The following is a 48,831-nucleotide window of genomic DNA, read 5'->3' as shown; positions in this document are numbered from 1 at the left end:
CGATGTGGTAGCGGACGTAGCGGCCGTGCTTGCGATAGGCTGGCCCTCGGCCGTGCACGCGCATTTTTTCAAGCGTATTCTTGGTCAGCCTCAGCCAGGCGGCCGCTTCCACGGTATTAAGGAAGGGCTTGTCCGGCTGCTTGTCTTCCATTTTTGTCATGTCCGAATGATCTCCATGTGCGCAACGGCCAATCAGCGAAGCGCAAGAGGAAGCGTCGTCAGATCGCGCGCGGAAATCGAAGTGGCGAAGACAAGCGAGACTGTTTTGCCATCCCCGGACGGCAAGGCTCATCAAGCAGGCGCAAGCTGGTGAGAATCTCAGCCGAGAAAATCGCGATACCCGCCATCCATCAGCTCTTTGCCCTTGGCAACGAGCCGTCTGGTGCGGTCCTTCAGGAACTGGCTCGCTCCGAGCCATTCCTCGGCGACCATCTTCGCTCCAAAGATTGTGATCGCGACCTGCCGGTAGGTCTTGCCATCGAGGCTTTCGTCGAGCGCAATCAGTGCGTGGCGCAGCCGCTCGTCGCTCGCGAACGGCGACCGGTGCGAGCCTGTGGCCTCGTGCTCCCTGAAGCGCTGCAGCTGCCTGAGGAGATCGCTTTGGCCGGCAAGGTCGTCCAGGCCTTCGAGCTCGAATACGGGTGCAAACGGCCTGCTCAAGACCGACAAGCCGTCGATCTTGAGGGCGACGTGGCCACCCCTTCCCTTCATGAGCACAAAGGGCGCCCGCCCAGCATCGATGATCGCCCGGCGCTCGGCGTCGAAGTCGGAGAGTCGGTACGGCGGCGCGGCGCCTTCAACAGGCAGGCGCGCGCGCAGCCGGACCAGGCGCTTGAATGCGCCCGCATGCCAGAACACCGGCGCCCGCCGCGCACAGAGCGCGGGATCGGCGAAGGCGGCGAGGCCCCACTTCTCGGCGCGCGGAAAGCGCCGCGGCAGCCGCAACAACCGCGTGCCGTCATTCAAGATAATGCAAGGCAGCCGCCGTGGAACGGATCGGCGCCAGTCGGCGACATAGTCCGCGTTCCGCCGCAAGAACTCCCACGCCCAGTCGGAGGCATCGTAGCCTGAGAGATCGCACGATGCGGCCCCGTAGCGGACTTGCCGGTTCGGCTGGCGGTCTGGTGAACTCTTCAAAGGCGGCCCCATTACTTTCGCCTCGAGCGAGATCGTTTCGGCCAATTGGGGCAAGAGAACGGCCCCCGCCGCCGGGACAACAAGGCTGTATCCAGCCTGATCGGACACCACGTGTAACCAATGCCAGTCTGGGCGGCGCGTGCTGCAACGGCCTTCACGTCCCAGAAGAGGGGCACGTGGCCAAGAAGGTCTCTGCAAGGACGACTCGCAATCGGGCAATGCTGCAGCACCTCGCTTTGCGGTCGGCTCTTCACGAATTACGACATTGACATGAGACGATCGACGAGGGCCGGATCGCGCGGGCAGGATCATGCGTGCGTGGTCCGGCCTTTTAGTTGAAACGACAATACGCCCAGCGCCGCTGCACCACGAGTCAGCTCATTCCCTTCAGCACCAAAAGCGCCCGCGACAACAGCACGGCGGTCGACATCAGGGCCGCGAGACAGACAAGACCGTGGGCAAGGCAGGCTTCCTTCAGCTTTGCCGCGAACGGATCGACAGCGGTTCTGAACTGGCCTTCCATCGCTGGCTCCATGATGCCGTGCATGTTCATGGCTTCGAGCTATAGGGTGAGTCGCGCCGATCCCGATCGATCAAATCTTGCCTGCAGCGATTGACTCCGGCGCGACTCGGGCACGGGCGCGAGAGTTGCCTGCGCGCCCGAATCGCTTTCGCCAAGCTCAAGTAAACAAGGCGTTAATTTCCGCTGACGATGCTGCGATCGACAGGTCCTGCTGGCGTCATACCGACTGATCGGGAAGCTCATGTAGAGCGGGACGCGCCCGTCTACCGGCTCCCTGCCCGCGCCGGTCAGGCTTCGGCGGCGCCGGCGTCCGAGCCGTCCTCGATGGCGCAGGCAACAGCACCTCTTCGGGTGGCATCCCCGCTCCTCGGCGAGCATGCTCACGGCAAAGTAACGCCGCCGTCAGGCGACAATCTCGAAAGCTGAGCCAAGCGGCGGTACGAGCAGAGGCTGCGGCATGCCGCGCGAACGGATCGCCGGCAGAACATCCGATACATCGGGCGCCTTCTTGCTGTGAACATCGGCCTTGGTGGTGGAAGGATCGCTGAGCGCGATGTGACGACGTTCCATGGGTGTCGTCTCTTCAGGAAGCGGGCCCCAAGAAGCTTAAACGCCGCATCGCCGAGCCCGGTTGCGAGAGGCTTCTGGTGAAGCGATGGACTGGCCAGTGACGATGCAAGGATTTGCCAAATGTGCTCGACACAGACGACGGCGCGCGCGGGCTGTCGCCAAAGCTGCGTCACTGCGTGTTTGCCGTGTCCGCTTGCGCGTCTTCTGCCGTGGCGCCGAATGCGAGCAGGAAGTCGGCGGCCCTGGAGGCCTTGCTTGCGGCGCGGAAGATGGCGCGGCTGTCCTCACGCAACACGGCGAGCCATGAGCCGAGATAGTCGGCATGGCGAACCGTCGGCTTGATTGCGAGCGAGGCGCAGACAAACGCCGCCGTCAGTTCGGCGACGAGTTCTTCGTTGGCGTAGGCCTTGGAACGAAACGCCCCTGACTGGTCACGATTCAGCCGGCTTGCATGCCCGGTCCAGTGGCCGAGCTCATGAAACAGGGTCCGGTAGTAGTTGATCTGCTCGAAGAACGCCGGTTGCGGGGGAATATGAACACTGTCGGCAGTCTGGTCATAGAACGCGTGCGCGCCGCCGATGTGGATGGCGGCTCCTGTCTCATTCGCGAGACGCTCGGCCTGCGGCACGATCTGCCGTTCCGGCAAGGTCGGCGCTGTCGCAATCAGATGTTCCGGCAGGCCGTCGCACTGATCGACATTGAACACGACGTAACGGCGCAGAAACGGGATGGACGCCTCATCCCGGTCGTGCTCTCCTGCAGGAGCTGCGGCGTTTTCTGCGTCATCCGGCTTGCGCCTCGGAATGAAGCGGTCGGCATAGCAGACGGTGACCCCGTGCTCGCCTTTGCGTATGTTGGCGCCAAGGGATTGCGCCTGCCGGTAGGTCAACCAGCCCTGTGTGCTGTAACCGCATTCGCAGAGGCGTCCCCAAAGGATCAGGATATTGATCCCTGAATAGCTCTTGCAGGTTGCGGCATTCCTCGGCAGTGCAAAGGCGCCCTTAGCGGGGCTTGCATCCCAAGGCCGGGCCCAGGGAAAGATGCCTGCCTCAAGCTCCGCGATGACCTTTGAAGTGATTTCCTCATAGATGCTCTGATGCGTTCTGGCGGCCTGACCCTTGTAGAACTTTTTCGACATGACGATCTCCGTCCGCTCTTCCTTCACCCCGCCCCCGGAAGGCGGGGTGGGCGGCGAAGAGCGACCGGACAGCCCCGAACGAACAGGCGGACCGCACCGGAACGGCCGTAGCAGCAGCGGAGGACCGCGCGGCGAGGTGCATCTTGATCATCTGCGAGAGTTGCCGTCCGCGCGGTTGCGGTTCGCCGGTTCGGGGCTATACGGGAGCGCCGTCCACCCCGCCGTCCGCGGGCACACAAAGCGCCGGCCGCAAGCGGCCGGCTCAACAAGACTTCGCCTGCCAGGACGGCGGGCCCTTGGTCGCAACGCTGACCTCAAGCATAGGACCGTCGGGCAGCCTCGGGTCGGCTGAGGCTCATGCGCGCATCGGACCTTGTCGAAACAAAACGCGGATCCGGTGGCTCAACCTTCCACAAGGCCTCCCCAACGCGGTCGCCATGTCCGAGGATCTCTCATGACAGCAACTCGCGCGCCTTGTGGATCGCCGCGGCATCACCCAGCGACACCGCCCATTCCAGTATGGCTTGCCGCATTGTGGTCGCGACAACACCGTGCTGCAGCAGCCGATCGAGCACCAGCGCGCGGTCAAGTTCAATGCGCGCGATCGAGAGGTCCGCGAGGATGCGAACGTCGTAGCCGAGTCCCACTCCTTGCAGCGCCGCGATCAAAACATCCTCCTCGAGATAGGAACCGCCGAGGAACACCGTGGCGATGTTGCATCTTGAAAGGTAATCTACCAGGCGCGGATCCGCCCAGACCGAAAATGTCTCTGCGTCGAGGAGCTCGATCGACGCTGTGATCTGATCCGGCAGCAAAGCAGCCTCGAACTCGCCAATAGCCATCTGGCGTACATCGAAGAGCTGCCGGCAGCCAACAAGCAGAGACATGCTTCTGCCGCGACCGGTGACGAGAACCTTGGGGACGTCTGCGTCACTTCCGCGTGTCAGATTGAGCAGCAGGATGCAGCTGCGACGAGGGTCCGCCAGCATGGAATTATCCCGGTCGTCAACACGCCAATGTGCTCAGGCAGCATGCCGCGCGGCATTTGGGGCGATGAGGACGGGTCCTTCGCAATTTGCGTGGCGGTGCATAGCTTCAAGCACAGAATCCGAGCTGTGAAGAAATCCTGCAACCGCGCTTGTCCGCCCAATCTGTAGCGGCGGAGCCAATCGTTCCAGCGGCCAGCCGGCTCTCCGCAAGATGCGCTCCATGACAGTATCGGTCACTGTGACGATCGATCTTGCACGCCGTGCGTGCATGGCTTCGAGCATCGCAGCAAACAGCACCAGCGTTGCCTGGTTGAGGCCATTCTGACCAAGTTCGGTTGCCCGCTTGGTGTCGACGCAGAACCGCGAACTCTCAAGGATGGTCTCATCTCTCGGGATGTCGCGGCCTCCCAGCAGCGAAGGAAACGTGTCCGCCAGCATGTTGGGACCGGTCGTTGGCAAGAGCCTGACGCAACCCAGCACCGCATCCTGCTGCGAACAAACGATCAGGTAGGTTGGAGCGATGGCGTCATAAATGTCGACCTCCAGGTCTCCACAGGCAGAGACGTTCCACTCGAGCCGGTCCTTGAAGACACGTCGCCGCAGCCGAAACATCTCGGTCAAGAGGTTAAGATGCTGTCCAACCTGGCAACGATCGATGGCGACGGCGTACATGATGAGCTCCTCTTGAAGGGAGGCTCACGACACCAAGATTCAGAACGAACGGCACCTGTGGTTTCACACAGGGTGCATGGAAATAAGAAGAAGGTTGCTCCATCTTTATCAAACAGATGCGTCATACGGTACGCGCGCGATCGTCTCCGCTGAATACGCGAGGGATCGAAGCCGGCAGGCCGTGACGCGAAGCGGCGCGGTTCACGAGGGCCCGTCCCGCGCCTGCGGACGCCCCATCAGATCAGGATGATGTTCGAGAGCAATAGCTCAGCACCCAACGAGGCCGCCTCCTCCGGGATTATTCAGGGCTGCGGCTTGCACTTGCAAATTGATCCGGAAGGCAACCGACGCCGTGTCTGGATCCTCCGGCGTCAGGCTGGCGTCTCCCAAAAATCGGCTTGTCAGGCTAATTCCTCAGCTTGTTTCGCCTCGGCGTCATACAACCGGATCTGCAATATCGGAAACCGTCGTTTCAGGTCCCGGGCGCCGGCTTCGGCGCCTTCCCTCGTCGTGAACTCCGTCTTCACCTGGCCATCGACAATCAATGCGTAGCCATTGTCTGGCAGCCCGTTCGACCGATTCATCGGAAAGTCCCCAGTCAAGATGCAGTCGGTCTCAGTTACGGTGAGTCTCCACGCCGGGGCAAGCACCGTGTCCGGCGCCAGGACCTGCCCCTAATGCTGCGGCAGCTTCGCGCGCCGGCGCTCGCCTCAACCGGGACCCCGACGGCTCCGCGCTGCAATCGCGTTTGCGCGCTCGAGCAAGGCTTCGGCCCGCTGAACGATCGGGATATCGATCATCTTGCCGTCAATGGCGAACGAGCCACGCCCTTCGGCTGCCGCCTGCCGATCGAGCGCCACGATACGCTCGGCATCAGCGACGTCCTTGGCCGAAGGACTGAAGCCGGCATTGAGGATGGGCACCAGCGATGGATGAATGCAAGCCGAGCCGACAAAGCCAAAATCCGCCGAGCGCCGCACGATGCGGGTATATCCTTCGAGGTCGGCGAAATCCGCGACCGAGCCGATGGTACCAAGCGGCATGATGCCTGCGGCGCGGGCTGCCTGCACGACCTGCTGCTTTGGCATCAAGAGCGTCTCTTCGGTCGGCCTGGCGCCGATTGCGGTCGCATAGTCTTCGGCGCCAAGCGATATGCCGGCCAGGCGCGGCGTCGATCGGGCGATGTCATGGGCCTTGGCAAGCGGGCCCGGCGCTTCGATCAGTCCGACGAACCAGATCTTGCCCACGGACAGGCCGCGGCTTTGCTCAAGTCTCGTGACCATCTCGTCGAGCAGGCGAAGATGCTCGGGACCTTCCACCTTGGTGACCTTGATGGCATCCACGCCCGGGATGACGGCGGCCTCAATGTCCGGGATCGCAAGTTCAAGCGGCTGATTGATCCGCACCATCACGTCGGCGCGACCGGTGTCACAAAAGCGCTTGACGATTCCCGGAACGAGCGCCCGAGCGGCGGCTTTCTGGGCGAGCGGTATGCTATCCTCAAGATCGATGATCAGGGCATCGGCACCTCGATCGACGGCTTTGACGACGAAGCGCTCGACATTCGCAGGCACGAACAGCGCGGACCGCCAAACCGGACATTTTCGCATCATCGTCATCTCGTGGTCTCCTTCGCAAGGCCTGACCCCAGGGTTTCGTCGATCTCTTCTTCAGAGAGCCCCGCTTCAGCCAGCACGGCGCGGGTATGCTCCCCCAGGCGAGGCGCGGGCGTGCGAATACTGCCGGGAGTCCCGGAGAGCCGTACCGGCACCGCGTGCATGGGAAACGACCCCATGTCCTCGTCGGGATAATCGGCGAGCAGTCGGCGCGCCTGCACGTGACGATCATTCATCAGCCGCACGGTGTCGTTGACGGGACCGATGGTCACCTCGGCCGCTTCGAAGAACGCCACGTTATCCTCGACCGTCCGCGTGGCAATGAAATCGCCGATGATCTTGTCGAGCTCGACGACGTGGATCAGGCGCTGTTCGTTGGTCTTGAAGCGCGGATCATCGCAAAGCTCGGGCCGCCCGATCGAGCGCAACACCCGCATCGCCATGCCCTGGGTCGAGGCGGAAAGACACACCCAGCCATCGTCAAGGGTCCGGTAGACGTTGCGCGGGACCGAGCCGCTCGAGCGGCTGCCGCTGCGCGGCTTGACCTTGCCGTTGAGACGATAATTCGCCGCCTGTGGCCCCAGCGAATTGACGATGGGATCGAGCAGCGGCAGGTCCAGCACCTGGCCCTGCCCGCCATTGACCTCGACCTCGCGCAGCGCGGCCATTGCGGCAAACGCGCCGGTAAGGCCGGACAAGGAATCCGCCAGATACATCGGCGGCAGCACCGGCTCGCGGTCGGGAAAACCGTTCATCTCGGCAAAGCCTGAAAAGCCTTCGACCAGCGTTCCGAAGCCGGGACGCCGGTGATAAGGGCCGGTCTGTCCCCACCCCGAGATGCGGACGATGACAAGCCTGGGTTCGAGCTGCAGCAACTCCTCCGGAGGCAGTCCCATCTGCTCGAGCGTCCCGGGCCGGAAGCTTTCGATCAGCATCGCGGCGCCTGGAACCAACTTGCGGATCAGAGCCACCGCCTTGTCGTGCCGGAATTCGATGCAAAGGCTGCGTTTGTTGCGCGAGTGCGCTTTCCAGTTTGTCTCGACGTTCTTGGTGCGCCAGCCACGCAACGTGTCGCCTTCGCGCGGCTCGACTTTGATGACGTCGGCACCGAAGTCTGCGAGGTGCTGCGTCAACAGATTTCCGGCGACCAATCGGGAGAGATCGATCACGCGAAGGCCGGTCAGCGGCCCCCGGGCTCCGGGCGTGTAGTCGGCGCGCGGGAGCTCGGCGATGGATTGAGCGGCATCAGTGGGATTGGGCATGGGTCCGATCTGTGAAAAGAATGCCGCCGGTCAGGGGAAGCCACAGGCGCAACCGGCGGTCGGTGGCCGCATCCTGGGTTTCGATGCGGATCTGGTTGCCGCCGACATCGAGTCCGATTTGCCAGCGGCCGCCAACATAGGAATGGCTGACCACTGCGGCCTCGACGATCGAACCATTGATGTCGCTGTCCTGATCGGTGGCGAGCCGCATCTGCTCGGGCCGATATGCAAATGTGACCTTATCCCCGAGAGCCGGGCGGCGCTCGGACTGGAGGGTGACGCGCTGACCGTCGGCGAGCGTGACCTGCGTCTGTCCATTTGCGCGCGGCGCTTCGGCTACGTTACCGCTCAGGAAATTCGTCGTACCGATAAAGTCGGCGACGAAACTATCGGCGGGTCTCGCATAGATGTCCTGCGGCGTGCCAATCTGACTGATCCGGCCTCCGTTCATGACCACGATCCGATCGGACAGCGCAAGCGCTTCGACCTGATCATGCGTGACATAGATGGTGGTAAGGCCGAGGCGCGTACGCAGCTCGGCGAGCCAGCTACGGGCCCGATCCCGCAGCTTGGCGTCAAGATTGGACAGAGGCTCATCCAGCAGCAGGATCTCCGGCTGGTAGACCAGTGTCCGCGCCAGCGCGACGCGTTGCTGCTGTCCGCCCGAGAGCTGATGTGGATAGCGGTCCTGGAAGCGCTCCATCTCGACCAGGGCGAGCGCTTCTTCCACGCGCCGCTTGCAGTCGGCTGCCCGGACCTTTCGCAAGGTCAGCGGAAAGACGACGTTGTTGTAGACACTCATATGCGGCCACAGCGCGTAGCTCTGGAACACCAATCCGCAATTGCGCGCCTCCGGCGGCAGGAAAATCCCCTTGGCACCATCGAAATAGGTCGTGTTGCCGACGCGGATGCGCCCGCTGGTCGGCTGATCCAGTCCGGCGATGGCCCCGAGCGTCGTCGATTTCCCGCAGCCGGACGGTCCAAGCAGCGTGACAAACTCGCCGTCGGCCACGTGGATGTTGACGTCGTCGATCGCGCGAACCGGACCGAACCGCTTGTGCAGGTTCTCGATCACCAACTCAGCCATGGAGCCTCACTCCGAACATTGCCCGCGCGACCGTCACGCAAACTCCGATCACCAGAACCTGAATTGTCGCCAGTGCGGAGACGAGACCCACTTCTCCCTGCGTCCAGGCCTGCAGAAGCGTCGTTCCGATCACTTCGCTGCCGGGCGCAAACAGGAAAATTGCGGTCGTGTACTCCTTGAAGAACGTGATGAAGAGAATGATAAAGCACGCGACCAGCGCCGGCCGCATCAGAGGAAGCACAATGCGTCGGCTGGCGGTCCACCAGTCGGCTCCCTGAACGCGCGCCGCGCGATCGAAGTCCGGGCTCATCTGCAGCAGCATCGGCGCCACCGCGCCGAGGCCGACGGGGATGTAGTGCATGGTGAACGCGACGATCAGGATCCAGATCGTGTTGCGCAGCCCCCCAAGGCCGGGCAGCAGTGCGAATGCGTAGAAAAACCCTATGCCGGCTACGACGCCGGGAACGGCGCGAGGAAACAATGCGACATAGTGCAAAGGCGTGCGCCAGCGAAAATCGGAGCGCAGCACGATGATCGCGATCAGGCCGATCAGGGCGGTTGCCAGAGCGCCGCCGAGGGCGCTGACGACGAAGGAATTCCAGATCGAGCGAAGATAAACCGGGTATTCGAGCATGCTGGCGAAATTGCCGAGGGTCAGCACGTCGGCCAGAGGCACCATCGGCGACAGCAGACTTGTGAAGGAGCGAACAACCAGCGCGCCGATCGGCGCAACCACCGTACCGAGGAGATAGACGATCGAGGCAAAGCACAGCGGCCAGCGCAGCCGGTTGAGACGAAACGGTCGCGGCCGGGTCGCCTTGCCGCCAAGGGTCACAAAGCGTCTGGTATTGCCCAGCAATCGCCCCTGCAGCCAGACAAGAACGCAAACGGCAGCAAGCATCAGAACGGCAGCGGTCGCCACCAGTCCGTGGTCAGGCCGGGCTGACGCCACGCCGTTGTTGTAGAGGAAGGTGGTCAACACGGTAATACCGGCCGGATCGCCGAACACCAATGGAATAGCCAGCAGCTCGAGCCCCACCGTGAAGTTCAGCACCGCGCTGTAGGCAATCGCCGGCAGCAGCAGCGGCAGCGTGATCTTCCACAGTGTCCGCAAAGTGCCGGCGCCGGCGACGCGTGCCGCTTCCTCGAGTGTCGGGTCGGTAATCGAGGCCGACGACATGCAATAGATGTAGGCAACCGGTGCTTGAGACACGCCGGCGATGACTGCCATGCCCGGCAGTGAATACAGATTCCACGGAGCACCGTCGAACAGGGCCTGCACCCAGAGCGTCAGATAGCCCGCGGGTCCGTAGATCGTGTACCACCCAAACGACAGCACGAGCGCCGAGAGATAGACCGGCCAGAGAAAGAGTTCGCCGAACAGCCGGGCCCCCGGCAAGTCGGTGCGGCCGAACAGGACGGCGGCAAGGGTGCCTAGCGTCTGTGAAACCAGGGTGGTCAGCGTCGCGAAGACGAGCGTATTCCAGATGACGAGGCCGAAGCCGTCGGTCCGGAATAAGCGGCTGAAATTGCTCAGCGTGAATTGCTGTCCGGAATCGTAGAGCGCGCGATCCAGCAACGATTGATAGAGGACGGGAGCAAGGGGCGCTGCAACCAGAATGACGGTCAGCAGCGCCATGCCGTACTGGACGGCCGTATCGCGACTGGGCAGAGGTTTCGGCAAGGCATCGGGCGTCGCCGATGCAAGCGCGCTGCTGGCGTCAGGCGACATTGAAGGTTTGCTTCCAGCGCGCGACGAAGGCGTCGTAGTCCCGCACGGCGTCGGGGTCATAACCGATGTAGCAGATGTTCTGCTCGCCGACCGCCTCGGCAATCGACGAGTAGGTGTGGCGGATCCCGTCCCCCGGCTTGATGCCGGGGCGCGCCGGGGTCAACCCACCGCGACCGAAGGCACGCTGGCCATCTTCGGAAATGATGTAGTCGATCATCAACTTGGCGGCGTTGACGCTGCGCGACCCCTTCGGAATTGCCACGCCGCGCAGCACCACGGGCTGGCCGTCTTCGATGAAGCTCCAGCCGAGGATACGGGCCCGCGCCGGATCATTGAGGCGCGGCCAGAAGGTGATGGCCGAGACGAACCAACCCATCGTGTACTCGCCGGACGTGACCTTCTCCGTCATCGGTCCGCCGGAACGCTCGAAGCGAGGTGTCAGCTTGGCCAATTGAGCAAACCACTCCCAGGCTTTCTCGCCGTGTTTCTTCACGAAAGCGTAGCTGATGCCGTAGCCGAAGGTCGTCTGATGTACCCCGTAACTTGTGATGCGGTTTCGCCAGGCCCGCTCGTTGGATGCGGCAAGTGCCACGAAGTCGGCGAGCGTCCTGGGTCGCTTCGCTTCCGGCACGAGGCTGTTGTTCCAGATCAGCGCCATCGGGTCCGAGGACACCGTGTAGACGCCGGGAAATGGCTTCGACCAGTCTGGCCAGGCCTTGGCCTCGGGCGAGACATAGTCGAGAATTTCGCCTCGCTTCTGGAAGTCGATCCATCCGCCGGGATCGGCAGTCGCGATGAGATCGCAGGTCCGGCTGTTAGTGCTGCGCTCGGCCAAATAGCGCTCGAAGCTTTCCCGTGAAGCGGGCAGATCCAGCGTCTCGATCTTGATGTTTGGATAGAGCCTGTTGAAACCTTCGATCACGGGTCGCCAGTTCTCGGGCGACATGATCGAGTAGATCAGCAAACTTCCTTCCCGCTCGGCGTCGGCGACGATCTGCCGGTAATTGTCTGGATAGCCGCTTGGCGCCGCTTGAGCGTGGACACCCGAAATGCCCATCGCCGCTCCCAGCACAGACATCATCATGCTTCGACGATCAATGCCCGACATCCTGTTGTTTTCCCTGAACTTCTTGTTATACACATTTATTGGCGCCAATTTGTGCGAAAAACATTGCCGCTGTCAAGCGTTTGCAGGAGCGAGGCAACCATGAAAATCCGGAAGGAGCACAAGCGGCTTCTGGTCGCGGAAATCGCTGCAGCGATTCTCCAGGGTGACTATCGTCCCGGCGAATGGTTGCGGCAGATCGACCTCGAGGAAACGTTTGAGGCCAAGCGCTTTGATGTGCGCAGCGCGCTGGCTGAACTCGCCGCGCGCGGCATGGTGACCCACGTCGCCAATCGTGGATACCGGGTCATAGAACCGGACCTGACGGTCGTCCGCGAGATCCTGGCGATCCGCATCCTGCTGGAGGTCGAGGCGGCGGCGCAGGCCCTGCCACATATCGGGACCAGCGAGCTCGAAAGGATCAAGGCCGCCCAGAAGGCATTCGAAGACGCTGTGGCACACGGCAGCAGAGCGGACCAGGCCAACACCAATGCCGCGTTTCATGACGAGATTTATCGCCATGCGCCGAACCACTCGCTGTCGCAACTGGTCATCGAGATTCGCAATCGCGCCAGACCCGGCCCGATCGCCCTATGGCCCTCTTATGCCGATCTCCAGAGAAGCGCCGCGCACCATGTCGACATCGTCGCTGCGATCGAAGCACGCGATGTCAATGCATTCGTCGCCGCCGTCCGCCGCCATATCGAAGAGTCAGGGGCCAACTATCCGACCCGCAAACGCGAATAAATCGCGATGGGATTAGGTTGAATCGTCATCGCGCTTTCGGTTCTTGCTGAAGCATGATCTTTTCGGAAAACCGCTTCGCACTTTTCCGGATCATGCTCTAACCATCCTGAACCCCAGGCCATCGACGACCTGCGCCGTTCTACCGATAAAAGTCAGTCGCTCGTGAATAGGCCCGCGGCCCCGCCGGCTCGCAATATGAGGCAAAGCAAGCGCCCCCACCACATGTTGAGCTGCTGGGCCGCCAGCCGCACCACGCCCGGCTCTAGGTATCTGAGCTGAGACGCTTCAAGACGGCGAGGCATTCGGCTTTCATGTTTTCCATGATGTCACGAATCGATCGTTCATCCTTGATCCTGCCGACGATCTGTCCAGCCATATAGCCCATATAGTCTGCAGCATTGGCGAGTTCGAGCCGCTTCAGCGCTGGGGCAACCAGCAGTTTCTGGGCCGCGAGCGGCAGGGGCTCCGGTGCTCCCGGCGCATCCCACGCGTCCGTCCACTTGCTGCGAAGTCCACGCAGTGGCTTGCCGGTGTCGTACTTCCTCTGGATGGCGTCCTGCGAACGCGCAGCGATGAATCGCTTGCGCATGTCAGCGGACAGCTCGCTCTCCGAGGACCCAAGCCAAATCGTGCCGCACCATACGCCCTCAGCGCCAAGCGCAAGGGCGGCTGCAATGTGACGCCCGCTTCCGACGCCGCCAGCAGCGAGAACCGGAGTCGGAGAGACGGCCTCGACCACCTCGGGCCACAGAACCATGGACGAGATCGTCCCCGTATGCCCCCCGGCTTCGCTACCCTGCGCAACGATCAGGTCAACGCCCGCGTGAACGTGCTTGAGCGCATGCTCGGCACTGCCTGCCATGGCGCCGACCTTGATGCCATGGCCGTGCAGCTTGTCGACGACATAGGCGGGAGGGGCTCCCATTGCGCTGAGCACGAAGCGCGCCTGCGGATGCTTGACCACAACTTCCAGGACTTCGAGAACGCCTTCTTCTGTATGGCCGTGTCCGGGAGGCTTTTCACGCAGCATCTGGGCTTCGACCTCGGGAGGCAATGCAGGGATTCCTGCATCGTCCAGTAGCTTTTCGACAAAGTCGATGTGCCGCTTCGGGAGGGCCTTGAGACGCTCGGATAGCGGCACGACCTCCCCGACCTTGTTCGCAAACAGGACATCGATGCAGTATGGACGTCCCCCAGTCTTCGCGTCCATGTCAGCGAGAATCCGCTCGAGCTCGTCCGGTTGATAATAGCTCGCCGCCAGGGCGCCCATGCCGCCGGCATTTGTCACCGCGATGGCGACCTCCGGCTTGTGGGTGAAGCCGAATATCGGAACCTCGATCCCGAACATTTCAGTGATGCGGTTGCGCATGGGGGTTCCAATCTTCAGTTTGCAGGCGGATTTCAGGTCTGGCCGAACTTCGGCTTGCGCTTCTCCTTGAATGACATCGTCGCCTCCTTGTGGTCGGCTGTTTCGAACGTCACCTGCTCCAGCGCCATCGAAGCTTCGAGCAGCATGTTCACGCGGTCCTTGACGATCTGATTGATCGACAGCTTGGTCCAGCGAATGGCCCAGGTCGGACCGTTAGCGAGCTCGACCGCGATCTCGCGGGCCTTGGCCAACACGTCGATACGTGGAACGACGTGGTTGACCAGTCCAACCCGCTCGGCCTCGCTGCCCTTCAGGAGCGTGCCGCGGATCAGGAATTCCTTGGCCTTGTTGATGCCGACCAGCAGCGGCCAGATCACGGTGCCGCCGTCGCCCGCGACCAGGCCGACACGCGAGACGTGGGTGTCGCCGATCCGCGCGTCTTCCGCCATCACCGTGATGTCGCAGAGCAGCGCGTGGGTGGCCGCGAGACCGATGGCGTCGCCGTTGATCGCCGCGATGATCGGCTTGTCGAGCTCGAGCTGGCGGGTGACGCCGCGCCGGCTGATCATGGGGTCGTGCACCTCGCCCTCTTCGAGCACGTCGCCGCCCGGCCGCTCCGACATCGCCTTCACGTCGCCGCCGACGCTGAAGAAGTCGCCGGAGCCCGTCAGCACCACGGCATTGACGGCATGATCGTCGGCGAGGTCGTCCCAGATCGTCCGCAGCTCGCGGATCAGCTTCTGATTGATCGCGTTGCGCGCCTGCGGGCGGTTCAAGGTCACGGTCGCGACCTTGTCAGCGACATCGACCTTGAGGCATTCATATTTGGCGTATTGGCCCATCTGGTTCTCCGGATTAAATTCTCGTTGGCGCTCAGGCGAAAGCGTCATGGTCTCGATTGTTTCCTGGCACGGCAGCGGCCCGCGTCAATCGTCAAGCAGTCGCAGCGGCGTGCGCCGATCACAAGGCGCGCGCAATCAGCTCCTTCATGACTTCATTGGAGCCACCCCAAATCTTCTGAATGCGACCGTCGCTCCACATCCTGGCGATCGGGTAGTCGAGCATGTAGCCGTAGCCGCCGTGCAGCTGGACGCAGTTGTCGATGGTCGCGCACTGTTGTTCGGTCGCCCACCACTTCGCCATGGCAGCCGTCTCGGCATCCAGCGTTCCAGCGATCAGCCGATCGATACAGCCTTCAACGAAGCTGCGGGTGACGGCCATCGCGGTCTTCGCTTCGGCCAACACCATCCGCGTATTCTGGAAATCGATGAGGCGTTTGCCGAACACCTCGCGCTGCTTCACATATGTCACGGTTTCGGCCAATGCTGCTTCACCCAGGGCCAACGCCTGCATCGCGATGTTGATGCGTTCTTTCGCAAGCTGTTCCATCAGCTGATAGAAGCCGCGGCCTTCAACGCCCCCCAGCAGATTGGCGACGGGAACGCGCGCCTCGTCAAAGAACAGCTCCGCCGTGTCCTGTGCCTTGAGACCTACCTTGTCGAGCCTTCGGCCGCGTTTAAACCCCGGTGTCTGATCGGCTTCGATCACCAGAAGGCTGAAGCCACGGACGCCATTATCCTCGCCGGTGTCGGTCTTGACGGCGAGGCAGATCAGGTCGGCGGTGTGGCCGTGGGTGATGAAGGTCTTTTGCCCGTCGATGACGTACTCATTGCCTTCGCGACGTGCCCGGGTTCGAATGGCCCGCACATCGGAGCCGGCACCCGGCTCGCTCATCGCGAGTGCCGCCACCAGATCTCCTCGGGCCATGCGCGGCAACCAGCGGCGCTTCTGTTCTTCGGTGCCGTACTGCGCGAAGTAAGGCGCGAGAATCACGTTCTGCAACGGGACGCTGAAATCCGGAAACGCGATCCGCGCCAATTCCTCGATGATGACGGCCTCGTGCCGAAAGCTGCCTCCCCCGCCGCCATATTGCTCCGGACTGCTGGCGCAGAGCAGCCCGAGCCGACCTGCCTTTCGCCATAGCTCACGGTCGATGTATCCCCTCGTCCGCCAAAGGTCGGCGTTGGGAACAACTTCTCGCGCCAGGAAGCGGCGAACGGTCGCGCGAAACAGACCGAGTTCACCGGTGTCGGACGATGCGGGCACACTCTCGTCCACGATCATTGACCGATCAGAGGGCAGCCGCCCTGGTCGAGTGGCCGGACTGCCTTGTCCGCCGGGATGACGGCGATTTGCTTGTAGTAATCCCAGGCAGCTTTCGATTCCTTGGGCGACTTGACTTCGAACAGGTACAGATCGCGCATCACGCGGCCATCGGCGCGCAGCTTTGCATTGTGCGACATGAAGTCGTTGATCGGCATGTCCCGCATCCTGGCCATGACCTTGTCGGGGTCCTTCGAGCCGGCGGCCTTGATTGCCTTCAAGTAATGATTCACGACGCTGTAGGCTCCGGCCTGCACCTGCGTCGGCATGGCCCCCATCCGCTGGTAGAACCGCTTGGCAAAGGCCCGCGTCTCGTCGTTCTGATCCCAGTAGAACGCCTCGGCCACGATGATGCCCTGCGCATCCTTGAGGCCGACGCCATGGATCGCGTCGATCGTGGCCATCAGTGCCGCGAACCGCTGGCCTCGTGACTTCACGCCGAACTCCTCACCTTGCTTGAGAACGGTTGCGAGATCTGCGCCAGCTTCGACGAGCCCGATCACTTTCGCCTTGGACGACTGGGCCTGCAGCAAAAATGATGAGAAGTCCGTCGATGCTGTCGGCGTGCGGACCGACCCGATCACCGTTCCCCCCTCCGCCTTGACCGCAGCGGATGCGTCACCTTCAAGGCTGGCACCGAACACCGTATCGTTGGTCAGGAAGAACCAGCTGTTCTCACCGCGGCTGATCAGCCCGCTGGTTGGCCCGTGCCCCAGCGAATAGGTGTCGTAGGTCCACTGCGCCACGTAGGGCGAGCACTTCGCGCCAGTCAGCTCGGAGCTTGCCGCAGCGTTGAAGAGCGCGAGCTTCTTCTTGGTTCGGGTCATGTCCGCGATAGCCAGCGCAAGCCCCGAAAACGGCACGTCGATGATCGCATCGACATTTTCCTCGTCGTACCATTTTCTGGCGATTGCAACGCCAACATCGACCTTCAGCTGGAAATCCGCCGAGACAATCTCGACGGGCTTGCCAAGCACCAATCCGGCATCTTCAGCGGCGAGTTTTGCCGCCTCGACGCTGCCGCGCCCGCCGGCTGCCGAATAGACCGACGACTGATCACCGAGAACGCCGACCTTGACCGGGGTGTCCAGCTCAGCCTGGGCCATCGGCGCGAGACCGGAACCCACAACAAGCAGCGACGCGACCGCGGCTCCCGTCCACCTCCACAACATGCTCACTCCTCCCCGGTCTCGTTTTGATTATGTCGCGGTGGCTATCATGGCATAATTTGTCGGACGTTCAACAAAATTATTGTTGCCTTCCACCGACCCCGCTTTAGGATCGACCGCGACGCCGGAAAGGCGGAGGCTCGCCGACGAAAAGGGCCAGCCCGGAACCGGCATGTGCCCAAAGGGCCGCGCCGAATGAGACGACGGCAATCGCTGCAGCGTACGAACGGACTTGAAGCGTCCATCCGATCGCCGAGCGACAGATGCGGGAGAACGACCACAAGTGGCCGACACGATTTTCGAGGCATTTCGGGCAAGCGTTGCCGCGGCACCGCAGAATGCCTTCATTTGCGTACCCGCGGGAACATCCTATGCGTCCGATGGCCTTGAATGGACCTACGCCGAGGCGATGCAGCACGTCTTGCCTCTCATCGAGTGCTACAGACAGGCAGGATATGGGCCGGGACATCGCGTCGCCCTGCTCGTCGAGAACCGCCCGGACTACTTCCTTCATTTGCTCGCGCTCAACGCGGTCGGCTCGAGCGTGGTGCCCGTCAATCCCGATCATCGCCACGCCGAACTGCTCTACCAGATGCGGCACAGCGGCATCGTGCTCGCTGTCGCCCTGCGCCATCACGTCGACCGGCTCACCGCGGTCGCAGCTGAACTGGAAGATCAGTTCGTCGTGATTGCAACCGACGACATGCCGGACCGGTTGCCCTCGCCGGCCAAACGCGCCGCATCGGCATCACTCGCTCGCGGGACCGAGGCTGGCGTCTTTTATACGTCGGGCACCACGGGCCGCCCGAAGGGCTGCCTGGTCACGAACGACTACTGGCTCTCGGCGGGCGAATGGTTCTTTACGCTATCGAGGAGCGGCGGCCGTTTCTCGATCGAGCCTGGCAAGGACCGGTTGTTCAACCCGATGCCGGTGTTCCACGTCCACGCCGGCGTGGTCGCACTGATGCCGATGCTGCTGTCGCAGGGATGCGTGATCCGCCCGGAGCATTTTTCGGCAAAACGATGGTGGCGCGAGGTCTCGACCAGCGGCGCAACGATCATTCATTACATCGGAGCTGTGCCGCAGGCTCTGATTGCGCTCGACAAATCGGCTGACGAGCAGGCGCACACCGTGAGATTTGGCTTCGGAGCGGGAATGGAGCCGGCGATCCACCGCGAGTTCGAGGAGCGATTTGGAATTCCGCATCTCGAGGTCTGGGGCATGACTGAGGTCGGGCGTTGGACAGCCAACGATCACGAGCCACGCCCGATCGGCGTCCGTGCGATCGGGCGTCCCGTGGCTCCCTTTGAAGCAAAAGTCGTCGATGAGTACGATCGCGAGGTTGCCTCCAACACGGAGGGCGAGCTTGTGGTTCGATTGGGTGGCGAAAATCCGCGGCGGGGCTTTTTCAACGGTTATCTCGACGACGACGCCGCGACGGACGCGGATTGGCGCGGCGGCTGGTGGCACTCGGGCGACATCGTCCGCCAGGACGAAGACGGCATCATCTATTTTGTCGACCGGCGCAAGAACATGATCCGCAGATCCGGCGAGAACATTGCCGCGACCGAAGTGGAAACCGTGCTGTGCAGGCATCCTGCCGTTCGCCAGATCGCGATCCTCGCCGTTCCCGACGAAAAGGCAGGGGAAGAGATCTTCGCCTGCGTCGTACCGGCTGCAGGTCACACGGCCGACCTTCAGCTTGCGCAAGGCATCGTGGACTATTGCCACGAGCAGCTTGCTTACTACAAGGCGCCCGGATGGATGCTGTTTCTGGACCGAATGCCTGTGACTGCGACTGAAAAGATCAACAAGGCCCAGATCTTCGCGCCTGGACTCGATCCTCGAACCCTTGTTGACGTGATCGACCTGCGCGCAACGAAGAAGCGCAAATAGTGCCGCCTGCCTCCAGTTCGACCAACCGCAGGGCTCGCGCTACGGCGTCGTCCGTGGTGACCGAAAGAATGCGTCGAGCAGATCGTGGCATGCTGCCTCCCCCTCTGCGGCCGATACTGTTTTCGGATCGGCTGCCCAGCCGGCCCACAGGCCCTCGGTGAGCTGCGTGAGGGTTAGCGCGAGGCGGTCAGGATTGATCATGACGCCGCGGGCATCCGCTGCCCGCTGCATGAGATGGGCCAGTCCGCGGCGGTAGGGCCGATACAGCTTTCGGTAGATTTCGGCGAGCTCGGGCGACCAGCGCGACGTGCTGGCGAGGGCGACCCAGACGAGGACCCTTTCCGGCGTGAACACCGGCGCGCGAAAGCTTGCGGTGACGATACCGTGCAGGCGTTCGAGCGGATCGGTTCCGGCTGCGTCGGCCGCAGCTCGCGTGGCCCGCTCGAAATCCTTCGCCACCTCGTCCACGGCATGCAGCAGCAACGCATCCTTGCCGGGAAAATAATGCGCAATCAGGCCGCGCGAGAAGCCGGCCGCCTCGCAAATCGTCGCGACAGTCACATCCTTGTAGCCGTGCTCGGCGATCGCCTTCATCACCGCCGCGACGAATTCCTGCCGTTTCGCTCCCTGATCCGAAGATCCCACCGGACGCCCACGCATCCGCCTTTCTGCTTTCTGCAAACAGCATTCTCCTTGTCCCGATCTATCGGTCACACTAAACCATCGAATTTCTTTGAATGTCCATTCAATTTAGGCCCGGTTCAGCCAGACGTGCGAGGATCGCCGCACTCGGCCAGAACGAGCTTCTGAACACTGGGGGACCTGGCACGTCAGGCGGCGAGCGGAGAGACATGCATGCCATCAGCGACGTGCCGTTAGGCCCTGACTACCTGTTCTTGAGCCACACGGCAGCCGCTCCAATTAGAGCGGTCAGCACCCCGCTCCACCAGATCGACCTCGGCCGCGCAGCGCTGATCGAGCTCAGGTACAGCAATGCTCCCAGCACAACACCATAGTGCTTGCGAAACTCCCCGCTTCTGCGTGCTATTTCGACAAGGTCCGAAGACCTGACTTGCTGATCTGCCATCAAGACCACCTCACGTCCCAAGGTTAAAAGTGAGTTGGGTGTTTCGTCGAGTCTTTTTTCGTCTTTTCCGAATAATGTGATCAATGCCTGCCTTGTCGCGGCGCGAGGAATCGAAGCCGCCAGGCCATGACGCGAAGCGGCACGGTCCACGAGAGCCCGTCCGAATCCTGCGGCGCGATACCGGCTTCGGATCCTGGCAAGTTCCACGCGAGAAGGGCTGTCCTCACTGCCCGGAGCTACCCGCCACCTATCCACAGGGCACGCACCGTGATGCCGGACCCGGTCCGATCGGATAGGCTATCGAACTTTCACCAAAATGATCGTTCGCAGCCCAATATGACCGTTCAACCAACTCTCGCCGAGATCGCCGGCATGCTGGAGCAATCACCCGACTACAAGGTGCTGCGCCGGCTGGTTCCCCGCTCCGACTTTACGCCGAGCGACGGGCAACCGACCAAGACCGCTATCCTGCTCGATGTCGAGACCACAGGCCTCGATCCCGCCCGTGACGAGATTATCGAGATCGGGATGGTCAAGTTCACCTATCTATCCGACGGAAGGATTGGCCGGGTCATCGATACTTTCAGCTGCTTCAACCAGCCGTCGATTGCAATTCCAGCCGAGATCACGGCACTGACCGGCATCACCGACGAGATGGTCGAAGGTCATAGCCTGAATGAGGCGCGCATCGCCGAGTTCGCTTCCGATGCGGTCGTGGTCATTGCCCACAACGCGGGTTTCGACCGCAAATTCATGGAGCGATATGCGGCACTCTTCACGCTCAAGGCATGGGCCTGCTCAGTCAGCGAGGTCGAATGGCGTGGCCACGGCTTCGAGGGATCGCGCTTGTCCTACCTCCTGATGAAGGCCGGGCTGTTTCACGAGGCGCACCGGGCGGTCGACGATTGCCTGGCGCTGCTTGAGATCCTCGCCATCACCCTACCCCAGCTCGATCGCACTGTGCTCTCTGTTTTGCTCGAGCGTGCCCGTCGCAAGACGATCAGAATCTGGGCCGAGCAGTCGCCCTTCGAGCTGAAGGACGCGCTTAAACGGCGCGGCTATCGCTGGAGCGACGGCGCCGACGGCCGGCCACGGTCGTGGTACATCGATGTCGACGAATGCAATCGAGATACCGAAATCGAATACCTGCAGAAAACGATCTTTCAGGCAGACGTTGATATCCGGCTCCAAATACTGACTGCGTTCGACCGCTTTTCAGTGAGAAGCTGACTTGCGAATGGATTCCGGCGCGCGAGTTGGGGCCGTCCGTAACTTGGAAAGCGGACGGACCCTGCCGGCCACTTCCAATTGCCCTGCCTCAAACAGAAGCGATAGCCGACCAATGAGGAACGTAAACAGGGCTGACTGGTTTCGCGCTGCAAGGCGGCCATTCGCTTTCATCTGACCCATTTGAGCCAAGGTTGCCTGCTTCGCCCCAGGGTTAGAAAGAGAGTAGAGTCGGGCACTTCAATTCTCTCTACCGGGCCAGTACTTCGCTTTGGTTGCAATCCAGCGCTCCGCGTCGGCTTCCGTATCAAAATCTCCGATGTGAGAATCCGGCCCATTGCCGGTCTTGACCGCAACAAACCAGCGACCGTCTTTTGTCTTCTCCGGCTGAAAATGAGGCGTCTTGGGCGTCATGCCACTCAGTATGCGAGGTTGATGTCCAACATTCCACACGCCGCGACTGCGACGGAGGCTTAGTCCATTTGGGGCATGTCGATAACGTCTAAGGTCCATCAAGGTCGCGGAGAGTGTCGCTGGAAACGAAGCGCCCGTATTCGCACGGATACAACGAGCGTGTTTTGAGGCCCATGATCGAACCCTCGGCGGATAGCGCCTGGGACATTCGCTATGCCAACACTGTCCAAGCAAGAGATGGAAGCGCTAGCATGCAAATGTGACGTTTGTGGTCGTCATATGGCCCTGTTGGCCGAACCACCCTCCGTTGGTATGTACGAAGCGGTCCACGTGTTTCGTTGCTATGGCTGCAATTCAGTGAAGTCGGAGCAAGACGCCCGGCGCTGATTGGGTATCTTTCGGCGCAATATAATCCCTACTGCAGCCCCACCCTCGTCGAGGCGACCAATCGCTTCGCGAGGTTGCGATGGTGATAACCATGCTGCCGGACGTCGTCGCGAATACAGTGGCTGACAGACCGGACGGCACGCTTCTGTTTGCGCCACCTTCCGGCGATTGCCGAAGGGATAGAGCCACCCCGAACAACAACCAGGAGCTCGTTGCTCCTGTTCAAATAAACATCGTACATAACATTCCCCGCTTACTTGCGCTTGCCGTAAAGTCCGATCAGCTCTGCTCGCGAAGCAGCAGATCCTGCCCGGCGCGTTACGCAGGACGGCCTTCCAGGATCCCCTGCAACGCCTGTCGAGCGACGCGCTCAAGAGCCCCAAGCGTCTTTTTCCCCTGCTGGGCGGCCCGCAGTAGCTTTCGCGCGATGAGCTTTCTGGTTTCGTGATCGCCACCGCCGTTCGGGAGCTCACGGCACACTTCATCCAGAACAACATCGAGGTTAGCGGTCGTCCGCTCGTCAAACTGCTTCATGAAAAAGCTCGCAACGAAATGAAAGACAAACACTCCGGGCAAGGGCCAAATAGTCCAATCCTGGGCGATATCGTCGAAGTCCAGTGGCAAGCCTGCTAACAAGAGGCCCACGACGTCCGGCCGGCCAGTTCGGAACTGGGCTTTTCCCCGTTTTCCCCGCCATTCCCGTGCGCGACGGCCTCGGATACTGTCTCCGAATGAGTTCGCCGGACCAAGCGCGGGACAGCGGCGAGGCCCGACCGCGCAAGATCATTCATATCGACATGGACGCGTTCTACGCGTCGGTGGAGCAACGGGACAATCCCGACTTGCGCGGCAAGCCATTAGCTGTGGGCGGCTCCGCAGAACGTGGCGTCGTGGCCGCAGCGAGCTATGAGGCCCGCAAGTTCGGGGTTCGCTCAGCGATGCCGTCGGTCACCGCAAAGCGTCAGTGTCCGGAGCTGATTTTCGTGAAGCCGCGTTTCGAAGTCTACAAGGCCGTCAGCCGGCAGATCCGGGACATCTTCGCCGAGCACACGGAAATCATCGAGCCGCTGTCGCTGGACGAGGCATATCTCGACGTCACCGAAAATCTTCAGAACATCCCGCTCGCAACCAAAATCGCCACGGCGATCAGGGCCAAGATCCTCGCAGAAACGGGCCTCACGGCCTCCGCGGGGATCTCCTACAACAAGTTCCTCGCGAAGCTCGCGTCCGACCATCGCAAGCCCAACGGTCAGTTCGTTATCACCCCGAGGATGGGGCCCGCTTTCGTGGAAAGTCTCCCGGTCGGCAGATTCCACGGCATCGGCCCGGCGACGACGGCCAAATTCAATGGCCTCGGCATCTTCACTGGGCTCGATATTCGCAATCAGACGCTCGAATTCATGAACGCAAACTTCGGCAAATCGGGCGCCTACTACTACTGGATCTCGCGCGGGGTCGACCAGCGTCCGGTTCGGGCGAACCGGATCCGGAAGTCCATCGGCGCAGAAAATACATTCTCGAACGATCTGACAGCGTTCGATGCTCTGGCGGCAGAGCTCCAGCCGCTCATCGAAAAGGTCTGGCGGCATTGCGAAAGCACCGGCAGCCGGGGGCGCACGGTGACGTTAAAGATCAAGTTCTTCGATTTCGAGATCATCACGCGCAGCAGATCTGTGCCGACTCAGGTGTCGAACCGCGCTGACCTCGAGCGTGTGGCTGTCGACCTGTTACGGCACGAGATGCCCTTGCCGAAATCCGTACGCTTGCTGGGCGTGTCGCTGTCCGCGCTCCATGACGAAGACCGAGCGGAACCTCAACTCGATCTCCCGATTTAGCACTCTCGATAGATGCAACCTCCAACGTCAAATCGCGCCTGCCGCACAAGCCGGCGCTGGATGCCCGACAGAGCGAAAACCGCCCTTCGGACAAAATATCAAGGACAGCATTCACACAGAACTCTCCGGCCGCTCAGTCCATCGAACGACCGCCGCTTCCCACTGAACCATCTTAAGTGCTTTCCATTCCCTTCTCGCTGGACAGCGGGCAGAATTGGTCCAATTCTGCTGGGACAAGGAGACGGCATCATCGGCAACTCAGATCGCTAGTGGACATGAAATCGCAAAAGCTCGCTGCCCTTTTCTTTCTGACGGTTTTCAGCGCCCTGCCGGCAGCGTCTGCCCTCACCTTTGAAAATATCAAGGCAAGGCTTGAAGCAGCTGGCTATTCGCAAATCCGCGAAGTGCCATCTGGCAAGATCAAGACGTTCAAGGCCACGCGGAATGGGAAGGAACGGTCCATTCTCGTCGACAGCACCGGTCATATCCAGGAATTGCAATAAAGTTCCTGAGGCTCGAACCGCAATGGGGATCACACGCGCAGACGCAACGAAATCTCGGTGCTCGTGAACGTCCTCTCGGGTGTCAGCACCACCATATCTACGACGGTCATCGAGCTCGGATGGCTGTACACATATTTGACGTGCCAAAGCGGCCCGACGTCGGGTGAGATAACAAAATCCCCGGATTCGAGCGCTCGGGCAATCGCCCTGACTGCCACGTTGTTTTTTATCGGAAGCGCAAACACGGCGTCGACGAGCGCCGCAAGGCTCACTCCATCAACGAGGAAGACGCGAGCAACGTTGTCCCCGTGCGCCTCCCGGAGGGCCGACACGATCGCGGCGACGGCTTCGGGATCCTTCACTCTGTATGCCTTGTTGAGCCATCAGACGTTCAAAGCTACCCGAACTTAACCGGTGACCTGGCCGTCCTATAAGCCAGGATTCTCCCTGCTAGTACCGCAAAGCGAATCCGCTTCCCAGTCTGGCGCACAGTGTTACGGCTCAATTCCGAAACAAGCCCTTGTCGACTGCGGGAGTAGTAAACATGTATTGTTCAGATGGCTTGTTTTCCCTTCGGTAGCAAACATGGACCTGACGGAAATCCAGGACTACGCAATACAGGCAAGAATGGCGCTCATCGTAGGCGCGGGAACGTTTGACCGCGTGTTCGCGGGCATCCGCTTTGCTGAGGTCGACGGACCGCTGCTGTATGTCTACGCAAAAGACGAGTCGACAGCAGCGGAGATCGAAGACAGCTTCGCCCCGCACATTGCACTCGTTGCATCGCAAACCCTCGGCCGCGAAATTGACGTCGTTGTGGTACTGCCGAAGGTCCTTCAGTGATGATGCCTCGCCAGGAAGCCCGTTAGACAGGCGTCCGATCGGTACCGCGGGCCGCCAAGCTGTCTCGACTTCAGTTGTTGCCGTATAATGAAATCAGCCCGGGCCTGATCTGACGCGAGGGATCGAAGCCGCAAGGCCGTGACGCGATGCGGCACGGTTCACGAGGGGCCCGGCCGCGACTTGCGGCGCGCAGGACCGCTCTGGATCGCCCAGTCCCAAGCCGTCCGCTCCGATGCTTCAGGGTGCAACGCTGGTGTCCCCGGTCGGTTCGACACTGGCTGCGTGAGCGACCGCCGCCACGAACACTGCACGATTGACAAAAGAACAAAACAGGAACATTCTGGAGCGCCAACTGGAAGTCAAACATGCCGGCCGATGCGAATGCAACTCAGGGGATCGATCCGCTGGATGCCGCTGCAGATCAGGTGATCACGGCCTGCGACGGAGACGTCCGCGCCGCGGTGCGTGCGCTGATCGTCGCCAATGGACTCCTGGAGGCAGAATTGAATGAGGCATATGCGGCGAGTTCGAAGGGCTACGCTCGCAGCCCAACTCGTAGGGCCAAGCACGATTGAGCGCGGCTCGCTGTGCTACTTTAGCGCCCCCGTCTGCTTGGTCCAGGCGGCTTCATCGACCGCATTGCAGCGGCGGCTCGGAGGGCGATGACAGTGCCAGCCAACGCAGGGAGATTGCGATAGCGAATCCGACGCGTAGCGCGGCTGTCGCAACACACCACGGATCATTTGATGGCCGGAACACCGTATTGGTCCGGATTTCTGAAGAGATAGGATAGCCGTAATATAATCCATGCCATTGTTACCGTACCCTGCAGAGCATTTTTTATCTTTGAGTTTTTAGAGGCCTATTGCAGCCGGCCGAAAAGGACCGCCATCGTTTCGGCCTTGCTGGGTAAGAACGTCCCTTCCTGGTTACGCGTCTGGTGATCGCTCTAATAAGCGCTTCTTCGGTCTTGAAACGCACTATCCCGCGACGCTCGCGCGTACTTTCTGAGAATCTTATGGTGTATTTTGTCCTGCCATCAGTTGGCAACAACACATAGTCAAGTGGGGACGTGTTGGATTGCGATAGCCTGATGGCGGCAATCCAGCCCGCAGGAAGGTGCACTTCTCGCTCAATCGACCAGCGTTCCGAATACTGTTCCTTGGGCCTTGGTATCCAGCGCGCTGTTCGAGCGGAGATGGTCTCGGAGCCCACGACACGCAGACAGTTGGTCCAGCCGCCCGGAACGGTGCGACATCCTGCCTTGGCTATCGCATAAGCAATTTTTGATGTGAGCTTGCTTCTCGCCTCTGCCCATAAGGCACGGGTGTCCAAATATCCGTAATTGCGCTTCGGGGTGTAACCAATCAAACGATAGAGATTTCTCACTGTGCCGAAGTGCGCGCGGACGGTGGCAATACAGGGCAGGCCGACGGTCCTGTCGATCAACTTAGGGCTCAATCGACCTTCCTTGTGCAAGACCTTCCGAAACCTTTTCAGCATCTCTTCTTCAGTGAGATCAACGCGTCGTTCTTCGATGATCTTTCCAACTTTCCGGAAGGTGTCGTGGTCGATGATCGGCTCAATACAGCCGTCCGCCCTAATCCACTCCTCCGGTGGATTTTTCTTGAGACCGCGCCGCAGTTTATTGGATCTTTGGTTAAAGATGAGATTGCCAATGTAGCGCTCGTTCTTCAGAATCCTCGTAACTGATGAACAGGCCCAACGACCGCCCTTGCCTGCCGGGATATTTTTGTTGTTCAGCTCCCATGCGATCAACGACTCGGATTTGACTTCCAGGAACCGTTGAAACATCCACCTCACAATGGCGACTTCCTCAGGTGGTCCTGGTCGGACCCGGATGTGGTCCGTAGTGAGATACTTTAGATCACCCTTCTTGAGCAGGCCTTTCGATCGCCGCTCCTGGTCAACCAGCTCGCGCGCCAGCCCATAACTTGGGAGGCCCCCAGGCATGTATCCAAGTCGCGCAAAGCGACACTGTCCGGCGAAAATCTTTGCTGAGAGTTCGCGACTATACTCAGCCGCCATCACCCTCTTGATGTTCTTTACGATGCTGGAGAGCATGCTACCGTCGTTGTCGAACTGCTCGGCGCAGTATGCGACTTTGATGCCGGCCTGCTTGCAAATGAACTCGTAGTGCGCGCTTTCGTCGGTATCCTGAAATCGCCCCCACCGACTCACGTCGTAGACTAAGATGTGACCGAAATCGGCTTTCCCAGACTGCACGTCTTCTATGAGCCTGATCAGACCGGACCTGTTTTTTAGTTGGAGACCGCTCTCCCCTTCATCACGATAGGTTTCGACAATCGTCAGGTTGTGGGCGTGCGCGAATGTGGCGATCACGGCAGCCTGGTTCTGGATCGAGTATTGCTGCCGTTCGGTAGACATTCGAACGTATTGCGCCGCGCGCAGCGCTCTGTGACGCTCCGCCAAACTCGTGCCCTTGCGTACGACAAGCGAGTTGGCCATGCCCCGGGATCCGGATGGTCCGAATAGGTATAGCGCCGAATGTCTGGGCGAGAAAGCGATCAGGCCGCACAACCGGTCGTGACACGTTCCCCCGTAGGGGCTCGTATCGGAGGTTGTGCCGGATGTCACTAACGCCTGCAGCACGATCAATCTGACAACCGCTGCCGCCTACTCAGCTTCCACCCAACGGTTCGATGCCGTCAGGCGCCATCGCGGGTATCACCTGTCGGATATTGCCATACTCTGCGGAATCTGCTTCCACAGCGATCAATGGTTGCACCAAGCCGGCAGCCAAATATGTCGAGACGGAGCTTGCGACAAGCATGAGAACGGTGCGGTCATCCTTGCGTTCCGGTGACCGGTCCGGACAAAGGTCAGCGGTGCGCCGTCCCAAAACCTCGATGGCGAACCGCGGGCGCAAGGCCGAGCCCGACAACGGCTCCGCAGCCGCCACATCCAAGTCCGAGCGGTCGCGGGACCTCATCCTGCATTCCGCGGCCCAGCTGTTCCGCCGCCAGGGATTTTCGGCGACGACCCTCCGCCAGATCGCAGCAAGGGCCAAGATCAAGGCCGGCAGCATCTACTACCATTTCGATTCCAAGGAGGAGATTCTCGACGAAGTGCTGGACCGCGGCCTCCGCCACGTGTTCGAGACCGTGAAGAACTCGGTCGAACGTGCCGGAATGGTATCGCACCGGCGCAAGATTGGTCTTGCGATCGAGGCCCATCTCGTCGCGCTGCTCGAGACGAGCGACTTCACTTCAGCCAACATCCGAATCTACGGACAATTGCCAGAGCAACTGAAGAAGCCGCACCGGCCGCTGCGGCGCGCATACGCAGAATATTGGGACCAGCTCTTCATCGATGCCCGACGCGCCGGCGAGATCCGCGCCGACATGGAGGTGGTGCCATTGCGTATGTTCGTGATCGGCGCCCTCAACTGGACAATCGAATGGTTCAGGCTGGAAAACCGGGATGCCGTGCTCGAATTGGCCCGTCGCACGGAGACGCTGATCTTCGAAGGCGTCAACAAGCCCTGATCCAGATCTATCTGCCCTGCCAGACCGGCTTGCGCTTCTCTGCGAAAGCCTTCGGCCCTTCCATCGCATCGAGACTGGCATAGACCTCGGCGTGCAATTGCTCGGCCTCGATGAGGCCCTGCGCAAGCCCCAGGTCCATCGCGGCAAGCACGCTCGCTTTGGCCGCCTTGACCGACAACGGCGCGCCCTCGACGATCTTTCGCGCAAGTCCAAGCGCACGTTCGCGTACGGCTTTCGGCGTGTCCTCAAGCGAGCTCAAGAACCCCTGTTCAGCGAGCCGCTCGATCGCGATCATCTCGCCGGTCAGAACCATCTCCATCAGCAGCGATTGCGGCACCATCCAAAGCATCGGCACCGCCCACGGGGACCCGCGCCCCATCTTCACCTCGGTTATCCCCGCGCGGGTGCCGCGTAACCCGATCCTCAAGTCACACTTCAGCGCAAGCATCATCCCGCCGGCCATCAAAGATCCCGTCATGGCAGCAATGATGGGCTTGGAGACCTTCTGCATCGCGTGCTGCATGGGGTCACGCATCAGCGTCAGAATATCCACACCGTCCCTCGCCCGGATTTCCGCGGCCTGCTTCAGATCCAGCCCTGCGCAGAATACTCCGCAATCCGCCGAGGTGAGGATGATCGCGCGGACGGAGGCGTCGGCTTCGACCCTGCTCCAGGCGTCGGTCAGGCCGTTCATCGCCTCAACGGACAGCGCGTTCTTGCGTTCGGGACGGTCGATGGTGACGGTCGCGATGCCGTCTTCGACAAAATAGCGGACTTGCTCATTTTCAGCCACGACATCTTCTTCCTTGAATTCTAACATTTGTTAGAATACATCGCCGCACGCCAGATGCAAGAACGTGGCGCAGCTCTTGAGGCAGGAGGAAGCAAGATGGCGTATCTCTGGACGCCCCCAGCGGAACTGGTGGAGAACAGCAACCTGAGCGCGTTCCTTCGTGCGACGGGGCAGCCGAACTACGACACGCTGGCGGCCAAGGCCGACACCGATCGAGCCTGGCTCGCGCAGGAAGTGTTCGGGTTCTGTGACGTTCGCTTCTATCGCAAGCCCGAGAAGATCCTTGACCTTGCACGGGGCGAACCGTGGGCGCGCTGGTGCGTTGGCGGGACCACGAACATCGTCCTCAATTGCATCGACAAGCACCGCGGAACGGAAGTCTGGGACAAGACATTCCTGGTCTGGGAAGGCGAAGACAGGCGCGAGCAGCGACGGCTGAGCTACGCCGAGTTCGCATCCGCTGTCGGGCGGCAAGCCTTGGGCTTGCGCCAGCTTGGTATCGGCAAGGGCGACGTCGTCGCGATCTACATGCCCAACCTGCCCGAAACTTTCGTGGCCTTCTTTGCAATCCTGAAGATCGGGGCAATCGTGATGCCATTGTTCTCCGGCTTCGGTCCCGACCCGATCCGGGCGCGGCTCAACCACGGTGAAGCCAAGGCCGTCATTACCGCAAACGGCACCTGGCGCCGGGGCACTCCTGCTCCGCTGAAATCGGTTCTCGACGAGGCACTGAAGACCGCCCCAACCGTCCAGCATGTGATCGTGGTCGACCGCGGCGGGCTTGGCATCGACACCCCCATGCGCAAGGGTCGAGATCACTGGTGGGATGAGTTCACCCAGGAGGCGGCAAACGTTCCTACCGTCGAGATGAACGCGGAAGATCCCGCCATCCTTCTCTACACCTCGGGAACGACCGGCGAACCAAAGGGCTGCGTATGGACGCACATCAGCTTTATTGGCTCGATGGTGACACGGGATATGATCATCTGCGGCGACTTCAAGTCAACGGACCTGTTTTTCTTCTTCAGTGACATGGGATGGATGGTGGGCGCGATGTGCGCCTGCATTCCAAGCTTCGCTGGCGGCAGGCTCCTCGTGGCCGAGGGGACCCCCGACTATCCCGATACGGGACGCTTCTGGCGTCTGATCGCAGATCACAAGGTCACCTATCTCGGTGTTTCACCGACCATCGTGCGCGGCATGATGCGCCATGGCGAGGAGGTCGAGCGGTACGACCTCTCCAGCCTGCGGATCACTGCTTCGGGCGGCGAGGCATGGACGGAGACGCCGTGGCGATGGTTCTTCGAACACGTCTGCAAGTCGAGGATTCCGATCATCAACATTTCCGGCGGCACGGAAGTCGGCGGCTGCATCTTCACCGGCACCCCAAACCATCCGATGAACCCGGGTTCGTTCTCCCGGCCGGCCCTCGGAGTCGGCGCAGACATCGTCGACATGGCGGGTAACCCTGTCCCGGACGGCGAGGTCGGCGAGTTGGTGCTGCGTCATGCATCGATCGGGCTCACCAAGAGCCTGTGGAAGGGCGACCAGCGCTATCTCGAGAGTTATTGGAAGACGATCCCGGGAATCTGGGTGCATGGCGACTTTGCCATGCGAGGCACGGACGGTCTCTATTACATTCTCGGTCGTTCGGACGACACTCTCAAGATCTCGGGGAAGCGCGTCGGCCCGGCGGAGCTCGAGGGCGTGCTCACCGCAACCGGCAAGGTCGCGGAAGCTGCAGTCTTCAGCGTCCCCCATCCGGTCAAAGGCTCGACGATCGTTTGCGCGTGCGTGCCGAGTGCTGCGACAAGAGATTCCAGCACGCTATCGGAAGATCTGTCCCAGGCCCTGGTGCACGGAATGGGCACTTCTTACCGCCCCGAAAGGGTGTTGCTGGTCGATGACCTGCCGAAGACGCGCAATATGAAGATCATGCGACGGGTGCTCCGGGCAATCTTCGAAGACAAGGATCCCGGCGATCTGTCGGCGCTCGCCAACCCGGAGGCCATTGAGCACATCCGCGAGAAACTCAAGGGGTAACAGTCGGCCGGATTGGCAAGGACCGGGCGACGTCGCATAGTGTGAAGCAAGGCGTCAAGGCAACCACAGGTCAGTTGCCTTGACGAGGGACAGGCGATCCTAGATCGGGCAATCCCTGGGGAACGCTGGCTTGCGCTTCTCAAGGTGCGAGGCCAGCCCTTCGCGGGCCTCATTGCCGGCAAAGCCGAGAATTTCGAGGGCGGTCGACGTGTCGAACAGCGGCCCGTTGACGCGAAGCCAGTTGTTCAACGCATATTTTGTCCAGCGGATCGCACTCTGTGCACCGGTGGCGAGATCCTGCGCCGTTTCCAATGCGAAGCTTTGCAGCTCCGCATCTTCGACACACAGCGAAACCAGGCCGATCCGCTCGGCTTCCTCACCCGACAGCGGCTTGCATGTGAGCAGATAGTACTTTGCCTTCGCCAGTCCGCAAAGCAGCGGCCAGATGATGCAGGCGACGTCGCCGGCGGCGACACCGAGCCGGGTGTGCCCGTCCACGATCCGCGCCGATTTGCCACAGATCGACACGTCGGCAAGGATCCCGACGACAAGGCCGGCTCCCACGGCGACACCGTTGATCGCCGAGATGATGGGCTTGTTGCAGTTGATGACGTTGTAGACGAGATCCTTGGCCTCTTTCCAAGTCGCCATCCGCGCGGCCGGATTGTCGAGCAGCGACTTGATCAGCTCGAAATCGCCGCCAGCCGAGAATGCCTTGCCCGCCCCCGTGACAATCACGGCGTTGATGTCGGGGTCGCTGTCGATGTCTCTCCAGATGTGAGTGAGCTGTGTATGAGTCTCGGCATCGACGGAATTGTAGGTCTCCGGTCGATCGAAGGTGATCCGAAGGATCCGTTCAGCCGGGTAGTCCAGCTTCAACTTCGTGTAGGCCGCGTATCGATTGGACATATTGATCTTCCCGCTTTTGGCGCCTAAGAAGCGCTACCAATTAATTCTAACAGATGTTAGAATTTGTATTCGGCCGGCGCAAGCGCTGGTTCGAAACAAGAATATCAAAAGAGCGCTCGAGGAAACGTTGATGGAAACCGGGGTCAGTATCCAGACGGGCGGCGGATCCGGCATCGGAACCGTCGGTGCGTTGTTCGAGGCCTGTGCGGAGCTTCACGCCAACAGACCTGCGATCGAATACCGCAGCCGGCACGTGACCTATGGCGAGCTACGCGACCGGGTCCGCCGGTTGACTGTCCTGCTTGCCGCGCGGGGCCTGCAACGGGGCGACCGGCTTGGCTTGCTGTCGCGCAACCGTCCCGAATATCTCGAGATCGAGTTGGCGGCTGCCAATCTTGGGATCATCACGGCCTGTCTTAACTGGCGGTTGTCAGAGCGCGAGCTCTCCTATTGCATCGAACTGGTGTCGCCCAGGCTGCTCCTGGTTGAGGCCGACCTCGCGGCAACCCTCCCGCTGGCCGCCAAGGCGAAGCCAATCCTGGAGATCGGACCTCAATACGAAAGCGAGCTCGCGCGACAGAAAGGGCGAGCACCGCCGCCTGTCGCTCAACCGGAAGACGGGCTCGTCATACTCTACACCAGCGGAACGACCGGCCTGCCGAAAGGTGCCGTGATCTCGCACCGCGCGATGGTCATGCGGGCGTTGGTGTTTTCTTCCGAACTCGGCATCGCTCCGCACGACACATTCGTCGCATGGGCCCCGCTGTTCCACATGGCTTCGACCGATCACGCCCTCGCCACCCTGCTGCGCGGCGGAATTGTCGTTGTGATCGATGGCTTCCAGCTTGAACCGCTGCTGACGGCCGTTTCCCAACACCACATCGGCTGGCTGGTCCTCATTCCCGGCATGGTCGAGGCTCTTATCGATGGTCTGAAAGCGCAACGCACCAAGGTGAAGGGCGTGCGGGTGTGCGGAGCCATGGCGGATCTTGTCGCCCCGCACGCCATTGCCGAGATCACCGAAATGCTCGGCGCCCCCTATCTCAACAGCTTCGGCTCGACCGAAACCGGCCTGCCACCGGCGACGCGGGCGCTGATTGCGCCAGGCGACGTGCCGGCCAGCCTGTCCAAGCGACAAAATGCGTTCTGCCAGATCAAGCTGGTGGATACCTCCGACAATGAGGTCGCGCCCGGCGAGCCCGGCGAGTTGGCCATCCGCAGCCCGACACTGTTCTCCGGCTATTGGCGCGCGGACGAGACCAACGCGCACGACTTCCGCGGCGGCTGGTTTCACATGGGCGACGTGTTCAGGCGCAACGCCGACGGATCGCTCGATTTCGTCGACCGCGCCAAATACCTGATCAAGTCGGGCGGCGAGAATATCTATCCCGCCGAAATCGAACGTGTCCTGCTAGGCGACGATCGGATCGCGGAAGTCGCAGTCGTCCGCGCTGCCGACCCAAGGTGGGGGGAAGCCCCCGTCGCTTTTGTCGCATGCCGCGAAGGGGCTGCAATGACGGAAGCTGAGCTCACCGAGCTGTGCCGCCGGGACCTCGCAAGCTACAAGCGGCCACGCGAATTTCGTTTCATTGCCTTTGGTGAATTCCCTCGCTCGACAAGTGGCAAGGTCCAGCGCCACGAACTCGAACACCTGTTGAAAGCTTCCACATGAGCGACACCAGCCTGAGAGGAAAGGTTGCCGTCATCGGCATCGGATTGTCGGCGGTCGGCAAGGTGCCAGGCCGCAGTCCGCTCTCGCTTGCGGCAGAGGCCGCAGCAAACGCACTCGCCGACGCCGGCCTCCCCAAGAGCCAGGTGGACGGCGTGCTGTCGAGCCATGCCTTCGCTTCCCCGTTTCATCGCTTCAGCGTTGCTTTCAGCGAATATTTTGGAATCCGTCCGACCTTCTCGAACACGTTGCAGGTTTCCGGCGCTACGGCCGCGACGATGTTCAGCATTGGTGCGGCCGCCATTCACGGCGGCCTCGCCAAGGTGGTGCTGCTGGTCGCGGCCGACAGTCTGATGACGGGGCTGACGCCGGATCTGGCGCTGCGTTCGCTCACTGAAAGCCGGGATCAGCAATACGAGATGCCGTTCGGCATTCCGGTTGCCAACACCTTCGCATTGACTGCGCACCGGCATATGAGGGAGTTCGGCACCACGCCCGAGCAGTTGGCGGAGGTCGCCGTCGTGCACAGGCGTCACGCGGCGCGGACTCCCGGCGCGCAGCAGACGACGCCGATCACCGCAGCGGATGTGCTGAATTCGCCGATGGTCACCACGCCCTATCACAAGCTCGACTGTTCGCTGATCTCGGACGGCGGCGCAGCATTTGTCCTCACGTCGGCCGAACATGCGAAGTCCCTCGGGATCGGCAAGCCGATTTTCGTCCTCGGTTGCGGCGAATGCTACACCCACGAGCACATCTTCCTGATGCCGTCCCTGACCAAGACCGGTGCCGTCGAATCCAGCCGGAGAGCCTATGCAATGGCCGGCTACCAGCCGCGCGATATGGATGTCGCCGGCATCTATGATTGCTTCACAGGCACTGTGGTGATGATGCTTGAGGACCTCGGCTTCTGCCGGAAGGGTGAAGGCGGCCCGTTCGTCGCCGACGGACAGATGAGCTACGGCGGCCAAATACCCTCCAACACACATGGCGGCTTGCTGTCCTTCGCACATTCCGGAATGCCTGGCGCACTATTCCACTTCCATGAGGTGATTGCGCAGCTGCGCGGCCAATGCGGCGAGCGGCAACTCGATGGCGCCGGACTCGGGCTGGTGCACAGCCTCGGAGCGGGATTCGCCACCAATGCCACGACCATTCTGGGCACGGAGGGAACGCTGTGATGGCATCCGAGGATTCCACTCGAAAACCCCTGCCCGCGCCGGATGCCGATACGACCGCATTCTGGCGCGGCTTGCGACACGGCAAGCTCTTGCTGCAGCACTGCCGCCGATGCCGGAACGTTCAGTACTACCAGCAAGCCACATGTCGCGAATGCGGCGGCGATGATCTCGAGCACAGGCCTGCGACCGGCCGCGGCAAGGTGCACTCCTTCAGCGTGGTCTATCGGGCTCCCGGCCCCGCATTCAAGACGGATGTCCCCTATGCCGTCTTGCTCGTCGAACTCGCCGAAGGGCCGCGCATGATCAGTACCCTGACGGGGAGCGATCCGGCGGAAGTCACCTTCGACATGGAGGTCGAGCTCGCATTCGACCAGGTCTCTGACGACATAACTCTGCCGCGCTTTCGGAAAGCCTGAGGGACCGCATGAGTTCTGCTTGCATCCGCGCGCGATCAATTCTAACAACTGTTAGAATTTTGCAGCACCTCGATTTTGTGGCGCTCGCACCGCCAACCCACCGGTCGATTTACACCAGCGGCAAGCCACCGACCGGCTTGCCGCGCAGCCGCCAGGACCACCCGCAATGGCAATCATGAAATCGGACGTCGTCACCTCCACAGAGGAATACGCCCGCAACCGCAGCGCCTACGTCGAACGCGTTGCGGATCTTAGGCGGCGCCGGGCCGCGGCGGCACTGGGCGGCCCGGAACGGGCACGCAAGCTTCACAAGGAACGCGATCAGCTGCTGGCGCGCGAGCGGATCGCGGCGCTGATCGATCCCGGATCACCATTCCTCGAGTTCTGTCAGCTGGCCGGCGAAGGCCTGTACGAAGGCGTGCCGCCCGGCGGCAGCATCATTACCGGCGTTGGAACGATCTCCGATCGTCCCTGCATGATCATCGCCAACGAGCCCACAGTAAAGGGCGGCACCTACTACGGTATCACCTGCAAGAAGCATGTGCGCGCCCAACGGTTCGCCTGGCAGCACCGCCTGCCCTGCGTGACCCTGGTCCAATCCGGCGGCGCCAACCTGCCCGATCAGCCCAACATATTCCCTGACGATGGCCAGTTTGGCTCGATCTTCTACAACCAGGTCAGGATGTCGGCTGAAGGCATCCCGCAAATTGCGGTGGTGCACGGTCCCTCTACCGCGGGCGGCGCCTACATTCCCGCCTTGAGCGATGAGACCGTCATCATCAGAAGCCAGGGCGCCATGTTTCTCGGCGGGCCGCAGCTGGTCTATGCGGCGACCCGCGAAGAGGTCGGCATCGAGGCACTCGGCGGCGGCGAGATGCACAGCCGAGTGAGCGGCGTCACAGATCATCTCGCCGAGAACGACGCCCATGCAATTGCCGTCACGCGCGAGATCGTCGCCAGTCTCGGCGAGATTCCCCGACAAAGCCGGACCATCGCCCCGGTGCGCGAGCCACAATTCGACCCCAACGAAATCTACGGCCTGATCAGTTCGGATCCGCGCATTCCCACCAATAATCGCGATGTCCTCGCGCGTCTCGTCGACGGCAGTGAATTCCATGAGTTCAAGCCGCTCTATGGCGATACCCTGGTGACCGGCTTTGCACGAATCATGGGCTTCGAGATTGGCATTCTCTGCAACAACGGCGTGCTGTTTTCCGAAAGCGCGCTGAAAGCGACGCACTTCATCGAACTGTGCTGCAAGCGCGACATCCCGCTCCTGTTCATGGCGGACGTCACGGGCTTCATGGTTGGCCGTGAAGCCGAGGAAGGCGGCATCACCAAGAACGGCGCAAAAATGATCACAGCAATGGCAAGCGCCAATGTCCCGAAATACACGCTCATCATGGGTAATGCCTACGGCGCGGGTTACCTCGCCATGTGCGGCCGGGCGTTCCGGCCAAACGCCATGATGATGTGGCCAAATGCCCGTTCCGCCATCATGGGTCCCGACCAGGCCGCGACCACACTCGCGATGGTTCGCGACGAGGTGCATAAGCGCGAGGGCACGAGTTGGACGGACACCGAGCGCGAGGCCTACATGGCGCCGACCCGGCGAACGTTCGAGGATTTCGCCAATGCCTACAATTTCGCCCGCAACACCTGGTGCGACATGGTGATCGATCCGCTCGAAACCCGTAGCGTGATGGCGCTGTTGCTTGATCTCGCCGGGCGGGTCCCGCGACAGCACACCGATTTCGGCGTGTTCCGGATGTAGACTCAGGGGACCCGCCATGTTCAGGAAAATTCTGATTGCCAATCGAGGCGAAATCGCCTGCCGCATCGCCCGCACCTGCCAACGCCTCGGCGTTGCGGTCTCCACCGTGCACTCCACCGCGGATACCGACGCCTTGCACGTCAAGGTCATCGGTGAATCCATCGGGATCGGCGGCGCACCGGCATCGGAAAGCTATCTGCGGATCGATGCGGTCATCGCCGCCGCGAAAACCACCGGCGCGGAGGCGGTCCATCCTGGCTTCGGCTTCCTGGCCGAAAACACCGACTTTGCCCGCGCAGTTGAAGCAGCCGGTCTGGTATTCATCGGACCGACGCCGGATACCATTGAGCGGCTTGGCGACAAGGCGTCGGCGAAGCGGGAAGCCGTCGCCGCCGGCGTCCCAACAATACCCGGCAGCGAAGCGCCGAGCGAGGATCGCCTCGAAGTCGAACGGATCGTCCGCAGCCTCGAACTGCCGGTCATGCTCAAGGCGGCGGCCGGCGGCGGTGGCAAGGGAATGCGGGCGATCTCGACCTACGACGGACTTGGCGACGAAATCGAGTCCGCGATGCGGGAGGCCAGGAATGCTTTCGGTGACGCCGGGCTGATCGTCGAGAAGCTGATCCTGCAGGGCCGGCATATCGAGGTACAGATCGCGGGCGACGGCGACGGTAACGTGATCCACCTGTTCGAACGTGAATGCACGCTCCAGCGTCGCCACCAGAAGCTCATCGAGGAAGCGCCAGCTGCCAACCTGGCTCCCGGCTTACGCCAGCGTATCCTCGACGACGCCGTCCGGATCGGACGCAGGCTCGGATATCGTGGTGTCGGCACGGTCGAATTCATTGTCAATGGCGCCGATTACTACTTCCTGGAGGTCAATCCCCGCCTCCAGGTCGAGCATCCCGTAACCGAAATGGTCACCGGCATCGACATCGTCGAGGCCATGCTCCGCATTGCCGCCGGTGAAGGACTTCCGGTGAAACAGGGCGAGGTGGTGTGCCAGGGCCACGCGGTCGAGGCGCGGATCTGCGCCGAAGATCCGAATGACGGCTTCATGCCGTCCACCGGACAGCTCGCTCACGTCAGATTCCCGTCCGGCGGCATCCGCGTCGAAACTGGCGTCGAAGGCGGGTCGACCGTTACGCCCTATTACGACTCGATGCTCGCCAAGCTGATTACTCACGCCACCAGTCGCGATCAGGCGCTCGATCGGCTTGATCTCGCGCTCGGAGAGACCTCGATCTTCGGCGTCACCACCAACCGGGATTTTCTCCGGCGGTTGATCGCTTTGCCCGCGACCCGGGCCGCAACTTTTCATACCCGTCTGATCGACGAACGGATCGATGCGCTGGTCACCGTCACGGGCGCCATTGACCCGGAGACGCTGGCGGTCGGTGCGTATTTCTGGATGATGCGCCAGCGCGCTACCGCTTCCGGCAACCCCTGGCAGTCCAGCAGTCTGACCGGCTGGCAGATGGCGGCGGCCGGTGATGGCTTGTCACCGATTCCGATCCTCCATCTCGAGACCGCAGGCGACAGCGCGGAAATCCGCTTTGCGCCCCTGCAGCCAGACGGCTCGATGCTGATCGGTGTCGACGATGACAGGATTCAGGTGAGGCTCTCGCCGCTTGCCGATGACATGTTCGCCGCCACGGTTAACGCACGCTGCGAGACCGTGCGGATCGTACAGAAGGACCAGGCGATCTTCGTGCATGATCCGCGCCGTGCCCAGAGCATGACCGCAATCCCCTATCTCCGGTACATCAGCACGGCCGCCGACATCAGCGGCGAGCTACGCGCCCCGATGACCGGCGTGGTGTTGAAGATCAACGTCACGGTCGGTAGCCGCGTGAAGGCAGGCGATCCGACCGTTGTCATGGAATCCATGAAGATGGAACTGCGCATTGCCAGCGAGGTGGGCGGCGTCGTGACCGCCGTCCACTTCAAACCCGGCGACACAGTCGAGCGAAACGCCGTCGTCGCCGTCGTCGAGCCTGACCTCATCCCGCAGTAGCCACCTCACGACCCCTTCAGGAGAGCACATGTTACGATTGGGAAGTGTAAATTACGACGTTCAAGGCAACATCGCGATCTTGACGCTCGACGAACCTAACAAGCTGAACGCACTGACCACCGGCATTCGCATAGGCATCCGCGAAGGGCTACAGCGGGCCGACCAGGACGATGCGGTACGTGTCAGCATCATCACCGGCGCCGGTGGCAAGGCATTCTGCGCTGGCGCCGATATCGGCACCTTCGATTTCGATCCGGAGAAGGCGCGCACGTTCTTCATCGATGCCATGGAGGTCCTGAGCGCCCCCGAACGGGCACTCAAGCCGGTGATCGCCGCGGTCAACGGAATAGCCTATGGCGGTGGATTTGAGCTTGCCATTGCATCCGACTTCATCCTGGCGGCCGAGAGCGCTCGCTTTGCCGTACCCGAGATCAAGCTCGGGCTGCTGCCCGGCTTCGCTATCGTTCGGCTTCAGGACATCGTCGGGCGCGCAAAAGCCAAGGAGATGAGCATGCTCGGCGACCCCGTCGACGCCGCAGAAGCACGTCACCTTGGACTCGTATCGCGCGTCGTTCCCGACGAACGCCTTCTCGCCGACGCAATCGCGTTCGCTGAACGCATCGCCTCACAGCCCCGCCTTGCCGTGCAGATGGCCAAGTCGTTCTACAATCGCGGTCTTGGCGGCAACGAGATGCGCCATGCGATCGATGGGTTTCCGTTCCTGCTGATGCACGCCGATGCACGCGAAGGCATCAAAGCATTCCGGGAAAAGCGCGAGCCGCGTTTCGATAAGACGTAGTTATGACAGCTGCGTTCGACCCGACCAACATCGTCGCGCAGACATCCTGTCCGGGCGACCGACCACTCCACTGTCCGATAAAAAAATGAGGGAGAACACGTGAAGAGGAATATCCTGGCCTTGGCCATCCTGATTGCGACAGCGTCGACCGCCTCCGCCCAAATCTCGAATGACGTGGTCCGGATTGGCGTCCTGACCGACCTTTCAAGCTGGGGACGCGACAACAGCGGTCCCGGCTCGGTCGAGGCCGCGAAAATGGCCGTTGAGGAGTTTGGCCCGACAGTACTCGGAAAACCGATCGAAATCGTCAGCTCCGACCACCAGATGAAGACCGACGTGGGCCTGCAGATCGTTCGCGACTGGTTCGACAACGGCAAGGTCGACGCAGTCGCCGACATTCCGAACTCGGGAATTGCGATCGCCGTTCACAACATGGTGCGGGAGCGCAACAAGATCGCGCTGCTGTCCGGCCCGGGCGCGAGCTCCCTGACCGACGAATTGTGCAGCCCCAACACCGTACATTTTTCTTACGATACCTACGCGCTATCCAAAGTGACGGCGTCGGCGGTCATCAAGGAGGGCGGCAAGTCCTGGTTCTTTGTCACCGCCGACTACGCGTTCGGCCAGCAACTTGAGAAAGACGCGACGCGCTTCATCAAGGAGCTGGACGGCAAGCTACTTGGCAGCGTGCGGCATCCGACCAACACAGCCGACTTCTCGTCGTTTGTACTGCAGGCGCAAAACTCCAAGGCGGATGTTGTGGCCTTTGCCAATGCTGGCCAGGACACCGACAATGCCATCAAGCAATCCGGTGAATTCGGCCTGGTTCAGGCCGGCCAGAAGCTTGTTGGCCTGCTGATGTTCGATACCGACGTGCACGCTGTCGGCCTGCAGGCCGCACAAGGCACTTACATGACGACGGCCTCCTACTGGAACATGGATGACAAGACCCGCGCCTGGTCAAAGAGGTTCTTCGCCCGGACCAACGTCATGCCGACGATGATTCACACCGGCGTCTACGGCTCTGTGCTGCACTATCTCAAGGCGATCAAGGTCGCCGGCACCGATGACCCTGCCGCGGTCATGGCCAAGATGCGCGAACTTCCGGTCGAGGACACCTTCGTACATGGCGCCAGGCTGCGCGAGGACGGGCGGGTGATCCGTGACATGTACCTGGCGCGCGTGAAGAAGCCATCAGATTCGAAGGAGCCATGGGATTATCTCGAGATCGTCAAGACGATCCGAGGTGAGGACGCCTATCGGCCTGTCAGCGAATCGAAGTGCGCGCTTCTCAAGAAGTGAAACGACGAGATCGGCGCAAGGAGCGAGCGAAGGCCACTGCTTGGCCGGGCGGATTTTGGGAACCAGGTAAGGCAGAGCATTGCCGAACATCGGAAGGACGATCAGTCGTGACCATAGCATCATCTCCAGTCGAACTCGTCGTTGCCGACAGGATCGGGACGATCTGGCTGAACCGGCCGGAGCGAGGCAATGGGATCGAGCTCGGGCTGGCGACTGCGCTCAGGACAGCTGCCTTCGACCTCGAAGGTGACGCCAGCGTAAAGGTCGTAGTCATCCGAGGCCGCGGAGCAAATTTCTCGGTCGGCGGAGATCTTCGAACTTTCTCCGCTGCCGGCGCCACCTTCCCGCGGCTTGCAATGGACATCATCACTGCTTTCCACGACGCGCTCCTTTCACTGAGACGCTCAGGAAAGCCGGTTATCGCCGCAGTGCACGGGGCTTGCGCCGGCGGATCAATGTCCCTGGCGTTGGCCTGTGATTTTGTTCTAGCCGCCGAGACAGCGCATTTTTCAGTGGCGTACCGGCGGCTGGGCGTCCCCGCCGATGGCGGTATGAGTCACTCGTTGACGCGCCTGGCGGGGCCAAGACGCGCGCTGGAGTTGATGCTGCTCTCCGACCGCATAAGCGCAAGCGAGGCGCTGTCGCGTGGGCTGATCACGAGAGTATGCCCAGAGCAGGAGCTCGAGGCCGAGCTGACCCGAATGACGCGGACGCTAGCTGATAACTCACCTGCCGCAAGCCGCGCGGTGAAAGCCCTGGTTTGGAGCGCCGATACCGCGACGTTCGATGAACAACTGTCGGCCGAGCTTGCTTCATTCGTCGACTGCGCCTCCTCGGCAGACTTTCGCGAGGGCCTGAACGCGTTCATCGAGAGGCGGCCGCCAATATTCGGAGGAGAGTGAATAAATGGGATCCCTGGACGGCAAGATCGTTTTCATTACAGGCGCGAGCCGCGGCATAGGCCGAGAGATCGCGCTCAAATTCGCATCGGAAGGAGCGCGGATTGCGCTCGCAGCTAAGTCGAGCGAGCCCCATCCAACTCTTCCCGGAACTATCCATACAGTGGCCGAGGAGATCCGTAAGCTCGGTACCGCCGCCCTTCCCCTCCGTGTCGATGTGCGCGACGCAGATGCGCTCGCAAACGCCATCGAAAGGACGGTACAGGAATTCGGCGGGTTGGACATACTCGTGAACAATGCCAGCGCCATCAGTCCGACCGGCCTGCTCGATACGCCGGCCAGGAAGTTCGATTTGCTGAGTGCGGTGAACGGCAGGGCGACCTACATCTGTGCCTATCATGCTGTACCGCACCTGAAGCGGTCGTCAAATCCCCACGTTCTCACCTTGTCGCCGCCATTGCCGAAGTCGGCAATCTGGCTCGGCAAGTATCCGGCATACGCCACCTCGAAGTACAGCATGACCATGTACACTCTGGCGCTGGCCGAGGAATTCCGATCGTTTGGAATTGCCGCCAATGCTCTTTGGCCAAAGACCATGATTGCAACCGACGCCGTGCGCGTACACTACCAGTCGGATTATCGTCGCAGCCGCTTGCCTTCAATCATGGCCGATGCGGCACACTTCATCGTTACGCAAGACAGCCGCGAATTCTCGGGCAGGACCTTGATCGACGAGGAAGTTTTGCGTTCGCAGGGTGTCGACGACCTGTCGGTCTATGCAATAGACCCTGCCAGCCAGCTAGCGCCAGACATCTTGATCGAATGACTGCAGCAACGATCAGGGAAAGCTTCCCGGCAGGGAAGCATGGAAGTAGTGGGACTTACCCGGTTGCAGGAATGATTTCCCAATGAACACCGTCAGCGCGCGCATCGCCATTATCGTGAATCCAGCCCTGCCGCTTGGGTTGATTGCGAACACGGTTGCGGCCTTGAGCATCGGCATCGGCGCCGCAGAACCGGACCTTGGAGGAAACCTCTTGACCGACGGCAACGGGCTTACTGTCCGGACCAGTGCGAACCGTCCAGTACCAATTCTGCAAGCCACGCCCGAAGCGCTGTCCGTACTGCTGACGCGCGCACAGCCATTGGCGAGCGGCGCCGTTCTGGTACCCTTTCCGCAATTCGCCAGGGGACTCCACCGCTTTGAGGACTATCTCGCCGAGTTTCCGCTCCGCGCGCTCTCGGACGAGACGATTGACGGCCTGGGTTTCTATGGACCAGAAAAATGGGTTCGGTCGCTGACGGGCAATTTGAAGCTCTTGCGCTGAAGATAACGCCCCGTCGCGAAGCTGAGGACTGACCTCATCATGAGCATGGTCGTGCCCCCTTACGCCATGGCGCCATTCCCGCTCAAGCACAGCTTCAAGGTGCTCTCGTTGGGAGATTAAAACCCTTCAGCCCTCGCGAGCCATGTTTCAAGCTCAACGCGAGCTGGAAGCCCTCGACTGGCGTCCGGCTACTCAAGGTAGCCGTATGACATTAGAGCTTCTGGATTTCGACCGGTGTCCGGCCGGCTCGCAGGCCTTCCCGAGCCGAAGCTGTCCGCATCACGGTGGAAAAGCTCTTGCGCTCGTCAGCCAGGCCTTCGGCCAACGGACGGTCGAGAGCTGACCGGATAAGGCGCTTGGCAAAGGCCAGGCCTTCGGCACGTCGCCCCGATAGTTCAGCGCCGATCTCAAGGGAACGCGCGAGCGGATCGGCGACAACCTCATGCACAATTCCGATTTCGTGCGCGCGCAGCCCCGTCACTGTCAGGCCACAGAGGATCATCTCGAGCGCCTTGGCCTCTCCAACGATCCTGGGCAAACGCTGTGTACCGCCACCACCGGGAAAGATGCCGATGCGCGTTTCCGGAAGTCCGATCGCCGCGACACTGCTCCCGGCGATGCGCAGGTCGCAGGCCAGCGAAAGCTCGAAGCCTCCTCCCATGCACAGGCCATTGATAGCCGCAATGACCGGCTTGTCGACCGCTGCAATCGCATCCGTCAGCGCGTGGAAACCGGGTGGTCGAGGACCAGGCGACGGCGGGGCGCGAGGCGCTCCGCGTTCAATCGCGTCTGCGGCCTCAGAGAGTTCCCCAACGTCGTAGTGACGGATGAAGATGCCGGGTAGGCCCCCTGTAATGACAATGACCCGCACCGATGGGGCCATCCCTGCAGCGGCGACCGCATCGAACATCTCGGCCGCCCCGGCGGCCGTCATGGTTCCGAATGGGGCGTTAGCGTAGGTGATGACACGCACCGCGTCGCGATCCTGGGTGGAAACAAGAGGCATGGCCTACCCTCACCGCAACCGCTCGCCGAACAATCACGCGTTGGCGGTGCACCCCTCAGAATGCGCCCGGGTCCCACATCGATCAAGCCTGCGCGCGCTAATATTGCCATTGCAGCCGAGCGGTTCATTCCTAAAATCCGGCCTCCCCGGCATGCGTTTCGGACGGGCCTGTACAGCGGAGTAGACGTTATGCCCAGACCGGAAAGCTTCCCAATCGAGAAGATCTACGTTCCCGTGAAAAGAAGGAAGGCAATCAAGCCTGAAGTCGTCGAGGAGATCGCTGGAAGCATTCTGGAAATCGGGCAACAAACCCCCATTCTCGTCCGGCCCGACGAAGACCGCTTCGTTCTGGTCGAGGGACTACATCGGCTCGAAGCTTGCAAGGCGCTTGGAGAGACGACGATTGTGGGAATCGTGGTCTCTGCGGAGGATGCTCAGCAAAGGACGCTCTTGTCCGAGGGACCCGGAGCAGATGCAGAACGCGACAAGATGGCGCGGTTGAAAAAGCTGCGTCTCGAGAAGGAAGCTGCGGAAAGTTCGATTACTGCTTTGAACAAGACGGATAAGGAGCGAGCCCGCGCGGCAAGGGGCGCGGGCGAAAACTCGAGAACATCGCCAAGCCGGGCCCCAGGACCGACGCCGAAAAAGACGTTGTCGGAGTGGATCGCGCAGCAAAAGCGCGACGGCGGCCGTTATTGATCGACCGCTTTCGATTCTGCATCCGCCGTCAGCGGGATCTTCATGACGATTGCCGTGGCCTGGACTAGGAAGTATTCACCTTCTCAGCGAAGACTCATGAGATCAATCGCAGCAAGAGCATAGATTTTCGCGCAATCGACAACGTCCTGCTCGTTGGCATAGTCGTCAACGCCAGCTGACAACGTCGGCTGTGGTCCGAAACATGCGGCCGGGACACCCTTGTTCCGCCAGTGACGGGCATCGCTGCCTGGAAGCCGCACGACCAGCTGAGGTGTCTTTCCTCGCACATTGGCAATCACATGAATCAGGCTCTTTGCATACGGGCTATCGGCCGCCTCCCAATTCGCATCCCACTCCTTCGGATACGATAGACGGATTCCCGGAACGGTGCTGGCGATCTTCTGCAGGCGGTGCTTGACGCTCGCAGCAGTGATTCCCGGTGGAAGTCTGAAATCAAACCGGGCAAGTGCGGACGGCGAGATCAGGCTACGCACTTCGCCAGCCTGGATTACGCCCGCGTTGACCGACAAGCGAAGCCCCAGATTTCCCTCTCCGCCGGTCACGCCTTTGAGTTCCTCGGGCAAGGTCGCGAAGACGTCGTTGAAGGTATCGACCTGCGCCATGAAGTTGGCGAGCTTGCCGACGGCGCTTTCGCCGCGCAGCGCGCGGGACGAATGCCCTCCCGGTCCGGTTGCCTCAACATCCACCCAGAGCAGGCCCTTCTCCGCGACAGCGAAATCCATAAAACCGGGACCTTCTGCGCTGATCATAAAGTCGCCGGCAAGATCCGGCCGAACCGCAAGGAGATGCTCGGTGCCGCGTCCGCCGAACATGACCTCGTCGCAAACGGCCGTGAAGCTCAAGCTCCCCGGAAGCTGATCACGATGCCGCGCAAGCACGGTCGTCGCGAGAGCCATCGCGGCGAGACCGCCCTTCAGGTTGCCCATGCCAAGGCCGTAAAGACGACCGTCCTTGCGCGTTAACTCGAGACGCGGCACGCTCCACGCGGACTCGTCGCCCGGCTGCATCGTGTCCATGTGGGCGTTGAAGACCACATGCTTTCCTTCCGCCGAGCCGCTCAGCGTCAGGTGAACGTTGGCGGCGTCGTCGACAACAGCGATCCGCTCGCTTGCCAAGCCCCTCCCCCGGAGAAACGCCTGCAATTTGTCCGCTACTTCCGTCGTTCGCCCCGGCGGATTCATGCTCGGAGCCGCGACCAACCGACGGCACAGATCGACGAGAGCCTCGCGATCTTCGTCGATCTCACGCAAAATAAGCTCGTTCCAGCCAGACGACGTCATTGCACTAATTCCTTCCTGGTCGACCAGCCAGCCACGACGCGCTCGGGCGCCTTCCCGACGATTCGCTCGTAGACGGCGGGATCGGTTGCACCTTCCGTGCCGATGACCAGCACCACGCTCTCTTCCGTCAGCTTGATGGCATGTCGGGCGTCGGCATCGCCTGCGGCCAGAAGTGCTGCAGCCAAACCCGCGACGGCGGACTCACCGGCGACGATCGGATGATCGCCGTACCGACCGTCCGCAAGCAGGCGCATCGCTTCCGCCGCGGATGCGTCGGTGATCGAGAAGAAGCCATCGGCGCCTGCATTGAGGATCGACCAGGCCAGAAGGGAGACCTCGCCGCAGGCAAGACCCGCCATGATCGTGTCCAGCGAGCCGTGGTCGGCAGTCGGCCGCCCCGCCGCCGCGCTAAGGTAGAGGCATCGTGCCGTCTCGGGCTCAGCCACGTAGAAAAAGGGCGACTTCTCGCCGAAACGCTCCCAAAGATAGGAGCAGACGGCTGCAGCGAGGCCGCCAACGCCGCCCTGCACGAAGACGTGGGTCGGAAAAACACCGCGCGGCATTTGCTCGACGGCCTCCTCCACCATCACTCCGTACCCCTGCATGACGTAGCGGGGAATGTCGGTATATCCCTCGTAAGACGTATCGGAGATCACCTGCCAGCCGTTTCGCGCTGCCGTGTCTGCAGCCTCGCGAACGGCGTCGTCATAAGTTCCGTCGACCACGCGTACTTCAGCGCCGTAGGCAGCGATCGCATCGCGGCGGCCCTGGCTCACCGTGGCGTGCACGAAGATCACGCACCGGCACCCGAAAGTGCGGGCGCCCCATGCCACGGACCGGCCGTGATTTCCGTCCGTCGCACAGGTCACCGTCATGCCGGTCGTGACGTCTTTCAGCGATCCGGCCCCAAGCTCTTTCGTGCTCGGGCGCTCGCCGGTGAGCGCCTCTACTTCGCGCTGCAGGAAGGAGGCCACCGCGTAGGCTCCGCCCAGGGCCTTGAAGCTGCCGAGGTCAAAGCGAGCGCCCTCATCCTTATAGAGGATCGTGCGAACGCCGGCGGCGCTCGCCAGCCCGTCCAGACGCCGCAACTCGGTGGGACGATAGCCGGGCCAGGTGGTGATCTCCTTCCGCGCCCGATCGAGGGCTGCGAGGCTGAGGATATCGCCGCGCCCGTTCTCGCCGTACTTTTCCTGACGAACGGGGTTCGGGTTGGGTTGGAGGGAGAAGTTTTCGCTGAGGATTTTGAACATTTGGTCTCTCAATAACCTAGTGCGACGCCGTCACGACGGGAATCTGCCCCGCCTCTTAGGACCCCGCGTTTCCGGTCGATCCAGATCGCCTGGGCAGTTCCAAGTGGATTGGGAGCCGGCGTCGGGCGGTGCCCGAGAGCGCGGAGACCTTCGACAACATGCGCCGGAACGGTTCCTTCGACGTCCAGCACGTCACCGCGAGCAAAGATGCGCGGTTGGTCGATGGCTTCCTGCACGGACATCTTGTAGTCGAGCAGGTTCGACAGGATCTGGATCTGCCCAATCGGCTGAAAGTGACCACCAGTCACGCCGAAGGAAAGCACGCACTCGCCGTCGCGGGTGAGCATGGCCGGCAGGATGGTATGCATCGGACGTCTGCCGCCCGCGAGCGTATTCGGATGGTCGGGTTCGAGCACAAAGCCGAAGCCGCGATTGTGCAAGAG

Annotated in this window: 47 protein-coding genes; 20 read left to right on the top strand and 27 right to left on the bottom strand. The window is 61.5% G+C overall.

The features are described from left to right. Positions 1-318 precede the first annotated feature (318 nt). The 12 genes from PMN64_RS17715 to PMN64_RS17660 all read right to left on the bottom strand — a co-directional run bounded on the left by PMN64_RS17715 (position 319) and on the right by PMN64_RS17660 (position 11,834). Positions 319-1,245, bottom strand: coding sequence for a DNA -binding domain-containing protein (locus tag PMN64_RS17715; RefSeq protein ID WP_411781545.1), 927 nt, complete (start codon positions 1,243-1,245; stop codon positions 319-321). Between the two features lie 265 nt (positions 1,246-1,510). Beyond that, entirely contained in the window at positions 1,511-1,660 is a 150-nt protein-coding gene (locus PMN64_RS17710) for a hypothetical protein (RefSeq protein WP_411781544.1), read from the bottom strand. Positions 1,661-2,062: 402 nt separating this feature from the next. Next, positions 2,063-2,230 (bottom strand): hypothetical protein, encoded by a 168-nt coding sequence (locus tag PMN64_RS17705; protein WP_411781543.1) that lies wholly within the window; start codon positions 2,228-2,230, stop codon positions 2,063-2,065. 169 nt (positions 2,231-2,399) lie between these two features. Then, positions 2,400-3,368: an ArdC family protein gene (locus PMN64_RS17700; protein WP_411781542.1), complete on the bottom strand. Its 969-nt coding sequence runs from the start codon at positions 3,366-3,368 to the stop codon at positions 2,400-2,402. A 452-nt stretch (positions 3,369-3,820) separates the two neighbouring features. Beyond that, complete coding sequence (locus PMN64_RS17695; protein ID WP_411781541.1) at positions 3,821-4,357, bottom strand: isochorismatase family protein; 537 nt, start codon at positions 4,355-4,357, stop codon at positions 3,821-3,823. A 33-nt stretch (positions 4,358-4,390) separates the two neighbouring features. Next, positions 4,391-5,029 (bottom strand): acyl-homoserine-lactone synthase, encoded by a 639-nt coding sequence (locus PMN64_RS17690; RefSeq protein WP_411781540.1) that lies wholly within the window; start codon positions 5,027-5,029, stop codon positions 4,391-4,393. A 401-nt stretch (positions 5,030-5,430) separates the two neighbouring features. Next, complete coding sequence (locus tag PMN64_RS17685; protein WP_411781539.1) at positions 5,431-5,613, bottom strand: hypothetical protein; 183 nt, start codon at positions 5,611-5,613, stop codon at positions 5,431-5,433. A gap of 126 nt (positions 5,614-5,739) precedes the next feature. Beyond that, positions 5,740-6,648 (bottom strand): HpcH/HpaI aldolase/citrate lyase family protein, encoded by a 909-nt coding sequence (locus PMN64_RS17680; RefSeq protein ID WP_411781538.1) that lies wholly within the window; start codon positions 6,646-6,648, stop codon positions 5,740-5,742. Then, positions 6,645-7,907 carry a CaiB/BaiF CoA transferase family protein gene (locus PMN64_RS17675; RefSeq protein WP_411781537.1) on the bottom strand — a complete coding sequence of 421 codons (1,263 nt, stop codon included), beginning with the start codon at positions 7,905-7,907 and terminating at the stop codon, positions 6,645-6,647. The genes PMN64_RS17680 and PMN64_RS17675 overlap by 4 nt, the downstream gene beginning before the upstream one ends. Continuing rightward, positions 7,891-8,994, bottom strand: a complete 1,104-nt coding sequence (locus tag PMN64_RS17670; protein ID WP_411781536.1) for an ABC transporter ATP-binding protein — start codon at positions 8,992-8,994, stop codon at positions 7,891-7,893. Before PMN64_RS17670 ends, PMN64_RS17675 begins: the two co-directional genes overlap by 17 nt. Continuing rightward, positions 8,987-10,726: an ABC transporter permease gene (locus PMN64_RS17665; protein WP_411781535.1), complete on the bottom strand. Its 1,740-nt coding sequence runs from the start codon at positions 10,724-10,726 to the stop codon at positions 8,987-8,989. The genes PMN64_RS17670 and PMN64_RS17665 overlap by 8 nt, the downstream gene beginning before the upstream one ends. Further along, entirely contained in the window at positions 10,716-11,834 is a 1,119-nt protein-coding gene (locus PMN64_RS17660) for an ABC transporter substrate-binding protein (protein ID WP_411781534.1), read from the bottom strand. Before PMN64_RS17660 ends, PMN64_RS17665 begins: the two co-directional genes overlap by 11 nt. A gap of 99 nt (positions 11,835-11,933) precedes the next feature. Here PMN64_RS17660 and PMN64_RS17655 point away from each other — a divergent pair, with 99 nt between their 5' ends. After that, positions 11,934-12,578, top strand: a complete 645-nt coding sequence (locus PMN64_RS17655; protein WP_411781533.1) for a GntR family transcriptional regulator — start codon at positions 11,934-11,936, stop codon at positions 12,576-12,578. Positions 12,579-12,840: 262 nt separating this feature from the next. Here PMN64_RS17655 and PMN64_RS17650 read toward each other — a convergent pair whose 3' ends face one another. The 4 genes from PMN64_RS17650 to PMN64_RS17635 form a co-directional block, all read right to left on the bottom strand. Continuing rightward, on the bottom strand, positions 12,841-13,947 hold the full coding sequence (locus tag PMN64_RS17650; protein WP_411781532.1) for an NAD(P)H-dependent flavin oxidoreductase: 1,107 nt from the start codon (positions 13,945-13,947) through the stop codon (positions 12,841-12,843). A 32-nt stretch (positions 13,948-13,979) separates the two neighbouring features. Next, positions 13,980-14,789 carry an enoyl-CoA hydratase/isomerase family protein gene (locus PMN64_RS17645; RefSeq protein WP_411781531.1) on the bottom strand — a complete coding sequence of 270 codons (810 nt, stop codon included), beginning with the start codon at positions 14,787-14,789 and terminating at the stop codon, positions 13,980-13,982. A 118-nt stretch (positions 14,790-14,907) separates the two neighbouring features. Continuing rightward, complete coding sequence (locus tag PMN64_RS17640; RefSeq protein WP_411781530.1) at positions 14,908-16,071, bottom strand: acyl-CoA dehydrogenase family protein; 1,164 nt, start codon at positions 16,069-16,071, stop codon at positions 14,908-14,910. Further along, positions 16,068-17,216 carry an ABC transporter substrate-binding protein gene (locus PMN64_RS17635; protein WP_411781529.1) on the bottom strand — a complete coding sequence of 383 codons (1,149 nt, stop codon included), beginning with the start codon at positions 17,214-17,216 and terminating at the stop codon, positions 16,068-16,070. The genes PMN64_RS17640 and PMN64_RS17635 overlap by 4 nt, the downstream gene beginning before the upstream one ends. A 346-nt stretch (positions 17,217-17,562) precedes the next feature. Here PMN64_RS17635 and PMN64_RS17630 point away from each other — a divergent pair, with 346 nt between their 5' ends. Beyond that, positions 17,563-19,176 (top strand): AMP-binding protein, encoded by a 1,614-nt coding sequence (locus PMN64_RS17630; protein WP_411781528.1) that lies wholly within the window; start codon positions 17,563-17,565, stop codon positions 19,174-19,176. 39 nt (positions 19,177-19,215) lie between these two features. On the opposite strand, the gene PMN64_RS17625 is transcribed toward PMN64_RS17630, so the two are convergent. Continuing rightward, positions 19,216-19,770 carry a TetR family transcriptional regulator C-terminal domain-containing protein gene (locus tag PMN64_RS17625; RefSeq protein ID WP_411781527.1) on the bottom strand — a complete coding sequence of 185 codons (555 nt, stop codon included), beginning with the start codon at positions 19,768-19,770 and terminating at the stop codon, positions 19,216-19,218. A 763-nt stretch (positions 19,771-20,533) separates the two neighbouring features. Here PMN64_RS17625 and PMN64_RS17620 point away from each other — a divergent pair. Continuing rightward, positions 20,534-21,493, top strand: a complete 960-nt coding sequence (locus PMN64_RS17620) for a 3'-5' exonuclease (protein ID WP_411781526.1) — start codon at positions 20,534-20,536, stop codon at positions 21,491-21,493. 237 nt (positions 21,494-21,730) lie between these two features. On the opposite strand, the gene PMN64_RS17615 is transcribed toward PMN64_RS17620, so the two are convergent. Next, positions 21,731-21,904 carry a hypothetical protein gene (locus PMN64_RS17615; protein ID WP_157341544.1) on the bottom strand — a complete coding sequence of 58 codons (174 nt, stop codon included), beginning with the start codon at positions 21,902-21,904 and terminating at the stop codon, positions 21,731-21,733. 705 nt (positions 21,905-22,609) lie between these two features. Continuing rightward, positions 22,610-22,825 (bottom strand): hypothetical protein, encoded by a 216-nt coding sequence (locus tag PMN64_RS17610; RefSeq protein ID WP_411781525.1) that lies wholly within the window; start codon positions 22,823-22,825, stop codon positions 22,610-22,612. 197 nt (positions 22,826-23,022) lie between these two features. On the opposite strand from PMN64_RS17610, the gene dinB reads away from it, so the two are divergent. Both dinB and PMN64_RS17600 read left to right on the top strand, forming a co-directional pair. Next, positions 23,023-24,126: a DNA polymerase IV gene (gene dinB, locus PMN64_RS17605; RefSeq protein WP_411781524.1), complete on the top strand. Its 1,104-nt coding sequence runs from the start codon at positions 23,023-23,025 to the stop codon at positions 24,124-24,126. A gap of 275 nt (positions 24,127-24,401) precedes the next feature. After that, positions 24,402-24,629 (top strand): hypothetical protein, encoded by a 228-nt coding sequence (locus tag PMN64_RS17600; protein WP_411781523.1) that lies wholly within the window; start codon positions 24,402-24,404, stop codon positions 24,627-24,629. Between the two features lie 29 nt (positions 24,630-24,658). Here PMN64_RS17600 and PMN64_RS17595 read toward each other — a convergent pair whose 3' ends face one another. Next, a complete protein-coding gene (locus PMN64_RS17595; RefSeq protein WP_411781522.1) occupies positions 24,659-24,991 on the bottom strand; it encodes a hypothetical protein in 333 nt (110 codons plus the stop codon). A 223-nt stretch (positions 24,992-25,214) separates the two neighbouring features. Between PMN64_RS17595 and PMN64_RS17590 the strand changes: the two genes are divergently transcribed. After that, positions 25,215-25,472 carry a hypothetical protein gene (locus PMN64_RS17590; protein WP_411781521.1) on the top strand — a complete coding sequence of 86 codons (258 nt, stop codon included), beginning with the start codon at positions 25,215-25,217 and terminating at the stop codon, positions 25,470-25,472. 365 nt (positions 25,473-25,837) lie between these two features. After that, on the top strand, positions 25,838-26,047 hold the full coding sequence (locus tag PMN64_RS17585) for a hypothetical protein (RefSeq protein WP_411781520.1): 210 nt from the start codon (positions 25,838-25,840) through the stop codon (positions 26,045-26,047). 265 nt (positions 26,048-26,312) lie between these two features. Here PMN64_RS17585 and PMN64_RS17580 read toward each other — a convergent pair whose 3' ends face one another. Next, entirely contained in the window at positions 26,313-27,962 is a 1,650-nt protein-coding gene (locus PMN64_RS17580) for a recombinase family protein (RefSeq protein ID WP_411781519.1), read from the bottom strand. 380 nt (positions 27,963-28,342) lie between these two features. Here PMN64_RS17580 and PMN64_RS17575 point away from each other — a divergent pair, with 380 nt between their 5' ends. After that, positions 28,343-29,002 carry a TetR family transcriptional regulator gene (locus PMN64_RS17575; RefSeq protein ID WP_157341552.1) on the top strand — a complete coding sequence of 220 codons (660 nt, stop codon included), beginning with the start codon at positions 28,343-28,345 and terminating at the stop codon, positions 29,000-29,002. Positions 29,003-29,009: 7 nt separating this feature from the next. Here the strand turns inward: PMN64_RS17575 and PMN64_RS17570 are convergent, their stop codons facing one another. Beyond that, entirely contained in the window at positions 29,010-29,822 is an 813-nt protein-coding gene (locus PMN64_RS17570) for an enoyl-CoA hydratase/isomerase family protein (RefSeq protein ID WP_411781517.1), read from the bottom strand. Between the two features lie 69 nt (positions 29,823-29,891). Between PMN64_RS17570 and PMN64_RS17565 the strand changes: the two genes are divergently transcribed. Further along, on the top strand, positions 29,892-31,838 hold the full coding sequence (locus tag PMN64_RS17565; protein ID WP_411781516.1) for an AMP-binding protein: 1,947 nt from the start codon (positions 29,892-29,894) through the stop codon (positions 31,836-31,838). Positions 31,839-31,937: 99 nt separating this feature from the next. Here the strand turns inward: PMN64_RS17565 and PMN64_RS17560 are convergent, their stop codons facing one another. After that, entirely contained in the window at positions 31,938-32,747 is an 810-nt protein-coding gene (locus PMN64_RS17560; protein WP_411781515.1) for an enoyl-CoA hydratase/isomerase family protein, read from the bottom strand. Between the two features lie 130 nt (positions 32,748-32,877). Here PMN64_RS17560 and PMN64_RS17555 point away from each other — a divergent pair, with 130 nt between their 5' ends. From PMN64_RS17555 to PMN64_RS17510, 10 genes are all read left to right on the top strand, one after another. After that, complete coding sequence (locus tag PMN64_RS17555) at positions 32,878-34,419, top strand: class I adenylate-forming enzyme family protein (RefSeq protein ID WP_411781514.1); 1,542 nt, start codon at positions 32,878-32,880, stop codon at positions 34,417-34,419. After that, the gene (locus PMN64_RS17550; RefSeq protein WP_411781513.1) at positions 34,416-35,597 is read left to right on the top strand and encodes a thiolase C-terminal domain-containing protein; all 1,182 of its coding nucleotides are present in this window, start codon (positions 34,416-34,418) and stop codon (positions 35,595-35,597) included. The genes PMN64_RS17555 and PMN64_RS17550 overlap by 4 nt, the downstream gene beginning before the upstream one ends. Next, positions 35,597-36,013, top strand: a complete 417-nt coding sequence (locus tag PMN64_RS17545) for a Zn-ribbon domain-containing OB-fold protein (protein ID WP_411781512.1) — start codon at positions 35,597-35,599, stop codon at positions 36,011-36,013. The genes PMN64_RS17550 and PMN64_RS17545 overlap by 1 nt, the downstream gene beginning before the upstream one ends. A gap of 166 nt (positions 36,014-36,179) precedes the next feature. After that, positions 36,180-37,787, top strand: a complete 1,608-nt coding sequence (locus tag PMN64_RS17540) for a carboxyl transferase domain-containing protein (protein WP_411781511.1) — start codon at positions 36,180-36,182, stop codon at positions 37,785-37,787. Between the two features lie 16 nt (positions 37,788-37,803). Further along, positions 37,804-39,804 (top strand): biotin carboxylase N-terminal domain-containing protein, encoded by a 2,001-nt coding sequence (locus tag PMN64_RS17535; RefSeq protein WP_411781510.1) that lies wholly within the window; start codon positions 37,804-37,806, stop codon positions 39,802-39,804. A 28-nt stretch (positions 39,805-39,832) separates the two neighbouring features. Continuing rightward, positions 39,833-40,603 carry an enoyl-CoA hydratase/isomerase family protein gene (locus PMN64_RS17530; RefSeq protein ID WP_411781509.1) on the top strand — a complete coding sequence of 257 codons (771 nt, stop codon included), beginning with the start codon at positions 39,833-39,835 and terminating at the stop codon, positions 40,601-40,603. Between the two features lie 99 nt (positions 40,604-40,702). Then, complete coding sequence (locus PMN64_RS17525; RefSeq protein WP_411781508.1) at positions 40,703-41,905, top strand: ABC transporter substrate-binding protein; 1,203 nt, start codon at positions 40,703-40,705, stop codon at positions 41,903-41,905. 107 nt (positions 41,906-42,012) lie between these two features. Further along, complete coding sequence (locus PMN64_RS17520; protein ID WP_411781507.1) at positions 42,013-42,807, top strand: enoyl-CoA hydratase/isomerase family protein; 795 nt, start codon at positions 42,013-42,015, stop codon at positions 42,805-42,807. Between the two features lie 4 nt (positions 42,808-42,811). Next, positions 42,812-43,630 (top strand): SDR family oxidoreductase, encoded by an 819-nt coding sequence (locus tag PMN64_RS17515; protein ID WP_411781506.1) that lies wholly within the window; start codon positions 42,812-42,814, stop codon positions 43,628-43,630. 82 nt (positions 43,631-43,712) lie between these two features. After that, a complete protein-coding gene (locus tag PMN64_RS17510; RefSeq protein ID WP_411781505.1) occupies positions 43,713-44,132 on the top strand; it encodes a DUF2000 domain-containing protein in 420 nt (139 codons plus the stop codon). Positions 44,133-44,343: 211 nt separating this feature from the next. Here PMN64_RS17510 and PMN64_RS17505 read toward each other — a convergent pair whose 3' ends face one another. Continuing rightward, the gene (locus tag PMN64_RS17505) at positions 44,344-45,138 is read right to left on the bottom strand and encodes an enoyl-CoA hydratase/isomerase family protein (RefSeq protein ID WP_411781504.1); all 795 of its coding nucleotides are present in this window, start codon (positions 45,136-45,138) and stop codon (positions 44,344-44,346) included. A 189-nt stretch (positions 45,139-45,327) separates the two neighbouring features. Here PMN64_RS17505 and PMN64_RS17500 point away from each other — a divergent pair, with 189 nt between their 5' ends. After that, positions 45,328-45,837 (top strand): ParB N-terminal domain-containing protein, encoded by a 510-nt coding sequence (locus PMN64_RS17500; RefSeq protein ID WP_411781503.1) that lies wholly within the window; start codon positions 45,328-45,330, stop codon positions 45,835-45,837. Between the two features lie 83 nt (positions 45,838-45,920). Here the strand turns inward: PMN64_RS17500 and PMN64_RS17495 are convergent, their stop codons facing one another. The 3 genes from PMN64_RS17495 to PMN64_RS17485 all read right to left on the bottom strand — a co-directional run. Next, on the bottom strand, positions 45,921-47,138 hold the full coding sequence (locus PMN64_RS17495; RefSeq protein ID WP_411781502.1) for a M20 family metallopeptidase: 1,218 nt from the start codon (positions 47,136-47,138) through the stop codon (positions 45,921-45,923). Then, entirely contained in the window at positions 47,135-48,388 is a 1,254-nt protein-coding gene (locus tag PMN64_RS17490) for a diaminopropionate ammonia-lyase (protein ID WP_411781501.1), read from the bottom strand. The genes PMN64_RS17495 and PMN64_RS17490 overlap by 4 nt, the downstream gene beginning before the upstream one ends. An 8-nt stretch (positions 48,389-48,396) precedes the next feature. After that, positions 48,397-48,831: gamma-glutamyltransferase (locus PMN64_RS17485; RefSeq protein ID WP_411781500.1), on the bottom strand; the 435-nt coding region annotated here is incomplete at its 5' end.

The sequence above is a fragment of the Bradyrhizobium sp. UFLA01-814 genome, from assembly GCF_046718885.1.
GTDB classification, from domain to species: Bacteria; Pseudomonadota; Alphaproteobacteria; order Rhizobiales; family Xanthobacteraceae; genus Bradyrhizobium; species Bradyrhizobium elkanii.
Note: the sequence above shows the minus strand (reverse complement) of the source record. Positions and strands in the feature narration are given on the sequence as shown.

What these genes read in the sequence shown, in the direction of transcription:
- PMN64_RS17505 (WP_411781504.1), bottom strand. Translation starts at nt 45,138, where the DNA reads ATGCCTCTTGTTTCCACCCAGGATCGCGACGCGGTGCGTGTCATCACC.
- PMN64_RS17635 (WP_411781529.1), bottom strand. Translation starts at nt 17,216, where the DNA reads ATGGCCCAGGCTGAGCTGGACACCCCGGTCAAGGTCGGCGTTCTCGGT.
- PMN64_RS17670 (WP_411781536.1), bottom strand. Translation starts at nt 8,994, where the DNA reads ATGGCTGAGTTGGTGATCGAGAACCTGCACAAGCGGTTCGGTCCGGTT.
- PMN64_RS17570 (WP_411781517.1), bottom strand. Translation starts at nt 29,822, where the DNA reads ATGTTAGAATTCAAGGAAGAAGATGTCGTGGCTGAAAATGAGCAAGTC.
- PMN64_RS17535 (WP_411781510.1), top strand. Translation starts at nt 37,804, where the DNA reads ATGTTCAGGAAAATTCTGATTGCCAATCGAGGCGAAATCGCCTGCCGC.
- PMN64_RS17510 (WP_411781505.1), top strand. Translation starts at nt 43,713, where the DNA reads ATGAACACCGTCAGCGCGCGCATCGCCATTATCGTGAATCCAGCCCTG.
- PMN64_RS17490 (WP_411781501.1), bottom strand. Translation starts at nt 48,388, where the DNA reads ATGTTCAAAATCCTCAGCGAAAACTTCTCCCTCCAACCCAACCCGAAC.
- PMN64_RS17580 (WP_411781519.1), bottom strand. Translation starts at nt 27,962, where the DNA reads ATGGCCAACTCGCTTGTCGTACGCAAGGGCACGAGTTTGGCGGAGCGT.
- PMN64_RS17665 (WP_411781535.1), bottom strand. Translation starts at nt 10,726, where the DNA reads ATGTCGCCTGACGCCAGCAGCGCGCTTGCATCGGCGACGCCCGATGCC.
- PMN64_RS17585 (WP_411781520.1), top strand. Translation starts at nt 25,838, where the DNA reads ATGCCGGCCGATGCGAATGCAACTCAGGGGATCGATCCGCTGGATGCC.
- PMN64_RS17560 (WP_411781515.1), bottom strand. Translation starts at nt 32,747, where the DNA reads ATGTCCAATCGATACGCGGCCTACACGAAGTTGAAGCTGGACTACCCG.
- PMN64_RS17540 (WP_411781511.1), top strand. Translation starts at nt 36,180, where the DNA reads ATGGCAATCATGAAATCGGACGTCGTCACCTCCACAGAGGAATACGCC.
- PMN64_RS17495 (WP_411781502.1), bottom strand. Translation starts at nt 47,138, where the DNA reads ATGACGTCGTCTGGCTGGAACGAGCTTATTTTGCGTGAGATCGACGAA.
- PMN64_RS17655 (WP_411781533.1), top strand. Translation starts at nt 11,934, where the DNA reads ATGAAAATCCGGAAGGAGCACAAGCGGCTTCTGGTCGCGGAAATCGCT.
- PMN64_RS17500 (WP_411781503.1), top strand. Translation starts at nt 45,328, where the DNA reads ATGCCCAGACCGGAAAGCTTCCCAATCGAGAAGATCTACGTTCCCGTG.
- PMN64_RS17590 (WP_411781521.1), top strand. Translation starts at nt 25,215, where the DNA reads ATGGACCTGACGGAAATCCAGGACTACGCAATACAGGCAAGAATGGCG.
- PMN64_RS17690 (WP_411781540.1), bottom strand. Translation starts at nt 5,029, where the DNA reads ATGTACGCCGTCGCCATCGATCGTTGCCAGGTTGGACAGCATCTTAAC.
- PMN64_RS17550 (WP_411781513.1), top strand. Translation starts at nt 34,416, where the DNA reads ATGAGCGACACCAGCCTGAGAGGAAAGGTTGCCGTCATCGGCATCGGA.
- PMN64_RS17555 (WP_411781514.1), top strand. Translation starts at nt 32,878, where the DNA reads ATGGAAACCGGGGTCAGTATCCAGACGGGCGGCGGATCCGGCATCGGA.
- PMN64_RS17640 (WP_411781530.1), bottom strand. Translation starts at nt 16,071, where the DNA reads ATGATCGTGGACGAGAGTGTGCCCGCATCGTCCGACACCGGTGAACTC.
- PMN64_RS17625 (WP_411781527.1), bottom strand. Translation starts at nt 19,770, where the DNA reads ATGAAGGCGATCGCCGAGCACGGCTACAAGGATGTGACTGTCGCGACG.
- PMN64_RS17695 (WP_411781541.1), bottom strand. Translation starts at nt 4,357, where the DNA reads ATGCTGGCGGACCCTCGTCGCAGCTGCATCCTGCTGCTCAATCTGACA.
- PMN64_RS17705 (WP_411781543.1), bottom strand. Translation starts at nt 2,230, where the DNA reads ATGGAACGTCGTCACATCGCGCTCAGCGATCCTTCCACCACCAAGGCC.
- PMN64_RS17660 (WP_411781534.1), bottom strand. Translation starts at nt 11,834, where the DNA reads ATGTCGGGCATTGATCGTCGAAGCATGATGATGTCTGTGCTGGGAGCG.
- dinB (WP_411781524.1), top strand. Translation starts at nt 23,023, where the DNA reads ATGAGTTCGCCGGACCAAGCGCGGGACAGCGGCGAGGCCCGACCGCGC.
- PMN64_RS17685 (WP_411781539.1), bottom strand. Translation starts at nt 5,613, where the DNA reads ATGAATCGGTCGAACGGGCTGCCAGACAATGGCTACGCATTGATTGTC.
- PMN64_RS17680 (WP_411781538.1), bottom strand. Translation starts at nt 6,648, where the DNA reads ATGACGATGATGCGAAAATGTCCGGTTTGGCGGTCCGCGCTGTTCGTG.
- PMN64_RS17675 (WP_411781537.1), bottom strand. Translation starts at nt 7,907, where the DNA reads ATGCCCAATCCCACTGATGCCGCTCAATCCATCGCCGAGCTCCCGCGC.
- PMN64_RS17645 (WP_411781531.1), bottom strand. Translation starts at nt 14,789, where the DNA reads ATGGGCCAATACGCCAAATATGAATGCCTCAAGGTCGATGTCGCTGAC.
- PMN64_RS17700 (WP_411781542.1), bottom strand. Translation starts at nt 3,368, where the DNA reads ATGTCGAAAAAGTTCTACAAGGGTCAGGCCGCCAGAACGCATCAGAGC.
- PMN64_RS17710 (WP_411781544.1), bottom strand. Translation starts at nt 1,660, where the DNA reads ATGGAAGGCCAGTTCAGAACCGCTGTCGATCCGTTCGCGGCAAAGCTG.
- PMN64_RS17650 (WP_411781532.1), bottom strand. Translation starts at nt 13,947, where the DNA reads ATGCGCAACCGCATCACTGAAATGTTCGGGATCGAGGTTCCGATATTC.
- PMN64_RS17530 (WP_411781509.1), top strand. Translation starts at nt 39,833, where the DNA reads ATGTTACGATTGGGAAGTGTAAATTACGACGTTCAAGGCAACATCGCG.
- PMN64_RS17610 (WP_411781525.1), bottom strand. Translation starts at nt 22,825, where the DNA reads ATGAAGCAGTTTGACGAGCGGACGACCGCTAACCTCGATGTTGTTCTG.
- PMN64_RS17515 (WP_411781506.1), top strand. Translation starts at nt 42,812, where the DNA reads ATGGGATCCCTGGACGGCAAGATCGTTTTCATTACAGGCGCGAGCCGC.
- PMN64_RS17615 (WP_157341544.1), bottom strand. Translation starts at nt 21,904, where the DNA reads ATGACGCCCAAGACGCCTCATTTTCAGCCGGAGAAGACAAAAGACGGT.
- PMN64_RS17565 (WP_411781516.1), top strand. Translation starts at nt 29,892, where the DNA reads ATGGCGTATCTCTGGACGCCCCCAGCGGAACTGGTGGAGAACAGCAAC.
- PMN64_RS17545 (WP_411781512.1), top strand. Translation starts at nt 35,597, where the DNA reads ATGGCATCCGAGGATTCCACTCGAAAACCCCTGCCCGCGCCGGATGCC.
- PMN64_RS17600 (WP_411781523.1), top strand. Translation starts at nt 24,402, where the DNA reads ATGAAATCGCAAAAGCTCGCTGCCCTTTTCTTTCTGACGGTTTTCAGC.
- PMN64_RS17620 (WP_411781526.1), top strand. Translation starts at nt 20,534, where the DNA reads ATGCCGGACCCGGTCCGATCGGATAGGCTATCGAACTTTCACCAAAAT.